The organism is Deltaproteobacteria bacterium, assembly GCA_016213065.1.
In the GTDB taxonomy this organism is placed as follows: Bacteria; UBA10199; UBA10199; order SPLOWO2-01-44-7; family SPLOWO2-01-44-7; genus JACRBV01.
Window position 1 is genome coordinate 1 of the sequence record JACRBV010000062.1, and the last position, 43910, is coordinate 43910.

General features: G+C 45.2%; 44 protein-coding genes, 1 tRNA gene and 1 other RNA gene. 14 read left to right on the forward strand and 32 right to left on the reverse strand.

Annotated elements, in window-relative coordinates; translation table 11 throughout:
* Positions 1 to 13 precede the first annotated feature (13 nt).
* From HY877_03645 to HY877_03680, 8 genes are all read right to left on the reverse strand, one after another.
* Complete coding sequence (locus HY877_03645; GenBank protein ID MBI5299372.1) at positions 14 to 568, reverse strand: (2Fe-2S)-binding protein; 555 nt, start codon at positions 566 to 568, stop codon at positions 14 to 16.
* Complete coding sequence (gene nuoF, locus HY877_03650) at positions 561 to 1826, reverse strand: NADH-quinone oxidoreductase subunit NuoF (GenBank protein MBI5299373.1); 1266 nt, start codon at positions 1824 to 1826, stop codon at positions 561 to 563. Before nuoF ends, HY877_03645 begins: the two co-directional genes overlap by 8 nt.
* Before the next feature lie 40 nt (positions 1827 to 1866).
* Positions 1867 to 2340, reverse strand: a complete 474-nt coding sequence (gene nuoE / locus HY877_03655; protein ID MBI5299374.1) for an NADH-quinone oxidoreductase subunit NuoE — start codon at positions 2338 to 2340, stop codon at positions 1867 to 1869.
* Positions 2341 to 2446: 106 nt separating this feature from the next.
* The gene (locus tag HY877_03660) at positions 2447 to 3640 is read right to left on the reverse strand and encodes an NADH-quinone oxidoreductase subunit D (GenBank protein ID MBI5299375.1); all 1194 of its coding nucleotides are present in this window, start codon (positions 3638 to 3640) and stop codon (positions 2447 to 2449) included.
* A 57-nt stretch (positions 3641 to 3697) separates the two neighbouring features.
* Complete coding sequence (locus HY877_03665; protein ID MBI5299376.1) at positions 3698 to 4183, reverse strand: NADH-quinone oxidoreductase subunit C; 486 nt, start codon at positions 4181 to 4183, stop codon at positions 3698 to 3700.
* Positions 4184 to 4262: 79 nt separating this feature from the next.
* Positions 4263 to 4754: an NADH-quinone oxidoreductase subunit NuoB gene (nuoB, locus tag HY877_03670; GenBank protein MBI5299377.1), complete on the reverse strand. Its 492-nt coding sequence runs from the start codon at positions 4752 to 4754 to the stop codon at positions 4263 to 4265.
* Between the two features lie 3 nt (positions 4755 to 4757).
* Entirely contained in the window at positions 4758 to 5129 is a 372-nt protein-coding gene (gene ndhC / locus HY877_03675) for an NADH-quinone oxidoreductase subunit A (GenBank protein ID MBI5299378.1), read from the reverse strand.
* Between the two features lie 487 nt (positions 5130 to 5616).
* Positions 5617 to 5919 (reverse strand): hypothetical protein, encoded by a 303-nt coding sequence (locus HY877_03680; GenBank protein MBI5299379.1) that lies wholly within the window; start codon positions 5917 to 5919, stop codon positions 5617 to 5619.
* A gap of 29 nt (positions 5920 to 5948) precedes the next feature.
* Between HY877_03680 and HY877_03685 the strand changes: the two genes are divergently transcribed.
* The 5 genes from HY877_03685 (at position 5949) to HY877_03705 (ending at position 12991) form a co-directional block, all read left to right on the forward strand.
* Positions 5949 to 8777, forward strand: a complete 2829-nt coding sequence (locus HY877_03685) for a LamG domain-containing protein (GenBank protein ID MBI5299380.1) — start codon at positions 5949 to 5951, stop codon at positions 8775 to 8777.
* An 88-nt stretch (positions 8778 to 8865) separates the two neighbouring features.
* Positions 8866 to 9900, forward strand: a complete 1035-nt coding sequence (locus HY877_03690; GenBank protein ID MBI5299381.1) for an AI-2E family transporter — start codon at positions 8866 to 8868, stop codon at positions 9898 to 9900.
* 5 nt (positions 9901 to 9905) lie between these two features.
* Positions 9906 to 10640: a hypothetical protein gene (locus tag HY877_03695; protein MBI5299382.1), complete on the forward strand. Its 735-nt coding sequence runs from the start codon at positions 9906 to 9908 to the stop codon at positions 10638 to 10640.
* A 379-nt stretch (positions 10641 to 11019) separates the two neighbouring features.
* Positions 11020 to 12234 (forward strand): isocitrate dehydrogenase (NADP(+)), encoded by a 1215-nt coding sequence (gene icd, locus HY877_03700; protein ID MBI5299383.1) that lies wholly within the window; start codon positions 11020 to 11022, stop codon positions 12232 to 12234.
* Positions 12235 to 12277: 43 nt separating this feature from the next.
* The gene (locus HY877_03705; protein ID MBI5299384.1) at positions 12278 to 12991 is read left to right on the forward strand and encodes a DUF3047 domain-containing protein; all 714 of its coding nucleotides are present in this window, start codon (positions 12278 to 12280) and stop codon (positions 12989 to 12991) included.
* Positions 12992 to 13000: 9 nt separating this feature from the next.
* Here the strand turns inward: HY877_03705 and HY877_03710 are convergent, their stop codons facing one another.
* The 5 genes from HY877_03710 to polX form a co-directional block, all read right to left on the reverse strand.
* Positions 13001 to 13234 (reverse strand): ferredoxin, encoded by a 234-nt coding sequence (locus HY877_03710; GenBank protein MBI5299385.1) that lies wholly within the window; start codon positions 13232 to 13234, stop codon positions 13001 to 13003.
* Between the two features lie 63 nt (positions 13235 to 13297).
* On the reverse strand, positions 13298 to 14386 hold the full coding sequence (locus HY877_03715) for an SUMF1/EgtB/PvdO family nonheme iron enzyme (protein ID MBI5299386.1): 1089 nt from the start codon (positions 14384 to 14386) through the stop codon (positions 13298 to 13300).
* A 130-nt stretch (positions 14387 to 14516) separates the two neighbouring features.
* Positions 14517 to 15143: an endonuclease III gene (gene nth / locus HY877_03720; protein ID MBI5299387.1), complete on the reverse strand. Its 627-nt coding sequence runs from the start codon at positions 15141 to 15143 to the stop codon at positions 14517 to 14519.
* Positions 15125 to 15850, reverse strand: coding sequence for a type 1 glutamine amidotransferase (locus HY877_03725; protein MBI5299388.1), 726 nt, complete (start codon positions 15848 to 15850; stop codon positions 15125 to 15127). Before HY877_03725 ends, nth begins: the two co-directional genes overlap by 19 nt.
* Entirely contained in the window at positions 15847 to 17571 is a 1725-nt protein-coding gene (polX, locus tag HY877_03730; protein MBI5299389.1) for a DNA polymerase/3'-5' exonuclease PolX, read from the reverse strand. The genes HY877_03725 and polX overlap by 4 nt, the downstream gene beginning before the upstream one ends.
* A gap of 92 nt (positions 17572 to 17663) precedes the next feature.
* On the opposite strand from polX, the gene HY877_03735 reads away from it, so the two are divergent.
* Both HY877_03735 and HY877_03740 read left to right on the forward strand, forming a co-directional pair.
* Entirely contained in the window at positions 17664 to 18146 is a 483-nt protein-coding gene (locus tag HY877_03735) for a nucleotidyltransferase domain-containing protein (GenBank protein MBI5299390.1), read from the forward strand.
* On the forward strand, positions 18130 to 18522 hold the full coding sequence (locus tag HY877_03740) for a HEPN domain-containing protein (GenBank protein ID MBI5299391.1): 393 nt from the start codon (positions 18130 to 18132) through the stop codon (positions 18520 to 18522). Before HY877_03735 ends, HY877_03740 begins: the two co-directional genes overlap by 17 nt.
* Here HY877_03740 and HY877_03745 read toward each other — a convergent pair.
* Positions 18497 to 18919 carry a 23S rRNA (pseudouridine(1915)-N(3))-methyltransferase RlmH gene (locus tag HY877_03745; GenBank protein MBI5299392.1) on the reverse strand — a complete coding sequence of 141 codons (423 nt, stop codon included), beginning with the start codon at positions 18917 to 18919 and terminating at the stop codon, positions 18497 to 18499. The genes HY877_03740 and HY877_03745 overlap by 26 nt on opposite strands.
* A gap of 77 nt (positions 18920 to 18996) precedes the next feature.
* Here HY877_03745 and HY877_03750 point away from each other — a divergent pair, with 77 nt between their 5' ends.
* The gene (locus HY877_03750; GenBank protein MBI5299393.1) at positions 18997 to 21168 is read left to right on the forward strand and encodes an APC family permease; all 2172 of its coding nucleotides are present in this window, start codon (positions 18997 to 18999) and stop codon (positions 21166 to 21168) included.
* A gap of 23 nt (positions 21169 to 21191) precedes the next feature.
* On the opposite strand, the gene HY877_03755 is transcribed toward HY877_03750, so the two are convergent.
* From HY877_03755 to HY877_03810, 12 genes are all read right to left on the reverse strand, one after another.
* On the reverse strand, positions 21192 to 22616 hold the full coding sequence (locus tag HY877_03755; protein ID MBI5299394.1) for a hypothetical protein: 1425 nt from the start codon (positions 22614 to 22616) through the stop codon (positions 21192 to 21194).
* A gap of 12 nt (positions 22617 to 22628) precedes the next feature.
* Positions 22629 to 22997, reverse strand: a complete 369-nt coding sequence (locus tag HY877_03760; GenBank protein MBI5299395.1) for an OmpA family protein — start codon at positions 22995 to 22997, stop codon at positions 22629 to 22631.
* Positions 22994 to 25123 (reverse strand): thrombospondin type 3 repeat-containing protein, encoded by a 2130-nt coding sequence (locus tag HY877_03765; protein MBI5299396.1) that lies wholly within the window; start codon positions 25121 to 25123, stop codon positions 22994 to 22996. The genes HY877_03760 and HY877_03765 overlap by 4 nt, the downstream gene beginning before the upstream one ends.
* Positions 25108 to 25860 (reverse strand): hypothetical protein, encoded by a 753-nt coding sequence (locus HY877_03770; protein MBI5299397.1) that lies wholly within the window; start codon positions 25858 to 25860, stop codon positions 25108 to 25110. The genes HY877_03765 and HY877_03770 overlap by 16 nt, the downstream gene beginning before the upstream one ends.
* An 85-nt stretch (positions 25861 to 25945) precedes the next feature.
* A complete protein-coding gene (locus HY877_03775) occupies positions 25946 to 27205 on the reverse strand; it encodes a PEGA domain-containing protein (protein ID MBI5299398.1) in 1260 nt (419 codons plus the stop codon).
* A 138-nt stretch (positions 27206 to 27343) separates the two neighbouring features.
* Positions 27344 to 27735: RNase P RNA component class A (gene rnpB / locus HY877_03780), an RNA gene on the reverse strand.
* Positions 27736 to 27810: 75 nt separating this feature from the next.
* Complete coding sequence (locus tag HY877_03785) at positions 27811 to 28218, reverse strand: ribonuclease HI family protein (GenBank protein ID MBI5299399.1); 408 nt, start codon at positions 28216 to 28218, stop codon at positions 27811 to 27813.
* Between the two features lie 9 nt (positions 28219 to 28227).
* Positions 28228 to 28545: a hypothetical protein gene (locus HY877_03790; GenBank protein ID MBI5299400.1), complete on the reverse strand. Its 318-nt coding sequence runs from the start codon at positions 28543 to 28545 to the stop codon at positions 28228 to 28230.
* A 17-nt stretch (positions 28546 to 28562) separates the two neighbouring features.
* Entirely contained in the window at positions 28563 to 29294 is a 732-nt protein-coding gene (locus HY877_03795; protein ID MBI5299401.1) for a hypothetical protein, read from the reverse strand.
* A 34-nt stretch (positions 29295 to 29328) separates the two neighbouring features.
* The gene (locus tag HY877_03800; GenBank protein MBI5299402.1) at positions 29329 to 29718 is read right to left on the reverse strand and encodes a response regulator; all 390 of its coding nucleotides are present in this window, start codon (positions 29716 to 29718) and stop codon (positions 29329 to 29331) included.
* Between the two features lie 106 nt (positions 29719 to 29824).
* A complete protein-coding gene (locus HY877_03805) occupies positions 29825 to 31285 on the reverse strand; it encodes a response regulator (GenBank protein ID MBI5299403.1) in 1461 nt (486 codons plus the stop codon).
* Between the two features lie 21 nt (positions 31286 to 31306).
* Positions 31307 to 33199 carry a PAS domain S-box protein gene (locus HY877_03810; GenBank protein ID MBI5299404.1) on the reverse strand — a complete coding sequence of 631 codons (1893 nt, stop codon included), beginning with the start codon at positions 33197 to 33199 and terminating at the stop codon, positions 31307 to 31309.
* A 213-nt stretch (positions 33200 to 33412) separates the two neighbouring features.
* Here HY877_03810 and HY877_03815 point away from each other — a divergent pair, with 213 nt between their 5' ends.
* The 5 genes from HY877_03815 to HY877_03835 all read left to right on the forward strand — a co-directional run bounded on the left by HY877_03815 (position 33413) and on the right by HY877_03835 (position 37012).
* Positions 33413 to 34225 carry a DUF882 domain-containing protein gene (locus HY877_03815; protein ID MBI5299405.1) on the forward strand — a complete coding sequence of 271 codons (813 nt, stop codon included), beginning with the start codon at positions 33413 to 33415 and terminating at the stop codon, positions 34223 to 34225.
* 167 nt (positions 34226 to 34392) lie between these two features.
* Positions 34393 to 34465, forward strand: a tRNA-Ile gene (locus tag HY877_03820).
* A gap of 223 nt (positions 34466 to 34688) precedes the next feature.
* On the forward strand, positions 34689 to 35279 hold the full coding sequence (locus tag HY877_03825; GenBank protein ID MBI5299406.1) for a hypothetical protein: 591 nt from the start codon (positions 34689 to 34691) through the stop codon (positions 35277 to 35279).
* A 19-nt stretch (positions 35280 to 35298) separates the two neighbouring features.
* Entirely contained in the window at positions 35299 to 35619 is a 321-nt protein-coding gene (locus HY877_03830) for a hypothetical protein (GenBank protein MBI5299407.1), read from the forward strand.
* Positions 35620 to 35884: 265 nt separating this feature from the next.
* Positions 35885 to 37012, forward strand: a complete 1128-nt coding sequence (locus HY877_03835) for a 3-phosphoshikimate 1-carboxyvinyltransferase (protein MBI5299408.1) — start codon at positions 35885 to 35887, stop codon at positions 37010 to 37012.
* On the opposite strand, the gene HY877_03840 is transcribed toward HY877_03835, so the two are convergent.
* Genes HY877_03840 through HY877_03850 form a run of 3 tightly spaced genes read right to left on the reverse strand, consistent with a single transcriptional unit; the run spans position 37002 to position 39182 of the window.
* Complete coding sequence (locus HY877_03840) at positions 37002 to 37187, reverse strand: hypothetical protein (protein ID MBI5299409.1); 186 nt, start codon at positions 37185 to 37187, stop codon at positions 37002 to 37004. The two genes, HY877_03835 and HY877_03840, sit on opposite strands and share 11 nt — an antisense overlap.
* 11 nt (positions 37188 to 37198) lie before the next feature.
* Positions 37199 to 38119 (reverse strand): sugar kinase, encoded by a 921-nt coding sequence (locus HY877_03845; protein MBI5299410.1) that lies wholly within the window; start codon positions 38117 to 38119, stop codon positions 37199 to 37201.
* Between the two features lie 25 nt (positions 38120 to 38144).
* Positions 38145 to 39182: a hypothetical protein gene (locus HY877_03850; GenBank protein MBI5299411.1), complete on the reverse strand. Its 1038-nt coding sequence runs from the start codon at positions 39180 to 39182 to the stop codon at positions 38145 to 38147.
* A gap of 237 nt (positions 39183 to 39419) precedes the next feature.
* On the opposite strand from HY877_03850, the gene HY877_03855 reads away from it, so the two are divergent.
* On the forward strand, positions 39420 to 40607 hold the full coding sequence (locus HY877_03855) for a hypothetical protein (protein MBI5299412.1): 1188 nt from the start codon (positions 39420 to 39422) through the stop codon (positions 40605 to 40607).
* A gap of 138 nt (positions 40608 to 40745) precedes the next feature.
* Here HY877_03855 and HY877_03860 read toward each other — a convergent pair whose 3' ends face one another.
* From HY877_03860 to HY877_03870, 3 genes are all read right to left on the reverse strand, one after another.
* Positions 40746 to 42269 (reverse strand): diguanylate cyclase, encoded by a 1524-nt coding sequence (locus HY877_03860; protein MBI5299413.1) that lies wholly within the window; start codon positions 42267 to 42269, stop codon positions 40746 to 40748.
* Position 42270: 1 nt separating this feature from the next.
* Positions 42271 to 42786, reverse strand: coding sequence for a hypothetical protein (locus HY877_03865; GenBank protein MBI5299414.1), 516 nt, complete (start codon positions 42784 to 42786; stop codon positions 42271 to 42273).
* An 8-nt stretch (positions 42787 to 42794) separates the two neighbouring features.
* Positions 42795 to 43910 (reverse strand): hypothetical protein (locus HY877_03870; GenBank protein ID MBI5299415.1); only part of this gene is annotated, 1116 nt, incomplete at its 5' end.

Genomic DNA, 43910 nt, shown 5'->3' on the forward strand with positions numbered 1-43910 from the left:
GAATAGGGATTTTTCAACGCTTTCCGGGGAACGTGGTGAGCTCAGAATGTCCCCCGCGTTGTGTCACACAAAGTTCGTGCGTTTTGGCCACTTCATCGCAGAAGCGAACACAGCGCGTACAGACAATACAGCGTTCATCATCCAGCGTTACCAACGGTCCAAGGGGTTTGACTTTCGGTTTGTGAATTTTTTGGTCTTCTAAACGCGACGAAGATTTTGAATATTTAAAATAGTTGTCCTGAAGAACGCATTCGCCTGATTGATCGCAAATGGGGCAATCGAGGGGATGATTCACGAGGATAAATTCCAAAACTCCCCTCTGCATTTTTTTAACTTCGGGCGACTTCGTATCCACTTCCAGTCCTTCACGCACCTGTTCACGACAGGAAATCACGGGTTTATTTTGTCCCTTGATTTGCACCAAACACATCCGGCAATTGCCGGCGATGGAGAGTTTCGAGTGATAACAAAAATAGGGAATATCTATTTTATTGGCCTTAGCCGCCTGCAAAACAGTTGTTCCCTGAGGAACATCGATTTCTTTGTCATCAATTTTTATTTTAACCATGTGGGCATTTCCCTAATCTAATGTGTTCTTCAAACTCGTGACGGAATTTTTTCAAAAATCCCTGCACAGGCATTGCCATTGCATCGGCAAAAACGCAAATGGTTCTGCCGTTCACCACGTTACTGCAAACATCCTCCAGCAAATTCAAATCTCTTTCTCTTCCATTTCCCGATTCAATACGCCGGGCAATTTTGGAGATCCAACCGCTTCCCTCTCTGCAGGGAGTGCACTGTCCGCACGATTCATGCGCGTAAAATTTTGTTGTGAATTGCAAAAGACGGACCATGCAGGTTGTGTCATCCATCACATAAAAACCGCCGGAACCCAAGGATGTTCCCGCCGCGGCACACGATTCAAAATCCAGATTGGTCCGCATCGCTTCCTCGTTCGTGAGCGGCGCGAATGAAGATCCACCCGGCACAACCCCTTTCACCTTTCTGCCTTTCCAAACGCCGCCCAAATGTTCTTCCAGAAAAGTGCGAATGGGAAGCCCCATCTCCACTTCATAAACTCCGGGTTTGTTAATGTGACCCGAGGCCGACATCAGTTTGGTGCCCGCACTTTTTTCCGTCCCGATTTTTTTGAAAGCGGCGGCTCCATTATTAATAATGTAGGGAATGTTGGACAATGTTTCGACATTGTTCACAATGGTAGGACAAGCCCACGCTCCCGCAATCGCGGGAAACGGCGGTTTGATGCGCGGATAACCTCTTCCACCTTCAAGCGAAGAAAGAAGGGCGGTCTCTTCACCGCAAATATAAGCACCCGCACCGCGATGCGTAAAAATATCGAGATCAAAACCGGAGCCTAAAATATTTTTTCCGAGATAACCTTTTGCATACGCTTCTTTCAAAGCTTCTTCGAGAATTTCCCACGGACGATGGTATTCACCGCGAATATAAATAAAAGCGGTGTGAGCGCCGATGGCGAAAGAAGCGATAATCATCCCCTCAATAATCATGTGGGGATCTTTTTCGGCAATCATCCGGTCTTTAAATGTGCCGGGTTCACTCTCGTCAAAATTGTTGATGAGATAAACCGGTTTTTTATTGTCTTTGGGAATGAATCCCCACTTTATACCCGTTGCAAAACCAGCACCACCGCGACCACGAAGTCCAGAAGCCTTTACTTCTTCAATTATTTGCAGGGGTGTCATGCCAAAAACTTTCTTCAATGAAGAGTAAGCGTCATTTTTTTCGGCAACAGAAATTTTGCGTTGATCCGGCACATGCCAATTTTTAGTTAATACGTATTCCATATTTCTCCGTCATCCTGAGCGTTAGCGAAGGATGACAAACTTATTTCAACTTTTCCAATATCTCATCGATCTTTGCCTCATTTAAATCTTCGTAGTAGTCATTGTTTATTTGCATCATCGGCGCGGTACCGCAAGAACCCAGACATTCCACGGCGGAAAGATGAAACCGTTTATCCGCGGTGGACTCTCCTACATTCACGCCCAGTTTTTTCTTCAAGTATTGGACAACTCCTTCCGATCCGCGCAAACAACAACAGATGCTGTTGCAAACCTGAATGTGGTGTTTACCGATCGGTTTCATGTTGTACATGGTGTAGAAAGTGGCGGTCTCAAAAATATGGGCGGGAGTCAAATCCAGAAGCCCGGCCAGATATTCCATCGACTCCGGCGAAATCCATCCCTGTTGTTCCTGCACAAGCCAAAGAGAAGGCAAAAGCGCCGCCTTCTTTTGCGGATAGCGCTTGAGATAGCCCTCAAAACGCTGTTTGTTTTCGATTGTAAACTCAAAACTCATTTATACTCCTTCGCGAATCCAAAAATCAAAATTCAAAAATCAAAATTCAAAATTTTGAAATTTGAATTGTCATTTTGACTTTTGATTTTTGAATTTTGCATTTTCTTCATCTATCCAATTCCCCCGCTACAATATTTAATCCACCCAAAATCGCGACGGCATCCGCCACCAATGATCCCTTCATCAAATCGGGATAAGCCTGATAGATCGCGAAACAGGGGGGACGCACTTTGATCCGGTACGGTTTGTCTGAACCGTCACTCACAATATAAAATCCAAGTTCTCCATTGGCCGCTTCGGTGTAGGAATAAATTTCTCCCGCGGGCGGTTTGATGCCGTGCATGATAATTTTGAATTGCCGGATGATTCCTTCAATGGATCCATAGACTTCATGTTTTGCGGGCAGAGCCACATCGCGGCGATCAGTCATGATAGGACCTTCCGGCATTTTTTCGAGCATCTGCTCCACCATCCGCGACGATTGAATTATTTCTTCGAAGCGAACAAAGAGACGGTCATACGAATCGCCATATTTTCCAAGAGGCACATCCCAGTTGAGCTGATCGTAAAAATAATAGGGATGGGCTTTGCGAATATCATAATTTACATCGCACGCCCTGAGACACGGTCCGGTGAATCCGTAACTGATCGCATCTTCTTTCGAGATGGCGCCCACACGTTGTGTGCGATCCATAAAAATTCTGTTCTTTTTCAAAAGGCCGGTCGTGTCTTTCACCGCTTTGTAAATATCTTTCATGCACGCACTTAAAAATGTTTTGGTGTTCGGAGGAACATCGCGCATCACACCGCCCACACGCGTGTAGGTGTTTGTTAAACGGGCGCCGCACAAGGCTTCTACCCAGTCGATCAATTTTTCGCGCGGATTAAAAAGATACCAAAAGTTGGTGAGAGCACCGATGTCGACCACATTTGTTCCGATGCAAACGCAATGATCCATGATGCGCGAGAGTTCCGCGACAAGCATCCGAATCCAGATTGCCCTCTCCGGAATTTCGAGCGGCCACATTTTTTCCACCGCCATGCAGTAACCAACATTGTTCATCAACGGCGAAACATAGTTGAGACGGTCGGTGTAGGGAATTACTTGCGTGTAGTTTTTAACTTCGGACTCTTTTTCGAAACAGCGGTGAAGGTAACCAATCTCCGGTGTCGCATTAACAATGGTTTCGCCGTCGAGTTCCAAAAGCACGCGCAGTGTCCCGTGCATGGTCGGGTGCGAAGGCCCCATGTTCAAGAGCATATTATTTTCGCTCAGCGGTTTTGGAATGTCCGTTATCATAAGTTTAACAGTGCGCCGGTATTTTGTTTCTTACTATCGTACCATCGTACGATCGTACTATCGTACCAAAGTATCGGGTGTTGGAATTTTCGGTCGCTTGTTGACCGGGTAATCTTTTCTTAAGGGATACCCTTCAAATTCTTCAAACGTCAAAAGTCGTTTTAAATTGGGATGACCTTCAAACCGGATTCCAAACATGTCATAGGCTTCTCTCTCAAACCAGTTGGCCGCCTTATAAAGATTGCAGATGGAAGGAAGAGACGGATTAGATTCCGGAACGCGCACTTTCAGGCGGACACGCCCTTTGGTTGACAACGAATAAAGATTATAAACAATTTCGAAGCGCAGAGGACGTTCCGGATAATCAGCGCCGCACAAGTCCATCATGAAATTGAATTCGAGTCCTTTGGTGTCGCGCAGAAATTTGATGACATCGACAATTTTTTCTTTCGCAACAACGGCGGTTTCATTTCCCAAATAACTGGAAGTTTCCAAAATGGCGGGGCCAAAAACTTCTTTCAAACGCTCACGCGCATATTTCATGGCGCGCGTAGCTAACTAAATTAAAGATGAAAATCAAGAGGGGAAATAGGGGAAGGGGATATGGACTATGGACCATGGACTATAGACCATGACCCGTGGATTTGGGAGGAGTGATGGCGTCTTTTTTGATGCCTTGAAGACTGAACTGAAGTTTGACAACGGCGTCGATGAGTTGTTCGGGGCGCGGAGGACAACCGGGGATATAGACATCGACCGGAATAATTTCATCGATCCCCTGAACGACGGAATAGTTATCGTAAAAACCGCCGGAAGAAGCGCACGCTCCCATTGAAATAACCCATTTTGGTTCGCACATTTGTTCGTAGATTCTTTTTAAAATCGGCGCCTGTTTGTAATTGATCGTTCCCATCACCAACAGCAGATCAGCTTGGCGCGGGGAAAAGCGGACCAGCTCTGCACCAAAACGGGAAATATCAAAATGACTGGAGACCACTCCCATAAATTCAATCGCGCAACAGGCGGTTCCAAAAGGCATCGGCCAGAGACTGAATTTCCGCCCCCATTTCACCACTTCGTCGAGCTTTGTTACGATGATATCTCCAACGCTCATAAATTATTTTTCCCATTCCAGAGCGCCGCGACGCCAGACATAAACAAGTCCCAGCGCCAAGACGCCCAAAAACACAACCATCTCTACAAAAATAAAACCTCCCAAACCTGCGGATTTAAATTGTCTAAAAAGAGAGGCCCAAGGGTAGAGAAAAACTGTTTCGATATCAAAAAGAATAAAAAGAACGGCAATCAAATAAAATTTGACGGAAAAACGCTGTCTCGGAGCACCAATCGGATCAAGACCGCATTCATACGGGGTCATTTTTTCAGGAGTGGGCTTTTTCTTTCCGGCAAAAGCAGACAAAATGACAAATCCACCCGAAAGAGCGATTCCGATACCAAATAAAACAAGGAGTGGAAAATAAGAATCCATTGCGGGGGCTCCCTATCATAAGTGTCGGACACTTATAAAGGGTAAATTAAGGGTAAATTAAGGGAGTGGTGGAAAATGCTGAAATTTTCAAATTGTCATTCTGAGCCCTTCGCTTTGTCATTCTGAGCGAAGCGAATGTGTTCAGGATGACAACCATGAAAAACGCATTTTCCACCACTCCCATTAAGTGTCCGACACCTTCCCCATACACCTGACGGATTTTTGACGGCCGTCAAATTTTTGACTTTCATTTTGAGAAAATGACTTCCTTTTCACCCACCTATCAAGAATCAAAACAAGACAATGAAAAATAGATAAGTAATTTCATAGAGTTCTAATATGTTTTCTAGGGCTTAAATGGCACGAGGATTGCACTCTCACTGCACGAGAGTTTTAACTTTTTTTATGATGTTACATAAAATCACAATTAGCGTTTCTCTTTTACTCCTTATCTTGGGTTGTTCCCAAGGTGATCCGGGTTCTCCCACTAGCTCTTCAACCGAAAAAAACGAGGCCGCACCCGCTGGAGGAAAGGTTGCTCAAATTCCGGAAATTGGGGGCGAATCTGCCGTTCAAGCCCCGGAAATTGGAATCCAGTCAGCACCGCCACCGGAAGAATCGATACCATCTCCAACCCCAGCGCCGGCAATTGAAGAACAGCCCACATCAATACCCACATCACCACAACCAACAGTTGAAGATCAACCAACTCAAGCATCCGCTCCAACTTCGACCCCAACACCAGAAACAACAACCAAAGAACAGCCCGCATCAATACTGGTCCCATCATCCAATGTTAACCAACCTCCAAGTCTTGCCATGATCCTTGATGGAAAAGCCGTTGCTTCCGGCGCTTCTGTTTCTCTCCCTATCGGCGGAACAAATGAACAATTTGTTATTCAGGCAAGTGATCCGGAAAAATCTATCGAAAATGTGGCTATTGTTGAAACGAATCCAAAAATAGATCCCAATCAAATCCTCTTATCTCCCATCGGAGGAAACCAATATTTAGTTACTGTTTCCGATAAAATTGCTGTTCCAAGCGCAACAGTCACCGTGGCCGTTTCGGATAAACCGGTCAATGGAGGCGCAGTCCAGCAATCCAAGGCAACCTTCTCGGCAAATTTTGTAAAAGCCGCACCACCTCCTCCAGTCTCACACCTCACATGCCAAAATTTTCAATGTAAACCAGCTGAGGGCGCGGGCGCCAACGAGTGCGCCACGGATGCCAGCTGTGGACATTCAACTTGTCAGAACGGTCAGTGCAAACTTGTTGCCGGTGCGGGTGCCAATGAATGCGCCACAGACGCTAATTGCGGGCATTCAGCCTGCCAGAATAATCAGTGCACACGTGTGGCAGGCGCAGGAGCTGATCAATGCAAAACCAATGACGAGTGCGCTCCAAAGATTGGGAAGGCGCTCAAGTTTGATGGTTATAATGACTATGTCAATGTGAACCCCACCCCTCAACTTTCTCCGCAAGATGCCATCACGGTCATGGCATGGGTAAAAAAAGACAAACAAGACAAACCGACAGATGTAGACAATGCACACTTTGTCCGAAAAGGGAGTGAATACACACTCGACACGAGCGATAACGGCGCTATTTTGCGGTTTACCGTCAACGGACAATGGGGACTTGGATTAGCCCCTTATCCCAACGACGGGGAATGGCATCATGTTGCCGGAACTTATGATAAAAATGCGGGAAAAATAAGAACCTATATCGACGGCATACAGCTTAAAGAATCTCCCTATGCCACATCCATAACACCCTCACCACAACCACTCCGAATCGGTGCCAGAAATGATCTCTATACACAAAACATGAAGGGCTTGATTGACGAAGTCTGTATTTACAACCGCGCTCTCGCCACGGATGAAATCAAAAACATCAAACAAAGTGGGTGTACTGCAAATATGAATGGCATTGTCGGCTACTGGCCTTTTGACGAGGGAGAAGGAAATATCGTGATGGACTACTCCAATCCGGATGAAGCCTACCCCGGACAAACCGCATTTCTTCTGAATGAAAATTATGGCTCAAAGTTTGTCGTTAATCCCACAGATAAAAATGTCGGCAAAACATACAAGACATGGGACGAAATTCAGCAGGGTCTGAAAGACAATGACACGCAAACGGCAGGCCCTGTTTGGGCGGAAGGCATACTTCCGGAGAACACAAAATTCCTCGCCAAACGCCAAGCCGCTAAAGATGCAGGTTCTCAATCACCGGGTCTTTCCCTCAATGGTCTCAATGAATATCTTGTCGTGGCGCCACCCGACAAGCGTTATGTCAGCGATCTCTACACTCTCACACTGGGAAACTTCTCCGTTTGTGGATGGTTCAAGGCAAAAGATCGGATTGCAGGTGTAATCGGCAACGGCATCAACGAAGGCGGTTCTTTTGTGATGCATATTGCCGGCTACGGCATGGCTTCCAGATCACTCCGCATGCGTATTATCTATAGTGGTGGTTCAACAGAGGTCAACGCCTATCTTCCAGATAACAACTTCTGGCATTTTGGTTGTGGTGTGGTAGATGACAAAAACGTTTCCATTTATCTCGACAGTGAAATAGGGAGTTCAGCCCTGTTCAAGGGCACCAAAACAAAATTTGATGGCAATATTTTTATCGGAACCACTCGGTACCTTACCAGCGATCCCAAATACTGTTTCAATCCCCAAGACTCTAAAGACCTCTCAAAGATTGACACTGAAGGTTGTTCTGCCTTTATGAGGGGCGGCCTCAAAGACATCCAAATTTTTAAACGCGCACTTACCCCCGCCGAAATCCGGGAACAATATAATTTCAGCTTTGGAAAACCGGCCGACCCGGGAAAAGACAAAGACCTCATCGCTTATTGGAAATTCAATGAAGAAAAAGGTGTTACAAAAATCGCCGATGCTTCAACCTATCGCAATGATGCACTGTTAACGGAAGGTTCCACAGGTCCCAAATGGGGCAATGGAATCTTGGGTGGGGGAATAGAATTGGACGGAATTAATGATTTTATTGCGCTGGGAACTTCACCAACACTCAACATGGCCGACAAAAATTTTTCCATTTGCACTTGGCTCAAAACAGCAGACACAACAAAATCGATACAAGATATTTTTAGCAACAGTATGGTGTCAAACACCCCGGGCACCTATCGCTTTAGTGTCAGGGGTGGCAAAATGGGGGGCGATATAGTTTATGGCAACAGTCAAAATGCCGTCAGTAGCAATAAAATTGTAAATGATAACCAATGGCACTTTGGGTGTCAGGTTGTCGACGACGTCAATAACAACATCTATGTCGATGGCGTCTTAGAAAAATCACAAGCCTTGAGCGGAACAAAAACAAAAGTTCTTGGCTCAACAGGCGTTCCCAATAATAGACCCGTTTATATTGGATTAATTTATCCCGGATATGTTCGCGGAAACTTTGGCGGCGTTCTCGATGAATTGTCGGTTTGGGGCAAAGCCCTGAGTGCCGAAGAAATTAAGTCCCTCTATAATAATGGTAGTGGTTTGGCTGTCACATCGCAGACAGAACTACTTGGGCTGTGGCATTTGGATGAAGTACAAGGCGACTTCGTCTATGATTCATCAGACAACAGCAATCACGGTGTCCTCAAAAATGAACCGGCCATTATCCCATGAACACTACCATATGGTGCATGGCACTATATGGTAGTCGGCGCAGTTTTTATCATTGAGTTGTGCTTGATATCCCTCTATTTTGCACCGCATGGCGGATAGCAAAAATCAGTCTCTCGAAAAAACTGCGTTTTGGGTATTGCTGGGTGTTCTTTTGGTTGTCTTCTTTTGGCTCTTGAAACCTTTTTATTCCGTTTTGCTTTTGTCCCTTGTTTTGGCTTTGATCTCACAACCTCTCTTTGAATTTTTCCTGAAAATTTTCAATCAACGGCGTTATCTTTCCGCATTTTTCTGTCTTGTTCTTTTCCTTTTGTTCGCGGCATTGCCGGTTGGATTCGTTATTTCCGCCGTCGCGGAGCAAACTATCCGGGCGGCCCAAAGCCTTGGAGAACATTTCACGCTGAATCAGGGATTTCTTGCCCAAATTTTTGAGAACTGGCGGCAAACACTGGGGGTTGAAATTGATTTGTATCATTGGTTTAAAGAGTTTGTGCAAAATGCCGCACAGTATCTTTATCAATTTTCCCCGAAGGTCATTTCCAATACAGCCGGTTTTTTTCTGGGCGGCCTGCTCACCTTGATCCTCACCTACTTTTTATTGGTGGATGGTCCCAAACTTTATCACCAGATACTGGAAGTCTCCCCCCTCAAAAACACCTATGAAAAAACGTTGGCCAATGAAATCTGCGTCACACTCCGGGCGTGTATCTACGGCTATCTCCTGACGGCTCTGGTACAGGGCATTCTGGCTGGCATCGGTTTTTGGGTTATCGGCATCAAATTGGCGCTTCTCTTGGGATTGGCAACTTTTATTATGGCCTTTGTCCCCATTGTCGGAACGGGATCTGTCTGGGTCCCCGTTTTTATTTATCTGCTCGCAGGCGGACAATATGGAAAAGCAACTTTTCTGTTTATCTACGGGTTTTTCATCATCTCCGGCATCGATAATATCTTAAAACCTCTTTTGATTCAGGGAAAAACAAACATCCATCCCGTACTACTCTTTCTCGCCATCTTTGGTGGATTAAAATTGTGGGGACCCGTAGGATTGCTCGCAGGCCCCACGCTGGCCGCCGTCCTGCTCGCCACCCTAAAAATCTACAAAAAAGATTTCCAGACAAATTGATGAATATGTCACCAATTTTCGTCACAACAAAAAGAGACAAAGCACGCGCCCTAAGAGCTCAAGGACTTAGTTATGGTGAAATATTTTCCGTCATAAAAGCATCGAAAAGTTCTATCAGCATTTGGTGTAGGGACATCCAAGTCAATCCAACCCAGAAAATATTTCTCAAAAAAAGAGGTGGCGTGGCAAGCAAGCGTGGACAACACAATAAATTAAACAGAGCCAAAGAAATCGAACAAATAAAACAAAGCGCTTCTAAGGAAATTGGTCCATTAACCTCGAATGAATTTAAATTGGCAGGCCTCATGCTCTATTGGGCAGAAGGGGGAAAAACGACAAGACAGATCGATTTTACTAATTCCAATCCAAAAATAATTGTCCTTATGATGCAACGGTTTCGGAAGATATGCGAAATAGACAATTCACGTTTTCGCATTCAGTTGCATCTGCATTCAGGACAAAAAGAAGAATCTATCAAAGCATTTTGGTCTTCTTTAATGGGCATACCACTTGAGCAATCTTATAAGAGTTATATTAAAAAAGAAGGAACAGGTCATCGCAAAAATAAATTGTACTGCGGCACTGTAAAAATACGCGTTTGCAATGGAAATCTCTTGCAAAAAATACTCGGCTGGATAGAAGGAACAACACAACAGTTATGGGCTGTTAGCTCAGTTGGTAGAGCAGGTGACTCAATTAAGGGTCCTACTCATTGTGAAATGAGCATGCAAACCGGGTGAACTCAGGGAACGCTAAACTCTCTTCAAAAGAGCAGGTCAATCCTGAGCCAAGCTGAATGAAAGCGGTGGCAATGTAATTCAGAAGGTGCAGAGACTAGAGGGTGAGGAAAGCAACCAATAATCCCTCATAAGTGCCCGGCTCGCAGAGAAACTTCGGCGAGATGATATAGTCCGACACTCTGGAGAAATCTGGAGATAACAGTTGCTTAATCACCGGGTCGCAGGTTCGATCCCTGCACAGCCCACAAAAAAGGTTGGATTCGCCAATCCAACCTTTTTTATTTTCCAACATTTTTGGTTCGACCGTTTCCGATTCATGATTGACAATCCGGGGGCGGTTTGTTCTATCCGCCGTGAGTTAAATCTAAACGGAGGCACCATGTCGACAGGCGAAAAAATCGAAATTAAAAACGGAAAACTGCAGATCCCCGATAATCCCATTATTCCTTTCATCGAAGGAGATGGAATCGGAGTTGATCTTTGGCCAGCCACCCAACATGTCTTGGAGGGCGCCGTCCAAAAAGCTTATAAAGGAAAGAAAAAAATCGTCTGGAAAGAAATCCTCGCGGGAGAAAAGGCAAACAAACTCAAAGGCAACTGGCTTCCCGAAGAAACGCTCGATTCAATTCGTATATATAAGGTGACGATCAAAGGTCCCCTCACCACACCGGTGGGCGGCGGCATTCGCTCCATTAACGTGGCGCTCAGACAAGTGCTCGATCTTTACGCCTGCATCCGCCCCGTTCGTTATTTCAACGGCGTTCCTTCTCCCCTCAAAGAACCACAAAAACTTAATGTCGTGATTTTCCGCGAAAACACCGAAGATGTTTATGCGGGCATTGAATGGGCCTCAGGGACTCCAGAGGCGGAAAAATTGCGCAATTTTCTTGTCACCGAAATGAAGGCCAAGATTCGCGAAAAATCGGGAATTGGTATCAAACCGATGAGTCCCTTCGCCAGCAAACGACTGACACGCATGGCACTCAAGTATGCCATCGCCAACGACCGTAAAATAGCCACCCTCGTACACAAGGGAAATATCATGAAATACACGGAAGGCGCTTTCCGCCAGTGGGGTTATGAAGTAGCTGAAGAGGAATTTTCGGGAAGTGTCGTTACTGAAAGCGCTTTGAAAGAATTTGGCGGAAAAGTTCCCGAGGGAAAAATTTTGCTTAACGACCGCATTGCAGACGCCATCTTCCAGATGGTTTTACTCCGTCCCACTGAATACAGCGTGCTTATCACTCCCAATTTGAACGGAGACTATTTATCGGATGCTTGCGCGGCGCAGGTTGGAGGTCTTGGTATAGCTCCGGGCGCCAACGTTGGAGATGAAGCGGCCGTTTTTGAAGCCACGCACGGCACAGCACCCGTTCACGCAGGTCAAGACAAGGCAAATCCTTCTTCACTCATTTTGTCCGGCGTCATGATGCTGGAACATATGGGTTGGGATGAAGCGGCCAAACTTGTAGTTCAGGGCATTGAAAGAACACTCGAACAAAAAACAGTCACCTATGATTTGGAGCGGCAAATGACCGGCGCCAAAAAAATCAAATGTTCTGAATTCGGGGAACGCATTGTTGCAAATATGTAGAAAGGACTATGGACAGGGAATAAAGGACAAGGGACAAAGGACCATGGACTATGAACTATGGACTAAACACTTGAGAAAGTTGGTGTTGTTTTTGTTGTTGGTCCTTTGTCCATGGTCCATGGTCCATGGTCCCGCCTTCGCCCAGTCCCTCCCACCCACACAACTCAAAGGCATCGAGTGTTTTGAGAGATACAAAGTGGATGAATTTCCCACCGTTTTCAAAACGTGGCCTCTTCAAAGAGGCGATGCCAAAAAAATTTACAAAGTTCAGGAAGAAAACGGAAAAAAATATCTCGCCGCGTTTGATGACAAAGATCTTTCAAAACAAATTTTTCGTGAATTCGATTGGAATATAAAAGCCTTTCCCTATTTACGCTGGAAGTGGCGTGCCCGCGCTCTGCCAAAAGGAGCGGCGGAAAATAACGGCGCTACCAACGACAGCGCTTGCGGTGTCTATGTCCTTTTCGGAAGAACAACGGGCACGGCCCTGAAATTTACGTGGTCCACCACACTGCCGGTGGGAACTGTTTTTGAAAAGAAACCCGGTGAAATGGTGATGAAAATTCTGGATAGTGGATCAAAAAAATTGAACCAGTGGCGCGCCAACAGTATTGATGTTCCAAAAATGTACGAAGAACTTCTGAAAAAACCGCTCAAGAGAGAACCCACCGGTTTTGCCATTCTGACAGACGGAAACGCCACGCATTCCCCTGCCGCTTGTGACTACGCTGATTTTGAAATTAGTTCGGTGCCGTAGGATGCATCCTTAATCACCATCATCGCCGATAGCTTCCACGGGACAGGATTCTTTTGCCTCTTTGCACTGGGATTCTTCGTCGGGAGTTTCTGGCTGTTTGTAGACAAAGGAATAACCCCCGTCTGGATGTTGTTTAAAGTTGTTGGGAGCCGTATCCCGGCAAAGATTACAGTCGATACATTGGTGATCGACATAAAATTTCCCGGGAACATTTTCAGCGACTTTGTCTGTTTTGTTTGCCATTGCGGGGCGGGACCTTAGCGTAATCGACTAGTTTGTCAATAGTTGAGAGATTACTGATTTTGATTATTCTTTTCTCTTGTCGGCAACAGCCTGTGTGGCCGCAAAAACGCAACGAACACCGACATCGTCACTAAGAACATATGGATTTCTATCCGCTCGATAGGTGGCGCTCAAATGTTTTGGTAACGCGGAACGAAAACCACCTCCACGGATAACCTTGCCGACACCGACTTTTGGTTCCGCCGGACCTGTCGGATTCGCCATAGGAGTGGCGCCCTGATATTGCTGACCATCATACCAGTCACTTGTCCACTCCCAAAGACCGGCCAAATCATAAAGCTTCCACGCAGTAGGAGGAAAACGCCCAACCGGTGTTGTAACATCTGTACCATAGTTGGCTTCTCGGGATGTCAATATCCTCCTTGTTGTGGTGGCAAAAATAAAGGCACCATAGTCGGCAAGGGAATAAACTTTTTTTTCAGATTCAATGGGAAGTTCACTATTTTCTCCACGGGCCATTTTTTCTCTTTCAGCTTCTGTTGGCAGGCGCCCACCCAAGATATGACAAAAAACCTCCGCCTCAAAATAGCTGATGTTCACAGCGGGTTGGTCATCCGCATCAAAACCCTTTGGAGAACGTGATTGTGTAAAATCTTCGATTCTTCTTGTGACAATAGAGCAGGGGCCTTTTGTTTTTTCCGCCCAGTCTCTCAAAAATCCGGTTGAGACAACTTCAAGAGGTCCAACCGCCAGAGCTGTATTTACTTGTGTCATTTTTTTCGCGGGCTCAACACATTTGCCTTTCGCTTTTTTACTTTTGCCGCCTGAAATACATGATTCATATTTTTTTTGTTCTTCACTGGGCTCTTCACAAACTCTGATCAATTCAAATTGATCGACAGGAAAAGATAATGAAACTTGTTTACGTTCTTTATTTGTTATGGGAAATCGTTGGGCACAAAAGCGGTCAATCCAAACAACATGAGCCGGACTCTGGTCTTGCAATTCGGGATCGACCGGCGTCCCCTCCACGCCGCTCGTGTAATTTCGCCCCATCTGTGAAAAACCATCGGGGATTAAAACGGTCCCTTCTCTTTGACACTGCCACTTAGGACTTCCTTCGACTTTGGGGGCATCCGCCATCGTCACCATCCTTCTGTTCTAATCATCGGCACAAAGAGCATTTAGTTGCTTCATTACCAAAGATTTTTTTTCAACCCGTCCCTTCTTGCAAAAAAACAGCCTTCTAGCAACCATAACAATTATCAATGATTATAAATAGTTAGACACCTATTTTTGGGCATAGAGCGTTTAGGGGGCAAATTTCACATTTTGGTTTTCTGGCCTCACAAATAGCCCGGCCGTGAGAAATGAGCAAAAGTCCAAAATCGGTCCAATCTTTTTTTGGAACCATTTTCATCATCTCTTTTTCGATTTTTTCGGGGTCGGATTGTTGGGTAAGTTCCATGCGATAGGTCAAGCGTTTCACATGCGTATCCACAACAATCCCGGGAATGCCCCACGCCACTCCAAGAACCACATTCGCTGTTTTACGGCCGATGCCGGGAAGTTTCACCAACTCTTCAAGACTTTGAGGCACTTTGCCGCCATGTTTTGTTACAATCAGATGACAACAATTTTTAATCGCCTTCGCTTTATTTTTATAAAAACCGGTTGATTTAATATCCTTCTCCAATTCTGAAAGAGAAGCAGAGGCAAAAGATTTTGCGTTTGGATATTTTTTGAAGAGTGTAGGCGTCACGATGTTCACGCGCTTGTCGGTACATTGCGCTGAAAGAATGGTTGCGACCAAAAGTTGTAAAGGATTTTCATGATGCAGAGCACACTCCACATCGGGATAGGTCTTACGCAAAATCTTTAGAATTTTTTTTACACGTTCTGCTGACATTTTTTTGCAAAAACTCCGAAAACTTTTCCGGCCAACTCTTTACAACGCGGATCAAATTGAGGGATTTTCTTTTCAATCTCCACCGGATCAATTTCCCCCTTGAGTTTTTTCCACACGGGAATTTGTTTGGGTTCATGGAGCCAGTCTCTCGCCATTTTTCCCGTCACCTCCAAATGAAATTGAAAAGCCCACGCAAAATCCTGATAGCGAAAAGCTTGGGCCGGGCATAGCGGCGTTTTTGCCAGATGCGGACAGCCTTTCGGAATTTCAAAGGTGTCACGGTGCCACTGAAAAACCATTTCCTTCACGTTCATATGCATCAGCAAATCGTCTTTTTGTCCATCCAGTGTCAATTCCAGAGGATAATAACCGATTTCTCTTTTTGCATTTTCATAAACCATCCCGCCCAGCACATGGGCCATCAATTGCGAGCCGAGACAAATTCCCAGCGTTGGAATTTTCTCCTGCAATATTTTTTCGATGTATTTCATTTCCGGAAGCAAAAAAGGATATTGGTCTACTTCATCAACATCCATATATCCCCCCATAATCACGAGACCCGCCAAATCTTTCGGTTCCGGAAGCGGGGTGTGCGGCTCGCTAAGCAAAATACATTCGACGGGAAGCGGTCCCTTTCTCATCACATCAAGAAGATAGCCGGGTCTTTCTTTTTCAACATGTTCCAGAATAATAATTTTCTTTTTCATTTTCTCTTTAACCATTTCATGATTTCTGAAACTGAGCGTGTGTTTAGAACATCCTTGCTTTCAAGCCAACCTTTTCTTGCAATGCCCACTCCATATTCATAATCCTTAAGTCCACTCACACTGTGGGCGTCCGGGTTGATAATGAACATCACTTTTTTTTCTTTCGCATATAGAATATGTCGCCAGTCAATATCCAAACGAAGCGGGTTTGCATTGATTTCAATGGCCACTCCATAATCGACGCAGGCATCAATCACGGCTTTTACATCGAGAGCAAAACCCTCACGCCGCAGAAGCAGTCGTCCCGTCATGTGTCCAAGAATATGCACATATTTATTTTTGATCGCTTTGATCACCCGTTTGGTCATTTCAGCGGAGGTGAGATTAAATTTGGTGTGCACCGAAACGACAACATAATCGAAAGAACTCAAAACTTTTTCTCCCATATCCACTTCGCCGTCAGACAAAATATCGGCTTCGATTCCCTTGAAAATATACAGGCCTTTTAATTTTTTATTGAGCGCGTCGATTTCCCTGAATTGTTCTTTGACCCGTTCCGGCGTCAAACCATTGGCATATTTTGCAACAGCGCTGTGGTCGGCCACGCCAAGATATTCAAAACCCAGCGCTTTCACACCCTCCGCCATTTTTTCAATGGAGGCTGTGCCGTCACTCCACATCGAGTGACAATGAAGAAGTCCGCGAACGTCTTTTGATTCAATCAACTTTGGAAGTTTGTGTTTTTGCGCCGCTTCAATCTCTCCCATATTTTCACGGATTTCCGGCGGAATATATTCCATGTCGAGTTTTTCAAAAATTTCGTTTTCATCTTTGCACGGGATCAATTTTTCCGTTTTTCCTTTCAGATCGAAAAGACCATATTCATTCATCTTCATTTTTTTATCCTGAGCCAACGAGCGCAGAGCCACATTGTGTTCTTTGGAACCCGTGAAATGATGCAGGGCGTAGGGGAATTCTTTATCGCTCACACAGCGAAGATCGGCTTGAATGCCCAATTTCAAAAGGATCGTCGACTTTGTTTCTCCGTGTGCAATGACTTTTTCCACTTCAGGAAGTTTGACGAAAAGATCCATGACTTTTTTCGGATCCTCGGTCGCCACTACAATATCGATATCTTTAACTACCTCTTTACAACGTCTCAAACTCCCGGCAATGGAGGCCCGCTCCACCTTGGGTTGTTTCTCAAGTTTTTTTAAAATGGCTTGTGCCAAGTCATCCGCAACTGCGTACAAAAATTGCCCTGAATGTTTTTCGATTTGGGCAATTCCCTCCAAAATTTTCGATTGGGTTTTTTCACCGAAACCTGCGAGGTGGGCAACCCGCCCCTGATGACAGGCCTGCTCCAAATGAAGCATGGATGTAATACCCAGCTTCTCCCACAAAATCCGGACTTTTTTAGGCCCAACTCCCAGAATTTTGAGCAGGTCAAAAATTCCTTCGGGAACCGATTTGATGATTTTTTCGTATTCTTTTAGTTTTCCGGTTTGATGAAGTTCAATAATATGATCCGCCAGATTTTTTCCAATTCCTGGCAATTCGATAAGTTGTTTTGACTGGATGAGCGCATCCAAATCTTCAGTCAACCCCTCCAACGTGCGCGCGGCATTATAATAAGCCCGCACCTTGAACGGATTCTCCCCCTTGATTTCAAGAATCTCCGCAATCTCCACCAACACCTGTGCAATTTCGTTTTTGTTCATCATTTGGAAGAAGTCTTTTCAAACAAACTCTGCTTGCAGGCAACCATGTAATAAAACTTGCCATTTTAATCAATTTGATTAAAATGATTAATATGACTGAATCTAATCGTAATATAACAGCTTTTGAGGCAAGGACCCATTTGGGAGAGCATCTGGATTATATCCGTTATTCCAAAAAACCGATCTTCATTGAACGACATGGGAAACCAGTCGCCGCATTGATTGACATTGGTCTCTATCATCAGCTGACGGAACCAAAAGAATATCGAAATTGGATTGAGAAAGCTGTGGAACAAATCAAAACCAACTATCAGCCCCAAAAAATTATTCTCTTTGGATCTGCGGCAAGCGGGGAACTCAAAGAAGGAAGCGATATTGACCTTTTGATTATTAAGAAAACACAAAAAAGAAAACTCGATCGTGTTGATGAAGTTTTGGATTTTTTGGATGTCGCCAATCCCGTGGAACTTCACATTTACACACCCAAAGAACTTGAGAAACGTCTGGCAATGGAGGATCCTTTTATCCAACAAATTCTTAAAGAGGGAAAAATTCTTTATGAAACAAAATCATGAAAAATTGGCAGGGGAATGGATGCAAAGAGCGCGAAGTGATTTTAAATATGCAAAAGCCGGAGAAAAGGAAACGGGACAACATCACATCACCTGTTTTTTGTGTCACCAAGCGGCAGAAAAAAGTTTGAAAGGTCTTCTTGTGCTGGAAAATATCCCGCCTCCCAAAACACACCATTTGGGAATCTTGCTCGGAAAAGCATTGCCATTTTATTCCGATTTAGCCTCGATTCAAAAAGAAGTCCGGAAGTTGGATAAATTTTATATTCCTGCCCGATATCCCGACGATACTTTTTTGGAATTTACAGATGAGGATGCAAGACAGGCGTTGGAGACAGCAGAAAAATGTCTGTCTATTTGTGGTAAGGCTCTCCTTTAAGGATGGTGCAGGCGCGGTAAAGTTGTTCCATTAAAAGGACCAATGCCAATTCGTGTTGCAGTGTGAAAGAGGAGAGACTTAATGCAAAATTGGCTTTGGATTTTACCGCTTCCGGCCAACCTTCCGCGGGACCAACCAGAAATGTCATCGTTTTAACAGACCGGTTTTGTTTTTCTTCGAGCCATTTTGAAAATTGGATCGATGTAAAAGATTTTCCCCGCTCCTCCAAAATCACGACCTCTTCTTTGCTATCCCATTTTGACAAAAGATCTTCAACCGATTTGCACACCAAAAGTTCAACGGATAAATAGTGGGAGATTCTTTTTTGATATTCTTCAACCAACGCCTGAACCGGTTTTAAACTCAATTTTCCAACGGTCACAACTTTCAATTTCATGGTCCCGTAGTCCCATATTTATTTTGCCAACAAAAGGGAAAAGTGTTAGCCAATCTCATTAGTCGAAGTACTACTTCATGCCGACACAAGAATCTTTTTTACAAACAAAAAAAGGACAGATCGCCGTTGCTACAACGGTCCTGCTGACTTTCATTTCTTTTTGGCGCGCGGCCGCCATTGTCTTGAACGACATGGCCTCATCTGCCTATTACGTCGGCGGTATCGCGGAACAAGCCATTGGCAAAGCGGCCCCGTGGTTTATTTTGGGGGTTATGCTTTTTTCTTACGCCGTTCGGATGGTCTATCTCGAATCGACCCTGATGTTTATCCGCGGAGGAGTTTATACTTCGGTCAAATCAGCACTTGGAAATAATCTCGCCAAAATTGCCGTCTCTGCCCTCATGTTTGATTATGTGTTGACGGGTCCCATCAGCGGCGTTTCGGCCGGACATTATGTCATGAGTCTTATCAATAATGTGCTTGTCCATTTTGGTAAGCCACCTTTCCCCGTCGACATAGGTTCCATTTTTTTTGCGTGCAGCATAACGTGCTACTTTTGGTGGGAGAACGTTCGCGGGATTGAGGAGAGCAGTCTCAAAGCCCTTCGCATCATGCAGATTACTGCGGTAATGGTAATTATCCTGCTTATTTGGTGTAGCTACAGTCTTTTGCAAACCCAATGGACTCTTCCCCCGTTTTATATCAATTTGCAGGAACATTCACTCGGGTGGCTTAAAAATTCCAGAATCCCGTTCGACTGGACCGCCGTTGCCGTGGCAATAGGACTCGGTCATTCTTTTTTAGCCATGAGCGGACAGGAAACTTTTGCACAGGTGAGCCGTGAAATTGCCCACCCAAAACTTAAAAATCTAAAAAGAGCGGGCATTGTCATTTTTGTGTTTTGTCTGATTTTTACCACTTCTGTATCCTTTTTTGCTGTCACCATTATTCCCGATACCGTCAGGCCCCAATATTTTGAAAATCTTATTACAGGTCTTGTCCAATATTTAATGGGCCCTCCTCTTTTGAAACTTGTCTTCGAAGGTGTGGTGGTGGTGGTGGGCGCTCTCATTCTTTCTGGAGCCGCGAATACCGCGCTCATCGGTTCCAACGCGCTTTTGAATAGGGTTTCTGAAGATGGGGTTTTGCCCGATTGGTTCCGAAAACCACATCATCGCTATGGAACAAGCTACCGGATTCTCAACAGCATTGCCGTGTTGCAACTTTTCACAATTATCTTCAGTGGCGGCAACACCTATCTTTTGGGCGAAGCTTACGCCTTTGGTGTAATGTGGAGTTTCTTTTTTCAGACTCTTTCCGTCACCGTTTTACGCTACAAAAATAAAACCCCCCGCGAATGGAAAGTTCCGTTTAATTTACACATCGGAAAAATCGAAATTCCCATAGGTCTGCTCGTTATTCTTTTTTCTCTTTTTGCTATCGGTGTTGCCAACTTGTTTACCAAACAGCTCTCCACCGTCACAGGAACTATTTTTACAGTCATTCTCTTTTTTATTTTTGTCGGTTCGGAGCAATGGCGCAAAAGAAAACGTTCCGAGGAACCGGTTGGCCTTGACCCCTTCCGTCTTGTTGCAAATCCGCAAATCACTCGCGCTACCGTAGGATGCAAACCGCACAGCATTCTTGTCCCCGTCATCGAATCAAAGGACCTTTCCCATCTGAATTATGTTTTGGAACACACGGACACGCGGGGACAAGATATCATTGTCATGACAACACGCCTTTTGAAAGGACCTACCATGGTGGGGTCGGGCGATGAGGCCATCTTCACCGATCAGGAGCAGGACCTTTTCACCCGCGCGGTCAAGCTTGCAGAAAAACACGGCAAAAGTGTGCGATTGGTGGTCGCCACTTCCAATGATACTTTTTATTCGATTGCTGAAACGGCCTACCGGCTTGACTGCGAAAGCATTGTGTTCCGGGTTTCCGCGAAGTTAACTCCGACACAACAAGCCAAATTGATAAGCGAAGCATGGGACAAACTCCCCAATACGAACAAGAAAGATGTGCTCGTGAAAATCTGGCGGGATGGCCAGTACATTTTGCTCTGGCACGCGCTTCCTCCACTTCCCGATATTCCACGCGAAACAATGCGAAACATCAATTATCTTTACCGCGAACTCAACCCCGAGGGTTCTGAAACCATGTCTCGTTCGCAGATCATCGAAATCGCCGTCGACAAGTTGATGAAAGAATATCAGTCGGGAAATTTTACGTTGAAGAAATAAGAATTCGAAAGCACTTCAATCTGTCATTTATAAACCACAAAATTAAAATCCGTATAGCACTCCGCTTTACCGCCACCGTCTGCCCCGTTGACGACTTGGGCATCAAAACCACTATTTGTTAAATTTTTATTATGAAGCACAAAGGAAGTATCCGGCTCCTGCAGTGGCCAAGCTGGAGCGAGAATAGCATTTCCGATCACAATATATGGAGGTTCTATAGTTTGACTAAATGTAATATGATAAACATAGTTGAGTTGTCGGTCCCCCACATCTCCGGTGCGGCTAATTCCGTTGATCTTGTAACCACTAATGCTGGGACTGGAACACGACCCAGTACTCAAATCACCGTTGGCACGAACAATTCCGGACGCGGAAACTGCCGGTGGAAAGCCGCCCGGCGGAGGCGCTTCACTCGCGGAAACAACCCCGTCAACATAGGCCTTTGTTGCCACATCTCCTGAATTAACAGGGATCCCAACATTTTCCACGCGATTTCTACCCATATTCAAAATTCCACTCATCGTTCCGCCGGCCGTGGCGAGCTTTGTATCGATCTGGGTTCGAAACCAAGCGTCGGCATCTTTTAATTGACCAATTGTCGCATTAATTGTGTCCGTCTGACGTTGCAAACTATCGTCTTTATCCTGCAATGCCTTGGTACTTGTATTGATCCTGCTGGTTAAATCAGACGACTGTTTTTCAAGATTCATCTGTCGCTGATAAATGGCGGTATCGAAATCTTTCAAGACATTTTGGACAGTGGGTCCCTTCGAATAAACAAAGGTCGTATCAACCCCAATTTTTCCCGCGCCAAAAGCGCTCCGGTAATCTCCCTTCAACACATCCAACTGCGATTGTTGGACAAGATTGGCGGGCAACAGATTTTGTAACACATCGTCGGCCAAAAGATCCGCGGTAATGGATTTTGGAACAATGGATTCTGTACCAACACTTTTAGGCGCCACCTGCAATGCCTGCTCCGCATAAAGGGCATAAGGACTTGAGACAATCTCCATAACGGTTTCCGGACCGGCACCTTCAGCAGTAACCCCCAAAAACCGCGCCTGCCCGGGCGCCAAAACGGCGAAAGGAATTTCAACAGCGGAACCAATCATCGCCGAAACAACTCCCGCAATCGATTCAACCGATTGCGTCTCTTCATAAAGAGATTCCTGTACCGCATTCAACAACCGAAACCGAACAGAATGAATCCCATCCACCAAAGGCACTCCACCCGTCCCATTCACAACCGACTGAAAATTAATCAAATGAGGAACCGTCACCGTTTGTGCGAATAAAGGGGTTCCAAACAATAAAAGCATAACAAAAATATTAAAAAATGGACGGGTGGCGGCGGAATGGCTGTTAGCCCGACATGCTTTTCGGAGGGCGTACAGCCATGTAGCCGACAGGCCCCGTCTGTTTTTTAATATTTTTGTGGTCGCCATATTTACCTCCATTTAGCGCATTACAAATTCAACGCGCCGATTTAATTTCCAAGCTTCATTTTCATGCCGCAAATCCAAAGGCCGTTTTGATCCGTAACTCACAATCATAATAATTCTTTCCGGATCAACTCCCTCCTCCATCAGATAGGCCTTCACTTCCCGCGCACGCCGGTCTCCCAATTCCATATTGTAAAAAGCATCTCCCCATTCATCGCAATGTCCTTCCAAAATAATCACCTCTTTCGGATTTTCTTTGAGCCACACCACATTTTGATTCAGAATTATTTTTTCCTCACTGGGGATGGAAAAACTGTTCGAATCGAAATGAACTCTGGGAATTAATGCCGCGTTCAAAAGAAAAAGGAGGCATAAAAGATTCATCGCAACGCCCCTTTGTTTTGATAACGCGTATCCACAATATGATAGCTTGTGATATCCAGAAGTTGGCTTAAGGGACTTTTGTCATAATCCAAATTCCCCGCGGCCGTATTGACTCCCAACACAAGACCGTCCCCTGCTTCGAAATCAAAATCGCCGCGACAACCGATCGCACGCACACCGGCATTTGTGTCGAAAGAAGCAAAAAGATTTCCCGTGATTTTTTCGGGCGCGACCGGTTCCAGACCGACACAAATCACGCCATACTGGTTCGCCGCTTTTCCCGTGATGAAAATATTGTTCGTTGCCTCAAGCCCAAGGGCATTTTCAAAACGAAGCGATTGCGCCGTGGCCAAATTCAACGAAGAAAAATGGGAGGTGGCATCAATGGTGTTGTTTAGAATTTTTGGAGAGGCCCCTGTAATATCCACGCCCATTGCGAAACGCCCGTCACCACCCAAAATCACATTTTTTTCCAGCGTCACATCGTCGGCCGTATCAATCATAACCGCTGTGGAAGCGTCATTGCCACTCCCCGCATCGATCCAGTTATTTTGCAAAACGGCATGGGAAGCACCAAGCACTGTCACCGCATTGGTGCGTGTTCCCAAATTGCTCCCCTGAATAACATTGTTCGTGAAACGCGCGCGGGAATTATCAACAACAACCGTTCTGGAACCAACCACAGGATCGGTTTCATTTTGATTGTTGGAAATATGAAAACCATCCAGAAGCAATTCCTCTGAAATATTTTGCAGATAAATTGTAACGTCGTTTTTATCACTCACCAAACGAGTGGCAAAAAGAGGATCGGCGGAATTCACATCCCGCTTGCCGAAAGAACCTCCCGGCGTAGATGCAGTCTGATAACCGCCATACAGACGCAATCCCTTCGGAAATAAAAGGTCATCCGTGCGATAAGTGCCTGCGCCGACATAAATATCTTTCCCTTTCTCTTTTGCCTCCGCCAAAGCTTGAACCAACTCGCCGTTGCTTGTAACAAAAACAGCTTTCTCGCGGTCCCCGTCGATGCCGTCGCAATTGCTGTCCGTAGCCGAGGAATCAGGATCATCCGTAGCCGTGGGATGAATTGTTTTGTCGTTAGGAGCACAATCGCAAGCATCCCCAAAACTATCGCCATCGCCATCTTTCTGATCGTAGTTTGCCACCTTGGAACAATTATCCACTCCATCCAAAATTCCATCCCCATCGGTGTCTGGATTTTTTGGATCCGTAATCACCCCATCTTTTCCTTTTGTGTTCTCCTCTTCATTTGTCAATTCATCTCCGTCGATATCATTGTCGCAGGCGTCTCCAACCCCGTCCCGATCAAAATCAGCCTGATCCGCGTTGGCAACAACAGGGCAATTGTCAACCAGATCGACAATTCCGTCGGCATCGTTGTCCAGATTATTTAAAGGATCACAGGCATCACCGATTTTATCCTGATCGATATCGGTTTGATCCGTATTGGCGGTGGCAGGACAATTATCCGCGTTGTCTCCGATGAAATCCATATCCTCGTCAGACGTCTCCGTGGGATCCACGGGAAAAATATCCTCCCCATCCCCAACGCCGTCTCCATCGGTGTCTCTTGAATCCACGCGGAGCCCGACAAGAAACTCGATTAAATTGGAAACACCGTCACCGTCGCAGTCCGCGCTTGTATCAAAAGAATCGGCGGAAAGAACTGCCTCGGCCCGGTTGTCCTTAAAAAGGACCGACTGGCTTACCATGGAAACAAGCCGGCAGTCAGTATTTAACGGTGAATCGGATTTGCTCAACTCGATAAAAAGAGTTCCTTTATCCTGCATCTCAGGTGGAACGTTTGGAAAAACAAACTGAAAACCGCTCCCAACAGCCTCGCCCACAATCGGCCCCAAAGCCCCCAGCGCTTTTCCCTGTGAATCCTGACCTTTTAAAGTGGCGCTCCAAACCAGTTGTGAAACCAAAGTTTTAAGATTTTCCGGCAATGTTGCAGACACTAACACCGATTTGGTTACAGTTTGCGGAACAGGTGGAGAAACAGCGGGAGTTGATATCTCCGGTGGTTTTCCGCTTCCCGACCCGCAACCTGCCGTCACAAGAAAAAATATGCCGATAAAGATCGGCTTTATCTTTTTTTCCATATAAAATTTTCTCCAATCCGAATTGTTTTTGTGCTGGCTGTAAAAAGGGGGGCCCCCTTGATTTTGCTTCCGTCCCAAAGATTGAGTGTCAGTGATGATGATTTTCCCGTCGTCACATCCTGAATGATAAAATGATGCTCTCCGGGCTCAAGAGCTCCCGGGTAAAGTTTTGCGACTCCTTGTTCATCGGTCGGAAGTTGGTTCAGAGAAGTCAGAATATCCGGAAGGGGATTGTCTTCTGTAACCGTGACCGCGTGTTTCGGATCGCTGAAAATTTGGAAATAAAGCCGCTGATTGCTGACGTGGTCGTTGTCGGACACATTCAAGACAGTGGGGATTGCGTGAAGAGTAACCGGCACATCGGTTATTTTTCCTCCTTCAACGGCAATATGATCCGCCATACCCTCCCGCAAAATTTTTCCCTGTTCATTGAGTGCCGACACCTGAATGCGTCTGTTTTGACCCACCGGAATTCCAGCAATCACCGCGCCGCCCGCATCCTGTGAAAAAGTCTGCTCCAGCGGCGTCAAACCTTCTCCATCCAACACCACTTTATATTTTGAAATCTGAACCGATTTTGAAAGATTCGGATTTTTGGAATCAAAAACGGTAAGCTGAATATTTCCGCCGCCTTTCGTTTCGGAGAAGGAAACAGAAGCGGGGCCGCTGTTTTCCGAACCGCAACCCGTGCAGAAAATCAAAATTATAAAAATAAGATTTTTCATTTTAGTTTTCATGTTGTCATCCCTGCGAAAGCAGGGATCCAGTAATTCATTGCTGGATTCCGGCCTTCGCCGGAATGACATTTTTTCACCACTCCTTTCATTTAAAACTCAGCGCCAAAGAACCGGTCGTTGGGGCTGAAGAACCGCCTGATAGAAAAAACCCGGCCAAAATCCCCCCCACAGCAATGGCCCCCAAGCCTCCAAACAAAATTCCTTTTGAAATTTTTTTGTGCCGCCGCCCTCCCAATAAAATCGGATCGCCAACGCCCGAAGGATCAAGATAAGCCTGCGGATTTTTAAGAAGATTAAGTTCTGTCTGTGCCGTCACCAACTCCACAAGTTTATTGAGTTGGGTTTCCAAATTTTCCGTATCGTTTTTTAGAGAAATAAAAATCGGGGTATGACTCGCCTTGAATCGTCGATCCACCAGACGCGCGGCAACAAGGTCTTCCTCCACATCGACCATCAAAACCTTGTCTGTTTTTAAAAGTTCCGCAATTCGAAGTCCTTCCTCAATTTGTCGGCGTACTTTCTCTTCCTTCTTTTCTTTTTTGACTGAGTTTTTCGCATCACCCCAATACAACCTCTGGTGCAATTTTAATTTTTGTCCCGCTTTCAGTGAAAATGTTTGATCCACACTCTGATAATTATTGGCCTGAAAGCTTAAATTATAGGTTCCCTCCGGCAGTGCAGATAATTTCAAGGGAGCAACACCCTGATGAATTCCGTTTATGTAAATATCCGCGACTTTGGGATCGCTTCCAATTTCCACATCACCCGCGCCTTCTTTTCCAACTTCTTCTTTGGCCTGCTGAAATAATTTTTGAATTGATGGAGCGAAGGCTTTTGCATCCAACTGATAGATAGGATTTAAATGGAGTGCGTTTTTAAAATGACCGATGGCTTCCGTTTTTTTCTTTTGCGCGGCATCGACCAGCGCCAGTGTAATATAACTGTCGAAAAAAGTTTGGCCCTCTTTCAAAATCAGTTTTGGATCCGCATTAAAAATTTCAACGGCTTTTGTGAGTTCGGCGTCGGCATCCGCGTAGGCAAATTGAAAATAATGTTCCTTTGCTCGTTCCAATAATTCCTGAACCTGACTGATTTGTGGCGAACCGGATTTTTGGGAATTTTTGTAATAGGCCAGAACCGCGGCAACTTTTTCGGGATTGATCAGTGTAAGAAATTTTTTCTCGCCCAGTTTTTCTCTTAAAACTTGCGCTGTTTTGTCGCTTGCTTCATCAAAAGAACCGTTATGAACAGGTTGTATGACAATCGAAGTTGCCGCAAAGAGGAGCACCGTCTGTCGGAGAAAAAAGAAACAGGCGATCAAAAGAATATATTTCGTAAAAGACATATCCCTTGGCAAAAGCAGGAATCGTGCCAAGAAGATAAAAGTTGAAATGCGCGGAAAGATTAAAGAAAATTTTTTGCTTTTTACTGGAGTGGTTGAAAATGGAACAGGCTGTGCGAAAAAGGAAACATTTAAAATTTCAAAAATGCGGGATCTGTAAGCCGGGTTCTGTATCCGTCACGTTACCGCGGTGGATGATGATCATTCCTCTAGGCCATCTGTTACCAGATGGCTCAAGCAGTCTACCCGTTCTGCCATCTTTCACAGCTTAAGCGACATGAAAGAATTGGCCGGACCAGCTCATAAGCAGAACCTATTTGACCTTGCTCCCCGTGGAGTTTGCCGCGTTTCACCCTTCGTCTGCCCGAAAGCAAACGAAGACTCGTCTCTGTGACACTATTCCTGAGTTACATATGGTACCTGGTACTATATGTAACGCGATGGGCGTTACCCACCATGGTGTCCTTTGGAGCCCGGACTTTCCTCTCTCCGCCAACTTTTCTGTGGCGAACAGCGATCATCCGATCCCGCATTTTTGAAATTTCAAAGAACCTTTTATAGGGGCTTGCGTCGCCCCCTCACGCGAGCAAAGCTCGCTGAGGGGACACCTACCTAAAATGAGCATCAATCGCCTCGTTTGCCAGTCGATCAGCCTCACTGTTTTTTTCGCGTGGAATATGCTCTAAAGTGTACTTCTTAAATTTGGAAAGGGTCAAGATAACTTTTCTAAAGAGGGGTTTTAGTCCCTCATTTTTGACTTTATATTCTCCCTTGAGTTGGCGAACCATCAATTCCGAATCGGCCTGCAAAAGAAGTTCTTTGGCGCCGAGCCCATGAGCATCTTCCAATGCCAAAATGAGAGCACCATATTCCGCCTGATTGTTGGTCAACTCACCCAGATATTTTTTATTTTCAAGAGCGATTTTCCCGTGAGCATTGATAATAACCCATCCCGCACCGGCCGGACCCGGGTTACCTCTTGCCGCTCCATCGGTGTAAATGGTCCAGATTGCCACGGTGTTGAATTATCCGAGAAGTGTTTTGTTTTTGTCAATCAGACCAAACGCGGTCAGCAAAGTTTTTTCTTCGCCTGGCGAAAGGTAAGAAATAATAGTTTTGGTTTCTTTGGTGAGACTCCGGTCTTTCTGGGCATTATATTGACCTGCGGATTCCTGATCTGCTTCGCGACGGAGCACTTCACCCAATTCTCTCAATCCCGCGCGAACTTCTTCTACCGCCACGCCTTCCGCGAGCGATTTTTCCACTGCCGGGAATTCTTCATTCTCGGCCAAAAAGAAAAGTAGCTCGGCCAGTGTTTCTTTCGGCATTGATTTGATTTCCATAAATTTCCTTCTTTCCCTTAAGATGTTTTCTCAACTTCCATTTCAACGTAAATCAGGCGGTGGCAATTGGGACAACTTCTGAGATCTTTCATCTTGAGCATCTCGTTATAAAATTGCGGCGGGATATTCATATTGCAACCGTAACAAACTCCTTTTTTTACCGCCGCCACCGCATCCCCAAAACGCTTTCTTACCGTATCATACTTCTTTACGATTTCCGCCGGCAACTCTTTTAACAGAACCGGTCGTCTTTTTTCCTTTTCTTCTTTTTCCGCCATCATCACTTGCTGTCTGTTTTTCAACTCGGTTTCGATTTGTCTAAACCCACCTTCTTTATCGGCAATCTCCGATTTTAGTTGCGTGATTTCTTGAGAAATCTTTTCAGACTGCTCCATAATCGACAAAACCCGTTCCTCGCGGTCTTTATTTTCTTTTTTCATCTGGGCGATCTCTTTGAGGGTGGCTTGGTATTCTTTTTGGGTTTTAATGGCGTAAAGGCGTTTTTCACGGTCTTGAATCTGAAGCACCACGTCTTTGGTCTGAGTTTCCAGACCGAGGCGTTCTTCAGTCAAGTTATTGGAAAGATTGTCTTTTTCTTGAAGTGCTGTGGTCAAAGCAAAATATTCAGCGCCGCTCAAAGCTAACTGCTCCGGAATGGTCTGCAATTCCAACTCAACCAGCCGAATTCGTTTATCTATTTCTTGAAGTTCCCGGAGCTGAGGCAGACAGTCTTTGAAATCGATCGCCATGGTGGGGAGTCTTTAAGACCTTTATATATAGATGTCAAATGTTGTTCTTGGAAATCCACTTTTCAATCATCGCGATCAGGTCTTCACTGCGAAAGGGTTTGGCAAGATAATCATCGGCCCCTGTTTCAAAGGCTCTTTTTTTGTCTTCTTCACCGGCCCGTGCCGTTAAAAAAATAACGGGAATTTTTTTGAGTTTTTCGTCAGCCTTGATTCTTTCTGTGGCGGCATAGCCATCCATCACGGGCATCATCACATCCATAAGGATCAGATCAATGTGCGTAATTTCCAAGAGTTGCAGGGCTTCAAGACCATTTTCAGCATAAGCGACATCATAACCCAAAAACTCAAGACGGGCCCTGATTGTCTCCGCCAGAAAAAATTCATCTTCAACAATCAAAATTGTTTTATCAAGTTTGTTTTTCATATTGAATTTTTGAACGGTCATTCCCGCGAAGGCGGGAATCCAGCCCGTTTTAATAGCGACTGGATCCCCGCTTTCGCGGGGATGACATTATTAAAAGCAAAGGTACCTATAATGTGTCCGTTTCTTCCTGAAATTGGCGCATCGTAAAATGGAATTGAGTTCCTTTTCCCGTTTGGCTTGACGCCCAAATTCGCCCTCCATGGCGGTCAACAATCTCTTTACAAATGGCTAATCCCAAACCGGTTCCCTTGTAACCCTCGCCTCCCATGGGGCGGTTAAATTGCACGAATTTGCCGAAAAGTTCTTTTGCCCTATCTTCGGGAATGCCGATACCGTCATCGGAAATGATTACTTCAACGTCCTGACCGGTGGCTTTTGCCTCAACGGAAATTTTTGTTTTCGCGAAACGCAGGGCGTTATCGAGCAGATTATTCATCACCTGAACAATCATGTCGGCATCCGCGTAAATGGGAGGAAGATTTTTCGCAAAATTTCCCTCCAAAATAAAATGGTGTTTTTTGGTTCTCATCTGAAAATTTTGCAAAACTTCTTGCAACAGAGGGACGGCATCCACGCGTCTTTTATGGATTTTCGCCACCCCTGATTCCAACCGTGAAATTTCCAGAAGATCATTAATAATTCTCACGAGCCGGTCGGCATTGCGATCGGCAATTTCCACCACGCGACTCTGTTTTTCATTAAGGTCTCCGCTTATCCCGTCCTTCAGATTTTCAATGGCGCTTTTGATCGTGGTCAAAGGAGTTCTTAATTCATGGGAAACGGTACTGACAAACTCGTCTTTGATCCGATCCATCTCTTCGCGCTCACTCATTTCTCTTTTGAGATTTTCCAGTTTTTGAAGCGCGGTAACGTCGCGAATGGAGGCAAGTTGAGCCGGTTTCTTTTCCCATTCAATCTGTGAAACACGCATTTGCACATTTTTTGTGTCACCATTTTTTAGAATAATTTCCAGCTTGGCAAGAGGGTTTGTCGTCAAGGTCATGGGAAACGGTTTTCCAACAATATCTTCCGGATGTTGTTCAAAAAGAAATTGGTAGGCCGGATTCACAAAACGGACAATCCCGTCTTTGTCAATCACCGCCATCGCATCGGCATTTTTGTCGATGATTTTGAAAAAACGATCTTCTGAAGACTGCTCGAGGCGAGACAAAAGATGGCCCCGTTCAATGGCGTAGCGAATGGAACGGACCAAAAGCCCCGCATCAATAGAACCTTTCACCAGATAATCCTGAGCACCGTGACTTAAGGACTCAAGTGCAACATATTCATCATCCACACAGGTTAATACCACCACGGGAACTGATGGCGAAACATCACGGACACGCAAAACGGCATCAAAGCCCTCGACCTCAGGCAGAAGCAGATCGAGAATAACAACATCAATGGGTTCACTTTTTAGAATTTTCAAACCTTCTTTTAGTTTTTTGGCACACTGGACCTGAAAATGAATGGAACCGGCACGAACTTCATTGAAACTTTCCTGAATTGAAAAGGCATCATCGGGATCATCTTCAATCAACAAAACTTTGGTAAAACCCTCTTTCATCCACACCTCTTTATGAAATCATTATCCGATTGGCAACGTTATAATCACTGAAGAACCGCGATTCGGCGCGCTTTTTAATACAATCTGTCCTCCATGATGCGTGACAATTTTCCGGCACATCGCAAAATTCCACGCCACATCTTCATATCCACCCTTGTAATGTATAGGTTCAAAAGGGTGAAAAAGTTTTTCGATATATTTCTCATCAACACCCATTCCATCATCCTCCACGCGAATTTGGACCGATCCATTCTGAAGCAGTGTGCTTTGAATGTTGATATTAAAATTTTGTCCCTTTTTGGCAAAGTGAAGTGCGTTTAGAATCAGAGTCTGAAATAACTGACGCATCCGAACGGCGTCTGCTTTTAAAACGGGAAGGGGACCAATGACAACACGGCTTTTGGATCGCGACAAATGCATTTCCAAACCCGAAACGGTTTCTTGCACAATTTTTTCAAGATTCACCGGCGTAAAAGACTCCGTCCGTGTGGAAATTTTTGAAAAAACAGTCAACTTCTCGAGTGTTTTTTCGAGTTGGAAGGCAGAATTGCAAAGACGATCCAGATAATCGCGATTCGTTTCATCCATATCGGAAGCATGGCTTTGTAAATGACGGCCAAAGGTGGCGATTTTTGTGACCAATTCATAAAAATGATGGGGGACCGCGTATTCCGCCTCCTTGGATGGAGTGAAACTTTTTTCCACCGTTAACGCACCAACAACCACGCCGCTAGCATTTTTGATCGGTGAGGAGGTCAGAGCAACGTCAATGATTCTTCCGTCTTTTCGGGCATGACGCGTTTCATAATGGTCCACAACTATACCATAACCGATTTTGTTGAGAATGCGCCCCGTCTCCCTCTCTTTATTTTCCGGCACAAGCATGGAAATATTGTGTCCCACTGTTTCATACGCCGTGTATCCGTAAAGTTTCTCGGCGCCGGCATTCCAGCTGACAATGGTTCCGTCGAGCGTTTCGGTGATAATGGCATCATCGGAAGATTTCAAAATAGAGTTGAGATGTTTCAGCGCCATCTCCTTTTTTTCAATCAAGGTGTGAGTCGTAAAGAAAAGAAGAAGGGTCAAACAAAGACCCACTCCAAGAATGTAATAGGGTCTATTCGGATTAACCAACGCATGGAAAGCGGGAAGAGAGTGAAAGGAAAGTGCCCAAAAATGGTCTCCAACTTTTATTGTTGATTCCTCTTTCAACAAAGAACCATCTTCTCCGGAAAATGTTGAAAACAATAGGGACTCCGGATTGGGTTCGAGTCCGTCATAAACAGCAAGCATCATATTCGATTTTTCAGGAGCCGCAATATCCTGCAAAAATTTTTCAGCAACAAATAGGCCATAAACCCAACCCCGCAGAGAATTCCTTCTTTCAAAAACCGTTAATTCCTGTACGGCAACACCGGATTGGTATATCGGCATGAGCTGATAAAAACCGGCTTTCAGATTTTTTTCATGGCGCACCATAATTTTTGAAGAGAGGGCGTGCCGTCCCGTATCACGGCTCACTTCCGCGGCCTGTCGCATCATGGAATCCGGAAAATGAGCGCGACCGCTTTCGATATACTCCACAGCTTTAAGCTCCGGAAAATTTTCTTTCAAAGCCAATATGCGCACATAGCGTTGCCAGCTATTGTGATTAATGGAGTAACCTTGTTCAAAGAAAGCTTTTGTGCTGACCAGAATTTTTTCGTAGGATTCGATCCGCGCGGTGATTTTTTCTTTTATTTGATTGGTTTGTTCACGAAACAGATTTTGCGTTCTCTCTTTCGTAAAAATACTCGCATCAATAAAACCCCACGCCGTCACAGCCAAAATGAGAAAAGCAATAATCCACGGCACCAAGAGAGTCCTCTTTTGAACTTCTCTTTCAACCTGTCTAAAAAATCTGGGCAATGTCATGCCTCCCTTGCGCACACTAGCCCCCTCGAGAAGATTATGTAGCAATCTATATGCCAAAAAATCCTGTTATTCCGCGTGCTTTTCCGATTCGGCCAATTTGAAAAACCTGTCTTAACCGATACTTATCAGTTTATGGAATGCGTCTGTTTTTTGACACGTCCCCAAAAGGGTAGAAATCAACTTTTTTTCGTCAAAAAAATGACGTATGGGGAAATGATGAAATTTTTGTTTGTGGAAATTTTGTTGTTTTTTCTCAGCGTCACAACTTTTGCGACAGAGGAAGGGCGTTTTTTTTATCATGGCAATGGAAAACTAAAAATCAGTAACGCGTCAAAACTTCGCGGTCTCTCGCCAAGATTAATTGCCCTTATCGATTATTTGCAGGAACAACTCTCTTACGGAAAAGGAACTGTTAAAATTTTGTCGGGATATAGAAGCCCGCAATACAATGAAAATCTGCGCAAACAGGGAAGGCTGGCGGGAAAAGCGAGTCTTCATTTGGAAGGCATGGCGGCTGATTTTGTCATGGAGGGAGTAAGCGCCAAAAAAATGTGGGAATATGCACGGCAATTAAATTGTTGCGGGGTTGGTTTTTATCACGGCAATGCAATTCATCTCGATACCGGGCCTCCGCGTTTCTGGGATGAAACAACTTCCAAAGTTTATACCGATATTTCAACACACAATAAACAGATTTATGCCGTAACCCGTTACGATATTTATCATCCGGGAGAAAATTTGACTTTTCAGATTGTCCGCGCCACCGAATATCCCTTTGGAATTAAAAATGAAGTGCGGATTATGAATGATGGGAATGAATGGAAAAAAGTCAATTTGGAAAACAAGGAGGATTGTATTGTAGTGCATAACCGTGAAGAGGCACAACAGTTTACCATTCCTATATTGCAACTGTTGGATGGCGGAGCCCAACAACTTAGCATCCAAATAAGTTTCTGCAATAAACCCTCGGATGAAATGCCGGATCAGATATTGTCCAACCCTTTTGTGATTGTTACACAAGAATAAAAATGTTAGCCGTGCTAGAGCCTGTTGAAAAATATCATTCCCGCGAAGCTTGTCCCTGCAGGTAGTAGGCAGGGAGCCGGAATCCAGTAATGAATCGCTGGATCCCTGCCTTCGCAGGGATGACAAAAAATACATTTTTCAGCACTCCCTTTAGCAACACGGCAAGCGGGCCCTTAGCTCAGCGGTCAGAGCGGTCGGCTCATAACCGATTGGTCCCAGGTTCAAATCCTGGAGGGCCCACAGGAAAAATGGCCGACCGAGAGGGAGGCCATTTTTCTTCCTCCGTTTTCCATTCTCTATTTTCAACTTTTCGTCTTGACCGCCAAATGCTTTGCTAGTAGCGAAATTCGAGGCTCTTGCTTTTAATCCGAGCCAGTACATTTTGGAACCTGGGAGGCAGGATGTTCAACCATTAGCGATTGCCCCCGCGTGGGGAGACAACCAATTAGAAGAAACGGCAAATTTGTTGGCGCAGATTCGTAGCTTGCTACAAGAAATTGGAGTGTCTGTTATTCCCGGCGCCAATGATGTGGTGGACTTTTATGAATTTTTATTTGGAAAGGATTATTTGTCTGGGCGTGAATTAACACCTTTTGAACGTTCCTTTTCCGCAGTGGGTTTGGTGATTGGTAGTGGACATGGGTTTAGAAAAGGAGGCGAGAAAGTAAAAAAGCTGATACAGGAAGGAATAAAACGAGGAACCCTCAAAGAAGGGGCGGGAAGGGGGGCAACGCAAGCGTTGGAACGAGGACTGGAGGGACTAAAACCGAAATATACGGTTAGATCCGCGGCACATGTGGAGCCAAATCATGTAAATCTAAACCGAGAAAAAAGAAGATCAAAATTCTTACCTGAGGAAGGTGGTCAAGCTTTTGTGGATGAAGTAGCAGAAAAGGCTTGGAAGCAGGGAAATGTTACCATTCAACCTCAGGATGGACGGATTCGTTTCGATGCAAATTTAGGCAGAACGGTTGGAACTCGCGGCGAAACAAGAGGGCGGGTTATTCTTGATCCTAGTTCGGGTGAAGTTATTACTCAGTTTCCTCAGAAATGAAATTTTTATGTCGAAAGACATGGCGATTGGGAAAACTAAAGAGGAATCAGATGAAAAAGAAACAGCCCTCAAGTTGGGGGATGACTTTCTTGGCGAAGTGTATGTCTGCTTAAAACCCTTACAAAAGCAATATCCTCTTTTGTGGATGTTAGTTGAGGATTTTTATCGTGATGTCTTCTTTTCAATGAATGAAGCGAAACAACTGGAAAAGGAAGTTGGTCATTTTTTGGCCATCTCACCACGGATTAGCAATGACAGCATCGTTTGGTTGCATATCATTAAAAATCTTTGTCAGGAGACAACTGATAAAGATATGACCCTATTTTGTGATGCCGATTAATTTGTGGCATAGTGGAATTCATCAGAACGTCAGGGGAAGTTGTTACTCAATTTCTTCAAAAGTGAGATAGTCATGTCAAAGGGTTTATTATACATAACGTCATAAGTAATTGCGCATAGATGTCATTCTGAGCGAAGCGAATGTGTTCAGGATGACAACCATGAAAAACGCATTTTCCACCACTCCCCTGATGCAAAAGACTTGTTTGTAAAACTCAAAGAAAAAACGCACTGGAAAAATATGAAGTGATCCAAAGTGCAACAAAATGATTGAGCTCCCCTCCTCAAAAAGCATTACTCATCGCGCGTTGATTTGTGCCGCGTTGGCCTCTGGTAAAAGTGTGATTTTGAATCCGCTTGTTTGTGATGATACGATGACAACGTGTGATGTGCTGGAAAAACTGGGGATTCAGATTGAAAAATCTGCACAGACTTGGGTTGTGCGTGGTGGCAATTGGATACGGGAACTGGATTCCCGCTTTCGCGGGAATGACAAATCAGGGATTTCTAGAACTGTTCTAAACTGCAACGAATCGGGGACGACGTGGCGCTTTATCACGGCGCTAACCTCTTTTTTAAAAATTCCGTGTGAAATTACCGGAAAAGAATCACTCCTTCAAAGACCCATCAAACCCTTATTGGAAGCTCTTCAGTGCGCCGATGAAACAATTTTTCTTAATGGAAATGTCAGTTCCCAATTTCTCTCGGGCGTTTTGCTCGTGGCGCCTCTGTCCGATAAACCTCTTACAATTAAACTCACCACACCGCTTGTTTCAAAACCTTATGTGGAGTTGACCCTTGATGTGCAGAAAAAATTTGGAATAAAAATTAGAACCAAAAAAAATTTCTCAGATTTTTATATAACACCGCAAAAATATCAACCCACGAAAATGGAGATTGAAAAAGACTGGTCGTCCGCCGCATTTTTTATTGCCGCGGGTCTTTTGTCAAAACCTCTCACACTGACAAATCTTAATCCGAAAAGTTTGCAGGCAGACCGCGCAATTGAAACCATTGCAAAGGAGATGGGGGGGGAACTGGAGTGGAACGGAAATGATCTGAATATTTTTCCCTCAAAACTGCGGGCGATCGAATGGGATATCAAAGATTCCCCCGATCTTTTTCCGATTGTTTCTGTATTGAATGCGTGCGCGGAGGGAAAAGGCAAACTCACAGGCATTGAAAATCTGAAATTTAAAGAATCCAACCGATTGAAAACAATGCAAAAACTTTTAAAAAACCCGAACGTCATTGATTCAACAGACCACCGCATCATCATGGCTGGCGCGGTTCTGGGGTTGGCGCACAAACAAACACCCAAAATCCTGCACCCTTCATGCGTCTCCAAATCCTTTCCCAATTTTTGGACGGCCTTCGACAAGATTAGAGCGTAATATCTCTATCCATCACGGTCTTACGGCCTTCTTGTTTGGCGTGTTCGATCGCCTGATCGATTGTCTTCTTCAACACCGCAGTTAAGGCTTCGAAAGAATTTCCCGAAGTATTCATGTCGGCTTTTTCTTTGATGTACTTTTTGACCTTGGAGGCCACAACCAGAACTTCACTCATGATAAGCTCCTTTATAAAAGGACCGTTTCGAAGTGGCTCAACACTTTGAACCCCTGAAAGCGATCATTAATTTCTTGTTTGGTTAATTGACGCATTCTATCCAATCCAAAATCTTCCACTTGAAAACTGGCCATCACGGAGCCGCAAATCATGGCTCTCTTCAAGGCGGTTTCACTCAGATCACCATTTTGACTGGCAAGATAGCCCATGAAACCACCCGCAAAACTGTCTCCGGCACCAGTCGGATCTTTCAAATCTTCCAGCGGATAAGCCGGCGCGGAAAAAACAGATTCCCCGGTAAACAGCAAGGCACCGTATTCACCGCGTTTGATCACAAGAGTTTTTGGGCCCCAACTGCGAATCAATTTGGCGGCCTTCACCAAATTGCGTTCCCCGGCCAATTGGCGGGCTTCCCCTTCGTTGATCAACAGAATATTCACCTTTGCGAGAGTCTTTTTTAATTCACTTCGTTTGCCGCTGATCCAAAAATTCATGGTGTCCATTGCCACAAATTTGGGAGTCTGAACCTGTTCCAAAACCTTGAGCTGTAATTCGGGATCAATGTTGGCCAAAAAGACATGAGGAGATTTTTGAAAATGAGCAGGCAAGGACGGATTAAACTGGGCGAAAACATTAAGATGCGTTTCCAAAGTCTGGGCTTCGTTCAAATCAAAACCATAGCGCCCTTTCCAATGAAATGTTTTTCCTTCGGGCTGAATTTGAAGACCTGTGAAATCAACACCGCGGGCTCTTAAAAAGGTGATTTCCCGTTCATCAAAATCGCCCCCCACAACGCCGACTAATTGTACCGGAGTAAAAAAAGAGGCGGAAGCCGAAAAGTGTGTAGCGGCACCGCCCAGAACCCGATCCTTTTTTCCGAAGGGGGTTTCTAAGTCATCATACGCAACAGATCCAACGACAAGAATACTCATAGTGAGGAGGCACCAAAAACGATTTTCAAGGCGTTGTCAAGGGGACTTGTTTTAGGACTAAAACACGGACCTCTCTTGGAAGCGAAGTTTCTTTCCATGTAACGACACTTCCATGATAAAAAAGATAACTATCCAGATTTTTATCTCTAAAGTAAAACTCATCCCCTACATAAACTCCTCGGACATCCACCGCGGGTTCCTTTTTCGTTATAATATCCAACGCTTTAATAACTTTAACCAAGACACCATAAGAAATTTTTCCTGCGTTGTATTGTTCAAGTACGGCTTCCAAGACATTCAGCGCCAAAATATTTTGGGAATCCTGAATTCGCTGAACCGTCTTTTTCCGCCACAGTTTAAACCAAAAACCGACAAATCCTTTATCAGAAAGGAGATCTAATTCTTCACGAATTTTTGCAACTTCACCCAAATACCGGCTGGAATAATTTCCAAAATCAAATTTTTGCCACACGGCCTTTCCATGAATATTTGTAATCAAAATCATTTCTGGTGTGCTCGTTTCTGTTCTCACTCTTCTAGCCAATTCTATCTCAAGAGCTTCCCGGGAAGTGGCCACGGCAAATCGTTGCCCACCCCTGTAAGCCACAGCGGCGGAAAGTTTCGGGTGTTGCGTACGCAAAGATATTCGATCTTTATCCTCTTTATCCATCGCCTCTGTTACTCCTACAACACTTCCTGTCGACGGGCTTACCATGCGACCAACGCCAAAGGCCGTAGCCACAACAGCTCGCGCATCTGGATTAAATCGTTGAGTACCCGGACTAACCTGAGCTCGCACCAATAACTCCTGAATGCGTGTAGCATCTCGACGGACAAGTTCGTAAACAGTTATCTTGAATTCTCTCCGATCCAGAACACCTGCCGGGTCTCGAAGCAGAGCAAGAGCCGAAGACAAATCAGTCAAGCCTTCATGATCAAAAAGACCTTCAAGGATAGAAAGTTGCACTTCTGGCAAACTGCCATCCACAAGAAGATCTGTGAAACCAGCAGGATTGGTAAATGAGGGGAAGGGCGCTACTAAAGCTGAGGGGTCGATAGCCATTTTTACTCTCCTTATTTATTCATTACAAAAACACGTCACAACCGCCATAGTTATCGTCGCCCCCCAAAAAAGGTTGCTAACTTTTTTTAAAAATTGAAGCAACCTTTTTGATGTGGTTGCCGAAGACTCTGTAGATGAATACAACTCTTTCTTTCTTTCTTTCTTTCTTTCACCACTTTTGAGGCCTTTCAAGGCTCTATTGCCGCGGGATGGGGCGAGAATACCGGCGGCATTCTGATGGAAATTCAAGCGGTACTTGTTGACTCCGGTGTCGGCAACAGCACCATCAACACTTTTTCTGAACGCCTTCAACAATATACCCAAGCGGCTCTTCGCCAGAACGGCGAAGCACAGAGACAAATTTTACGAAGTATAGCAGAGGGATTTTCACAGGCTCATTATGAACAAGCCCGCCCCCGTCTTTTGGCTGTTTTCCCCGGAACCCACCGGTTTGCCGAGTCAGCACAAGACGCTTTGGACTCGCTGATAACTCTGCCACCCGACAGCAAGCTAATGCAAATTCTGGAAAGTTTTGATGACGGCAATTATACCCTTCGCTTATACCTGTTCCATCTAAGGGCGAAAAAAGCGCTCACAGAGAACCTTGACCAATTGGAATTCTTAAAACAATGCGGCATTGAAAAATTTGAAACGCAGGCCGATGTATTCCGGAAAAAACTGGAAGCTCTGGCAGACCCTGCAAAATTGAAAAGCAGGTTACCCGAAAAACTTGCGGAGATACAAAAAATCGAAAGAGCTATCGAAGATTTGAATACAAAAGAGTTGAATAGAAGAAGACCCGTCGTAGCAAAAAGAAAACCCGCTCCAACTCCCCGCGAGAAAAAACCAAAGGCAAGAGTTGCAACTCCTCCGCCCATTCTGCAACCACCCGTTTCGCAACTTATTCGGGAACTTTTTGTTTCAGACAATCTCCCCTCCGCCTTACTGCGAGCGTCAACAACGGGCGAAAAGTGGAACACAGTAGAACAAAAAGTCCGCGATATGAGCAAGACTCATTATCGAGCAGGTGCTTTTTTTAACAGGGTTCTCAGGGAAGGCAAAGTAAACGGCTGTCTGGCACCAGAGGAAGCATGGGCGCTTTTGGAAAAATATGAAACGGCATTGCCCGAAGGAAAAAGCGACGAACTCAACTTATCCTTCGAGCGAATTGTCTATTACCGGGCTCTCACAATAAGAGGCAGGGGACTGATTGAAGATGTTATTAAAATGTTGCCAAGGTTCACAACAGGAGAACTATCACTTATTAAGCAACTACGTGATGAATTGTCGGCCACCCTCAAAACGGAAGAGGTTCGCGACATCAGAGCGGCTGTCATCAAACTCGAGTTCGCAATAAGAAATCTTGAGGGAAAGAGTGCCGTGTTTGTCAACGGACACTGGAAGTTCTCTCGATTTTCCAATTAATGGAGTGGTGAAAAATGTCATTCCGGCGAAGCTTGTCCCTGCAGGCAGTAAGCAGGGAGCCGGAATCCAGTCGTTGTGATAATTTCTGGATCCCTGCCTTCGCAGGGATGACAAAAAATGCATTTTTCACCATTCCAATTAATGCACCAAACGGGTTTTGGAACTGGGCTCTTTCTTTTCTTCCCCCGCAGTGGGCATGGCTGGGGATTCTTTGAAACTCATATAAGTATGGACCTGATTGCGGCCCTTGTCTTTCGCGTCGTAGAGGGCGATGTCGGCGTGGTCGATCAAATCATCCACCTCCCGCACATCATCGGGATAGGAGGCGACACCCACGCTGATTGTGATCGGGTTGATTTTTTCCTGAACAAGATGACGCAATTTTTCCGCCACGGCAATTGCTCCGCGTTTGTCTGTGTCGGGAAGTAAAATAATAAATTCTTCGCCGCCAAAACGCGCCACCGTATCTACTTCGCGTAAGTTAACGTTGAGAAGTTCGCCTAATTTTTTCAAAATGATATCTCCCTCGGGATGCCCGTGCGTGTCGTTATAACGTTTGAAATAATCCACGTCGATCATTAAAAGAGACAAGTCCCGTTTGAAACGCGCCGCTCTTTTCCATTCCAACTGTACAACCTGTCCGAAATGCCTGCGGTTAAAAACACCGGTCAGTTCATCGGTCACGGAAAGTTCGCGAGTCTGCGTATAGAGACGGGCGTTGGCAATCGACAGCGCAATCTGATTTGTCACAAGGGTCAGCATTTTTACGTCCGCGCCACTGAAAGCATGCGTGCGCGTGCGACCAAAATTGGCAACCCCCAGCGTTTCTCCTTTGTATTTTAAAGGAATAGACAAAATGGATCCTATCAAAGCGGCATTTCTTTTTGTAAATCTCATTGAAGTGGTGACATCACCCACATAAATTGTTTTTCCGGAGTGCATCACTTCGCCCGCAACCCCTTCCTTGTTTTTCAACGTGAGTTCCATCACGTGCTTCATGTCGGCAAAACCAAACGCCGCCCTGATCCTCAGGAGATGATGTTTTTCATCCCACGTCATCAGGGAAAAATTTTCGATGCGAAGTTGTTGTTTTAAAACATGGGTGACGACTTGATAAAGTTGATCCAGATCGATGGTTTGATTAATTCCTTGTCCAATTTCGTAAAGAGAGGAAAGGTCCTTCACCAGATTTTCCAAAAGACGGTTTGTCTTTTCAATGAGCCGCCCTTTTTCTTCGAGTCTTTTTTTATATTTCAATTCTTCCTGCGTGATGATGAGCGATTGTTCCACTTCAATTTTTCTGGCTTGCAGATCGGTGAGTCTGGCCAGCATCCGGTTGAAACTGTGAGCCAAATGTCCCAACTCATCTTCATTATCCACCGGCGCACGAATCAGAAAATCTCCCTCACCGGCCTCGGCCATAGTCTGTGTGAGTTTTACCAGAGGGCGATCGAGAAAATAATAAGTGGCGATTGTGGCAACACTCACGGAAATAAGCAGTTCAATGGCCCAAAAAACAAACCAAAGTTTGACACCCATCACGGGCGTTCTCAAGTTAAGATTAAAATGAAGCGCCACCGCCGTAAGCAAAAGCAGTGTGATGCAATAACTCACGCCCGCGACAAAAAGGACTTTGATCGGAATGGAAAGTCGGTGCCTCATGTTAATTGGCCCCTATTTTTATCAATAGAACGCTCCCGGGACGTGCCATGGTTCTAACTTTTTCACGCTCTTCGCCCGCCATCTTCACAAAACCCAATTCTGTAAGACGGCGAAAAAGCAGGTAATGGGCCGTGGCGGCAAGATTAACGCTCTCCCCACCGTCTTCATACGTGGCATTTATCTCATCCGCAAACCCTTCAAAAGTCAGTCTTCCGTTAAGAACATTGTTGATGCCCATACCCGAAAGATCCGCTCTATGGCGTGCCAACAAAATTGTAGCCACATTCTCCAACCAAGCGCTTCTCTCCTCAGGAGCCGCCTGTTCCATACGATCCCCCTCATGGTTAATGAGGGCGTCGGCTAGAAGATCATAATATCTTTTAACACCCGTAAAATGAAAGTCTACCAAACGAAGTATGGCAACTTTTTGAATCTCGTCATCCAGTCCGTTTATGCCTTCAAGCAACAGTCTCGCCATTTGGGAATGTGTGCGACCCAAATCCTTAGAAACCGCCATTATTTGTCTCAATGTACCCCCACGGTAGTACGTGTGAAAAACGGACATGTATAGAAGAATTGCCCGTTGGAGATTTTCCATCCCTCCTTTTTTTTCAAAAGTGCGGCACGTTCCAGTCGCTGGTTTGGCGTTTCACTTTGCGAAAGGGCAATGGTGGAGAATGGAATAATCCGCGGACCTTTATAACCCTCCACAACCGGCGGGCTCCAAAGCACCGGCTTACACGGCATTGTTCTCTGTGTCCCCTGTTCAAACATTTTGGAAATGGCATTGTCCACCCGTGCAAGCAATGGTCCCTGCTCTTCAACCAGAATATTTTCCCGAATGAAAATTCTAATATATTCATAACCCTTTCTTATAAAAGTAAGGTCCGCCGCTCCGGCTGTTTTCAGTTTATCCACGCGCTCAAAAAGCAGATTTACACGTCCTCGTAGGGTCAGTTCGAGGAGAGGAAATAATTCTCTCAGATGGGGAAGGGCTTCCCGCGCGGCTTCCACGATATCCGGAGCTTTGAGAATACCGGCTACCCATGCAAGCGTTTGACCGGCGATTCCATCACGCTCATCGAAAAGGATGCTTTCAAGCATTGATATTGATAATTTCTGTGGATCAAGCGCCCATGTCCGCCACAGATGTTCCTCCACAAAACCCATATTCGTGAAGAACCCGGAGAAATTCACTTTGAGTCTTTCCCTGTCCCCGCGATCAATTTGCGGCACAATCACATCATTGAAAAATTTGGTTAGAATGGCAATCCCTGTGCGGGCCATGCCTTCGTGGGCTTCTCTGGCGCCAGCAATATCTCCCAGCCCATAATAAAGGGAGAGTGTAATGGCATAGAGACTATGAGCTCCTGCCACTCTCCCCCTTCTTTCCGCCTCACGGGCATTTTGTATATATTTTGCGGCGTTTCGTTCGTCATTCAAACTAACGTATCTACTTGTTGCGGCGCCAACTTTTCCTGCCGCTTGCCAAACCTCTCTTTTCCCACCAACAGTCGCAGTTCCTTCTGCAACGGGAGCACCCTGCGAATCAACTCTCTCTGCACCACGATCAGGACGCAACTGTTTCAAAGCATCTTGGGGAGAACCAAAACGTTTTCCCGATAATTGGGGTTTCAATCC

Coding starts and splice junctions, on each gene's coding strand:
- HY877_03645 (MBI5299372.1), bottom strand. CDS start 568: ATGGTTAAAATAAAAATTGATGACAAAGAAATCGATGTTCCTCAGGGA.
- nuoF (MBI5299373.1), bottom strand. CDS start 1,826: ATGGAATACGTATTAACTAAAAATTGGCATGTGCCGGATCAACGCAAA.
- nuoE (MBI5299374.1), bottom strand. CDS start 2,340: ATGAGTTTTGAGTTTACAATCGAAAACAAACAGCGTTTTGAGGGCTAT.
- HY877_03660 (MBI5299375.1), bottom strand. CDS start 3,640: ATGATAACGGACATTCCAAAACCGCTGAGCGAAAATAATATGCTCTTG.
- HY877_03665 (MBI5299376.1), bottom strand. CDS start 4,183: ATGAAATATGCGCGTGAGCGTTTGAAAGAAGTTTTTGGCCCCGCCATT.
- nuoB (MBI5299377.1), bottom strand. CDS start 4,754: ATGAGCGTTGGAGATATCATCGTAACAAAGCTCGACGAAGTGGTGAAA.
- ndhC (MBI5299378.1), bottom strand. CDS start 5,129: ATGGATTCTTATTTTCCACTCCTTGTTTTATTTGGTATCGGAATCGCT.
- HY877_03680 (MBI5299379.1), bottom strand. CDS start 5,919: ATGATGGGACCAGTATTGATGCGGGCTGTTCTTTGGTTGTTGTTTCTG.
- HY877_03685 (MBI5299380.1), top strand. CDS start 5,949: ATGATCCTTGATGGAAAAGCCGTTGCTTCCGGCGCTTCTGTTTCTCTC.
- HY877_03690 (MBI5299381.1), top strand. CDS start 8,866: ATGGCGGATAGCAAAAATCAGTCTCTCGAAAAAACTGCGTTTTGGGTA.
- HY877_03695 (MBI5299382.1), top strand. CDS start 9,906: ATGTCACCAATTTTCGTCACAACAAAAAGAGACAAAGCACGCGCCCTA.
- icd (MBI5299383.1), top strand. CDS start 11,020: ATGTCGACAGGCGAAAAAATCGAAATTAAAAACGGAAAACTGCAGATC.
- HY877_03705 (MBI5299384.1), top strand. CDS start 12,278: ATGGACTATGAACTATGGACTAAACACTTGAGAAAGTTGGTGTTGTTT.
- HY877_03710 (MBI5299385.1), bottom strand. CDS start 13,234: ATGGCAAACAAAACAGACAAAGTCGCTGAAAATGTTCCCGGGAAATTT.
- HY877_03715 (MBI5299386.1), bottom strand. CDS start 14,386: ATGGTGACGATGGCGGATGCCCCCAAAGTCGAAGGAAGTCCTAAGTGG.
- nth (MBI5299387.1), bottom strand. CDS start 15,143: ATGTCAGCAGAACGTGTAAAAAAAATTCTAAAGATTTTGCGTAAGACC.
- HY877_03725 (MBI5299388.1), bottom strand. CDS start 15,850: ATGAAAAAGAAAATTATTATTCTGGAACATGTTGAAAAAGAAAGACCC.
- polX (MBI5299389.1), bottom strand. CDS start 17,571: ATGAACAAAAACGAAATTGCACAGGTGTTGGTGGAGATTGCGGAGATT.
- HY877_03735 (MBI5299390.1), top strand. CDS start 17,664: ATGACTGAATCTAATCGTAATATAACAGCTTTTGAGGCAAGGACCCAT.
- HY877_03740 (MBI5299391.1), top strand. CDS start 18,130: ATGAAACAAAATCATGAAAAATTGGCAGGGGAATGGATGCAAAGAGCG.
- HY877_03745 (MBI5299392.1), bottom strand. CDS start 18,919: ATGAAATTGAAAGTTGTGACCGTTGGAAAATTGAGTTTAAAACCGGTT.
- HY877_03750 (MBI5299393.1), top strand. CDS start 18,997: ATGCCGACACAAGAATCTTTTTTACAAACAAAAAAAGGACAGATCGCC.
- HY877_03755 (MBI5299394.1), bottom strand. CDS start 22,616: ATGGCGACCACAAAAATATTAAAAAACAGACGGGGCCTGTCGGCTACA.
- HY877_03760 (MBI5299395.1), bottom strand. CDS start 22,997: ATGAATCTTTTATGCCTCCTTTTTCTTTTGAACGCGGCATTAATTCCC.
- HY877_03765 (MBI5299396.1), bottom strand. CDS start 25,123: ATGGAAAAAAAGATAAAGCCGATCTTTATCGGCATATTTTTTCTTGTG.
- HY877_03770 (MBI5299397.1), bottom strand. CDS start 25,860: ATGAAAACTAAAATGAAAAATCTTATTTTTATAATTTTGATTTTCTGC.
- HY877_03775 (MBI5299398.1), bottom strand. CDS start 27,205: ATGTCTTTTACGAAATATATTCTTTTGATCGCCTGTTTCTTTTTTCTC.
- HY877_03790 (MBI5299400.1), bottom strand. CDS start 28,545: ATGGAAATCAAATCAATGCCGAAAGAAACACTGGCCGAGCTACTTTTC.
- HY877_03795 (MBI5299401.1), bottom strand. CDS start 29,294: ATGGCGATCGATTTCAAAGACTGTCTGCCTCAGCTCCGGGAACTTCAA.
- HY877_03800 (MBI5299402.1), bottom strand. CDS start 29,718: ATGAAAAACAAACTTGATAAAACAATTTTGATTGTTGAAGATGAATTT.
- HY877_03805 (MBI5299403.1), bottom strand. CDS start 31,285: ATGAAAGAGGGTTTTACCAAAGTTTTGTTGATTGAAGATGATCCCGAT.
- HY877_03810 (MBI5299404.1), bottom strand. CDS start 33,199: ATGACATTGCCCAGATTTTTTAGACAGGTTGAAAGAGAAGTTCAAAAG.
- HY877_03815 (MBI5299405.1), top strand. CDS start 33,413: ATGATGAAATTTTTGTTTGTGGAAATTTTGTTGTTTTTTCTCAGCGTC.
- HY877_03830 (MBI5299407.1), top strand. CDS start 35,299: ATGGCGATTGGGAAAACTAAAGAGGAATCAGATGAAAAAGAAACAGCC.
- HY877_03835 (MBI5299408.1), top strand. CDS start 35,885: ATGATTGAGCTCCCCTCCTCAAAAAGCATTACTCATCGCGCGTTGATT.
- HY877_03840 (MBI5299409.1), bottom strand. CDS start 37,187: ATGAGTGAAGTTCTGGTTGTGGCCTCCAAGGTCAAAAAGTACATCAAA.
- HY877_03845 (MBI5299410.1), bottom strand. CDS start 38,119: ATGAGTATTCTTGTCGTTGGATCTGTTGCGTATGATGACTTAGAAACC.
- HY877_03850 (MBI5299411.1), bottom strand. CDS start 39,182: ATGGCTATCGACCCCTCAGCTTTAGTAGCGCCCTTCCCCTCATTTACC.
- HY877_03855 (MBI5299412.1), top strand. CDS start 39,420: ATGGAAATTCAAGCGGTACTTGTTGACTCCGGTGTCGGCAACAGCACC.
- HY877_03860 (MBI5299413.1), bottom strand. CDS start 42,269: ATGAGGCACCGACTTTCCATTCCGATCAAAGTCCTTTTTGTCGCGGGC.
- HY877_03865 (MBI5299414.1), bottom strand. CDS start 42,786: ATGGCGGTTTCTAAGGATTTGGGTCGCACACATTCCCAAATGGCGAGA.